43 protein-coding genes, 2 tRNA genes, 1 other RNA gene and 1 pseudogene are annotated in these 57,671 nt (G+C 61.7%); 30 read left to right on the top strand and 17 right to left on the bottom strand.

The window, feature by feature from the left end:
• Positions 1-248: 248 nt before the first annotated feature.
• Entirely contained in the window at positions 249-1,277 is a 1,029-nt protein-coding gene (locus HMPREF2912_RS02400; protein ID WP_070524568.1) for a prephenate dehydrogenase, read from the bottom strand.
• Between the two features lie 39 nt (positions 1,278-1,316).
• Between HMPREF2912_RS02400 and HMPREF2912_RS02395 the strand changes: the two genes are divergently transcribed.
• The 4 genes from HMPREF2912_RS02395 to HMPREF2912_RS02380 all read left to right on the top strand — a co-directional run bounded on the left by HMPREF2912_RS02395 (position 1,317) and on the right by HMPREF2912_RS02380 (position 2,795).
• Entirely contained in the window at positions 1,317-1,820 is a 504-nt protein-coding gene (locus tag HMPREF2912_RS02395) for a tRNA adenosine deaminase-associated protein (RefSeq protein ID WP_070524567.1), read from the top strand.
• 34 nt (positions 1,821-1,854) lie between these two features.
• Positions 1,855-2,298 carry a nucleoside deaminase gene (locus HMPREF2912_RS02390; protein WP_070683162.1) on the top strand — a complete coding sequence of 148 codons (444 nt, stop codon included), beginning with the start codon at positions 1,855-1,857 and terminating at the stop codon, positions 2,296-2,298.
• Between the two features lie 116 nt (positions 2,299-2,414).
• Positions 2,415-2,612, top strand: a complete 198-nt coding sequence (locus HMPREF2912_RS02385) for a CsbD family protein (RefSeq protein ID WP_070533853.1) — start codon at positions 2,415-2,417, stop codon at positions 2,610-2,612.
• Positions 2,613-2,704: 92 nt separating this feature from the next.
• Positions 2,705-2,795, top strand: a tRNA-Ser gene (locus HMPREF2912_RS02380).
• 47 nt (positions 2,796-2,842) lie between these two features.
• Here the strand turns inward: HMPREF2912_RS02380 and HMPREF2912_RS12965 are convergent.
• The gene (locus HMPREF2912_RS12965) at positions 2,843-3,010 is read right to left on the bottom strand and encodes a hypothetical protein (protein WP_010188407.1); all 168 of its coding nucleotides are present in this window, start codon (positions 3,008-3,010) and stop codon (positions 2,843-2,845) included.
• Positions 3,011-3,120: 110 nt separating this feature from the next.
• Between HMPREF2912_RS12965 and HMPREF2912_RS02375 the strand changes: the two genes are divergently transcribed.
• Entirely contained in the window at positions 3,121-4,371 is a 1,251-nt protein-coding gene (locus HMPREF2912_RS02375) for an MFS transporter (protein ID WP_070564221.1), read from the top strand.
• A gap of 45 nt (positions 4,372-4,416) precedes the next feature.
• Here HMPREF2912_RS02375 and HMPREF2912_RS02370 read toward each other — a convergent pair whose 3' ends face one another.
• Positions 4,417-4,752, bottom strand: a complete 336-nt coding sequence (locus HMPREF2912_RS02370; protein WP_070564224.1) for a hypothetical protein — start codon at positions 4,750-4,752, stop codon at positions 4,417-4,419.
• A 455-nt stretch (positions 4,753-5,207) separates the two neighbouring features.
• Between HMPREF2912_RS02370 and HMPREF2912_RS02365 the strand changes: the two genes are divergently transcribed.
• Both HMPREF2912_RS02365 and tgt read left to right on the top strand, forming a co-directional pair.
• Entirely contained in the window at positions 5,208-7,640 is a 2,433-nt protein-coding gene (locus tag HMPREF2912_RS02365) for an MMPL family transporter (protein ID WP_070683144.1), read from the top strand.
• A 6-nt stretch (positions 7,641-7,646) separates the two neighbouring features.
• On the top strand, positions 7,647-8,930 hold the full coding sequence (tgt, locus tag HMPREF2912_RS02360; protein WP_070533844.1) for a tRNA guanosine(34) transglycosylase Tgt: 1,284 nt from the start codon (positions 7,647-7,649) through the stop codon (positions 8,928-8,930).
• On the opposite strand, the gene HMPREF2912_RS02355 is transcribed toward tgt, so the two are convergent.
• The 3 genes from HMPREF2912_RS02355 to HMPREF2912_RS02350 form a co-directional block, all read right to left on the bottom strand.
• Entirely contained in the window at positions 8,918-9,646 is a 729-nt protein-coding gene (locus HMPREF2912_RS02355) for a sortase family protein (protein WP_070683143.1), read from the bottom strand. The genes tgt and HMPREF2912_RS02355 overlap by 13 nt on opposite strands.
• Complete coding sequence (locus HMPREF2912_RS12960) at positions 9,639-9,803, bottom strand: DUF6290 family protein (protein WP_154762325.1); 165 nt, start codon at positions 9,801-9,803, stop codon at positions 9,639-9,641. Before HMPREF2912_RS12960 ends, HMPREF2912_RS02355 begins: the two co-directional genes overlap by 8 nt.
• Before the next feature lie 115 nt (positions 9,804-9,918).
• The gene (locus HMPREF2912_RS02350) at positions 9,919-10,653 is read right to left on the bottom strand and encodes a queuosine precursor transporter (protein WP_070564234.1); all 735 of its coding nucleotides are present in this window, start codon (positions 10,651-10,653) and stop codon (positions 9,919-9,921) included.
• A 439-nt stretch (positions 10,654-11,092) separates the two neighbouring features.
• Here HMPREF2912_RS02350 and HMPREF2912_RS13150 point away from each other — a divergent pair, with 439 nt between their 5' ends.
• From HMPREF2912_RS13150 to HMPREF2912_RS02305, 9 genes are all read left to right on the top strand, one after another.
• Positions 11,093-11,728, top strand: coding sequence for a hypothetical protein (locus HMPREF2912_RS13150; RefSeq protein WP_246816451.1), 636 nt, complete (start codon positions 11,093-11,095; stop codon positions 11,726-11,728).
• Complete coding sequence (locus HMPREF2912_RS02340; protein WP_070683142.1) at positions 11,728-14,622, top strand: vWA domain-containing protein; 2,895 nt, start codon at positions 11,728-11,730, stop codon at positions 14,620-14,622. Before HMPREF2912_RS13150 ends, HMPREF2912_RS02340 begins: the two co-directional genes overlap by 1 nt.
• Before the next feature lie 70 nt (positions 14,623-14,692).
• The gene (locus HMPREF2912_RS02335) at positions 14,693-18,358 is read left to right on the top strand and encodes a tubulin-like doman-containing protein (protein WP_070683141.1); all 3,666 of its coding nucleotides are present in this window, start codon (positions 14,693-14,695) and stop codon (positions 18,356-18,358) included.
• Positions 18,358-21,195 (top strand): hypothetical protein, encoded by a 2,838-nt coding sequence (locus HMPREF2912_RS02330; protein WP_070683140.1) that lies wholly within the window; start codon positions 18,358-18,360, stop codon positions 21,193-21,195. Before HMPREF2912_RS02335 ends, HMPREF2912_RS02330 begins: the two co-directional genes overlap by 1 nt.
• A 23-nt stretch (positions 21,196-21,218) precedes the next feature.
• Positions 21,219-23,654 carry a SaeA-related protein gene (locus HMPREF2912_RS02325; protein ID WP_070683139.1) on the top strand — a complete coding sequence of 812 codons (2,436 nt, stop codon included), beginning with the start codon at positions 21,219-21,221 and terminating at the stop codon, positions 23,652-23,654.
• A gap of 2 nt (positions 23,655-23,656) precedes the next feature.
• Positions 23,657-25,390, top strand: coding sequence for a GAP1-N2 domain-containing protein (locus tag HMPREF2912_RS02320; RefSeq protein ID WP_070683138.1), 1,734 nt, complete (start codon positions 23,657-23,659; stop codon positions 25,388-25,390).
• Between the two features lie 18 nt (positions 25,391-25,408).
• The gene (locus HMPREF2912_RS02315; protein ID WP_070533825.1) at positions 25,409-26,368 is read left to right on the top strand and encodes a hypothetical protein; all 960 of its coding nucleotides are present in this window, start codon (positions 25,409-25,411) and stop codon (positions 26,366-26,368) included.
• Positions 26,368-27,378, top strand: a complete 1,011-nt coding sequence (locus HMPREF2912_RS02310) for a TRAFAC clade GTPase domain-containing protein (RefSeq protein WP_070683137.1) — start codon at positions 26,368-26,370, stop codon at positions 27,376-27,378. Before HMPREF2912_RS02315 ends, HMPREF2912_RS02310 begins: the two co-directional genes overlap by 1 nt.
• Positions 27,375-27,872: a hypothetical protein gene (locus HMPREF2912_RS02305; RefSeq protein WP_070683136.1), complete on the top strand. Its 498-nt coding sequence runs from the start codon at positions 27,375-27,377 to the stop codon at positions 27,870-27,872. Before HMPREF2912_RS02310 ends, HMPREF2912_RS02305 begins: the two co-directional genes overlap by 4 nt.
• Before the next feature lie 25 nt (positions 27,873-27,897).
• Here the strand turns inward: HMPREF2912_RS02305 and HMPREF2912_RS02300 are convergent, their stop codons facing one another.
• Positions 27,898-29,229, bottom strand: a complete 1,332-nt coding sequence (locus tag HMPREF2912_RS02300; protein ID WP_070683135.1) for a hypothetical protein — start codon at positions 29,227-29,229, stop codon at positions 27,898-27,900.
• A gap of 58 nt (positions 29,230-29,287) precedes the next feature.
• Between HMPREF2912_RS02300 and gluQRS the strand changes: the two genes are divergently transcribed.
• The 3 genes from gluQRS (at position 29,288) to HMPREF2912_RS02285 (ending at position 32,246) form a co-directional block, all read left to right on the top strand.
• Complete coding sequence (gluQRS, locus tag HMPREF2912_RS02295) at positions 29,288-30,220, top strand: tRNA glutamyl-Q(34) synthetase GluQRS (protein ID WP_070683161.1); 933 nt, start codon at positions 29,288-29,290, stop codon at positions 30,218-30,220.
• Positions 30,221-30,290: 70 nt separating this feature from the next.
• Positions 30,291-31,862: a cation:proton antiporter gene (locus HMPREF2912_RS02290; RefSeq protein ID WP_070564255.1), complete on the top strand. Its 1,572-nt coding sequence runs from the start codon at positions 30,291-30,293 to the stop codon at positions 31,860-31,862.
• Positions 31,863-31,910: 48 nt separating this feature from the next.
• Complete coding sequence (locus tag HMPREF2912_RS02285) at positions 31,911-32,246, top strand: hypothetical protein (RefSeq protein WP_070564258.1); 336 nt, start codon at positions 31,911-31,913, stop codon at positions 32,244-32,246.
• 229 nt (positions 32,247-32,475) lie between these two features.
• On the opposite strand, the gene HMPREF2912_RS02280 is transcribed toward HMPREF2912_RS02285, so the two are convergent.
• Both HMPREF2912_RS02280 and HMPREF2912_RS02275 read right to left on the bottom strand, forming a co-directional pair.
• Positions 32,476-33,024, bottom strand: coding sequence for a hypothetical protein (locus HMPREF2912_RS02280; protein WP_246816450.1), 549 nt, complete (start codon positions 33,022-33,024; stop codon positions 32,476-32,478).
• Positions 33,025-33,146: 122 nt separating this feature from the next.
• Positions 33,147-33,235: transfer RNA gene (locus HMPREF2912_RS02275), tRNA-Ser, on the bottom strand.
• Positions 33,236-33,402: 167 nt separating this feature from the next.
• Here HMPREF2912_RS02275 and ffs point away from each other — a divergent pair.
• From ffs to recR, 6 genes are all read left to right on the top strand, one after another.
• Positions 33,403-33,501, top strand: an RNA gene (gene ffs / locus HMPREF2912_RS02270) — signal recognition particle sRNA small type.
• 81 nt (positions 33,502-33,582) lie between these two features.
• Positions 33,583-34,854, top strand: a complete 1,272-nt coding sequence (locus HMPREF2912_RS02265; RefSeq protein WP_070564260.1) for an aspartate aminotransferase type Ic — start codon at positions 33,583-33,585, stop codon at positions 34,852-34,854.
• An 85-nt stretch (positions 34,855-34,939) separates the two neighbouring features.
• Complete coding sequence (locus HMPREF2912_RS02260) at positions 34,940-35,416, top strand: suppressor of fused domain protein (protein ID WP_083299199.1); 477 nt, start codon at positions 34,940-34,942, stop codon at positions 35,414-35,416.
• 32 nt (positions 35,417-35,448) lie between these two features.
• A complete protein-coding gene (locus tag HMPREF2912_RS02255) occupies positions 35,449-37,953 on the top strand; it encodes a DNA polymerase III subunit gamma and tau (protein WP_070564266.1) in 2,505 nt (834 codons plus the stop codon).
• 57 nt (positions 37,954-38,010) lie between these two features.
• Entirely contained in the window at positions 38,011-38,391 is a 381-nt protein-coding gene (locus HMPREF2912_RS02250; RefSeq protein ID WP_070524027.1) for a YbaB/EbfC family nucleoid-associated protein, read from the top strand.
• A 114-nt stretch (positions 38,392-38,505) separates the two neighbouring features.
• Positions 38,506-39,162 carry a recombination mediator RecR gene (gene recR / locus HMPREF2912_RS02245; protein ID WP_070564269.1) on the top strand — a complete coding sequence of 219 codons (657 nt, stop codon included), beginning with the start codon at positions 38,506-38,508 and terminating at the stop codon, positions 39,160-39,162.
• Between the two features lie 23 nt (positions 39,163-39,185).
• On the opposite strand, the gene HMPREF2912_RS02240 is transcribed toward recR, so the two are convergent.
• The 5 genes and pseudogenes from HMPREF2912_RS02240 to leuA form a co-directional block, all read right to left on the bottom strand.
• Entirely contained in the window at positions 39,186-39,965 is a 780-nt protein-coding gene (locus HMPREF2912_RS02240; RefSeq protein WP_070564272.1) for a type 1 glutamine amidotransferase, read from the bottom strand.
• Complete coding sequence (locus HMPREF2912_RS02235) at positions 39,958-41,247, bottom strand: Mur ligase family protein (RefSeq protein WP_070564275.1); 1,290 nt, start codon at positions 41,245-41,247, stop codon at positions 39,958-39,960. The genes HMPREF2912_RS02240 and HMPREF2912_RS02235 overlap by 8 nt, the downstream gene beginning before the upstream one ends.
• A gap of 372 nt (positions 41,248-41,619) precedes the next feature.
• Positions 41,620-42,786: pseudogene (locus HMPREF2912_RS02230) on the bottom strand (DNA polymerase III subunit epsilon); the annotation flags it as partial.
• 98 nt (positions 42,787-42,884) lie between these two features.
• Positions 42,885-44,786 carry a hypothetical protein gene (locus tag HMPREF2912_RS02225; protein WP_070564281.1) on the bottom strand — a complete coding sequence of 634 codons (1,902 nt, stop codon included), beginning with the start codon at positions 44,784-44,786 and terminating at the stop codon, positions 42,885-42,887.
• A 303-nt stretch (positions 44,787-45,089) separates the two neighbouring features.
• Positions 45,090-46,904 (bottom strand): 2-isopropylmalate synthase, encoded by a 1,815-nt coding sequence (gene leuA / locus HMPREF2912_RS02220; RefSeq protein WP_070683134.1) that lies wholly within the window; start codon positions 46,902-46,904, stop codon positions 45,090-45,092.
• Positions 46,905-47,209: 305 nt separating this feature from the next.
• On the opposite strand from leuA, the gene HMPREF2912_RS02215 reads away from it, so the two are divergent.
• Positions 47,210-48,403: a mannosyltransferase family protein gene (locus tag HMPREF2912_RS02215; RefSeq protein WP_070683133.1), complete on the top strand. Its 1,194-nt coding sequence runs from the start codon at positions 47,210-47,212 to the stop codon at positions 48,401-48,403.
• 14 nt (positions 48,404-48,417) lie between these two features.
• Here the strand turns inward: HMPREF2912_RS02215 and HMPREF2912_RS02210 are convergent, their stop codons facing one another.
• Entirely contained in the window at positions 48,418-49,290 is an 873-nt protein-coding gene (locus HMPREF2912_RS02210) for a DMT family transporter (RefSeq protein ID WP_070683132.1), read from the bottom strand.
• 146 nt (positions 49,291-49,436) lie between these two features.
• On the opposite strand from HMPREF2912_RS02210, the gene HMPREF2912_RS02205 reads away from it, so the two are divergent.
• The gene (locus HMPREF2912_RS02205; protein WP_070561344.1) at positions 49,437-50,702 is read left to right on the top strand and encodes an aspartate kinase; all 1,266 of its coding nucleotides are present in this window, start codon (positions 49,437-49,439) and stop codon (positions 50,700-50,702) included.
• A gap of 19 nt (positions 50,703-50,721) precedes the next feature.
• A complete protein-coding gene (locus HMPREF2912_RS02200) occupies positions 50,722-51,759 on the top strand; it encodes an aspartate-semialdehyde dehydrogenase (protein WP_070683131.1) in 1,038 nt (345 codons plus the stop codon).
• Between the two features lie 135 nt (positions 51,760-51,894).
• On the opposite strand, the gene HMPREF2912_RS02195 is transcribed toward HMPREF2912_RS02200, so the two are convergent.
• Entirely contained in the window at positions 51,895-53,217 is a 1,323-nt protein-coding gene (locus HMPREF2912_RS02195; RefSeq protein ID WP_070524051.1) for a YkvI family membrane protein, read from the bottom strand.
• Positions 53,218-53,494: 277 nt separating this feature from the next.
• Complete coding sequence (locus tag HMPREF2912_RS02190; RefSeq protein WP_070524053.1) at positions 53,495-54,043, bottom strand: RNA polymerase sigma factor; 549 nt, start codon at positions 54,041-54,043, stop codon at positions 53,495-53,497.
• Between the two features lie 176 nt (positions 54,044-54,219).
• Here HMPREF2912_RS02190 and HMPREF2912_RS02185 point away from each other — a divergent pair, with 176 nt between their 5' ends.
• Complete coding sequence (locus HMPREF2912_RS02185; protein WP_070524055.1) at positions 54,220-55,776, top strand: catalase; 1,557 nt, start codon at positions 54,220-54,222, stop codon at positions 55,774-55,776.
• A gap of 117 nt (positions 55,777-55,893) precedes the next feature.
• Positions 55,894-57,345 carry a hypothetical protein gene (locus HMPREF2912_RS02180; RefSeq protein ID WP_070524057.1) on the top strand — a complete coding sequence of 484 codons (1,452 nt, stop codon included), beginning with the start codon at positions 55,894-55,896 and terminating at the stop codon, positions 57,343-57,345.
• The last annotated feature ends 326 nt before the right edge of the window (positions 57,346-57,671 follow it).

Here is a 57,671-nt window from a genome sequence, read left to right as displayed (position 1 = left end):
TCTGACAGATGCCGTTTGCAAGATGCCTTTTGCTGACTGCTGCTGCCCACTGGCCAGCACTCCTACAAAAGGCTTCACTCAGAAGTCTCCAGTCAAAAGGTTCCTCTGGGGGCAGGTAAACCATCTTTAGCCAGGTAGAAGGTTCGTTTGGGGGCAAACAAACCTTTTGACTGGAACCGGGTGAGGGGAACCCGTTGGGAAACTACCGATTAAGGGCAGAAGGTCAGGGCTGGAAGCTCGCCAACGGGTTAGAAAATCTCGATGCGCCCGCCCAAAGACTCCGTCTGGCGCAGCTGCGCCACCCAGTTCGGCGCACCCGGGTGCATGCGCAAGACCGGGCGGGAGGAGATCTTCACCGGGGAGACCGATTCCTTGCGAGCCCCGGAGCGGGCTTCGATGCGGGTGCGGGCGCGGAAGCCAGCGTCGGCAAGCGCGGCGATGGAAGGCTCATCCGAGGCCAGCGATTCGCGCGCATCCTGCAGCAACTCAAGGGCCTCGTCGAGGGCCTGGACCAGCGCAGTCGAGTTGGTCTCGCACATCTGGCGCACCAGGTCCGGGCGAGTACCCGCCACGCGCGTGCCGTCCTTGAAGGAGCCAGCCGCCAAGGACTGCGCCAGGATGCCGCCATTATCGCCGACCACCGCGAGGGTTTCCGCCAACACGTGTGGCAGGTGCGAAATGCGGGCGACCGCGGCATCGTGGTTAGCCACGCGCACCGGAACCGCCTCCGCGTGAACCATCTGGGTCATGCGGACCACGTCCGCAAAAATGTTCTCCCACTCGGCGGGGATGCGCTCGCCGCGCGCGTCGCACTCGGCGGCATAGTCATAGGTGATAACCCAGGCAGCGCGGTTGAACAGCCCGGTGTGGGAGTTCTCCCAGCCGGACTTGGAGGTCCCGGCCATGGGGTGGCCGCCCACATAGCGCGACTCCATGTTGCGCTGCACAACGAGCTGGCGCACCTCGGTCTTGACCGAGACCACGTCCGTCAAGCCGCAGCTCGGGGCGTGTTCCTGAATGGAATCGAGGACCGAGGCAACCGCATCCATGGGCACCGCGACGACGATAAGCGCGTTGTCTTCCTCGGCCCGGTGCAGGATGGCCGGCAGATCATCGGTGACGTCGTAGCCCTGCTTAATGGCCGTTCGGGCACCAGAGGTGGAGTGGTTGTAGCCGTACACGGAATGGCGTGCAGCAGCTAGGTCACGCAGGAGGGAACCTCCAATGAGACCGAGGCCGATAATGCAGACGGGGCGTTGAACATCTTGAGAACTCACGGTGACAATTGTGGCACAACCCGACTAATCTGACGAGGTATGAGCCACGACGATCTGTCCTTTGCCATCACCGTCGCCAGTGCCGAAGGCGGCTGGGTGATTCGCCCTTTCAAGGATGACTTCACCGACGTCAACACCTCCATCAAAGCGGTGCGCAACCTGCGTTCCGAGGGGGCGGCATTCGCGCTGCTGTGCGTGGAAGATGATTATTTCGTCGTCGTGCGCCCGGTTCCGGGGGATGTGCGCATGCTGCTTTCCGACGCCACCTACGCCTCCGAAGACGACTTCGCCGCGGATTTCCTGGACCTGCGCGATATCGATATCCCGGATTTGGACGAGGACGAGTGGGAGGACGCCGACCCCTACGGTGACGGCGACTTCGATATCTTCGCTGACCTCGGCCTCGATGAGAACCAGCTGGGCTACATCATCGATAACGATGAGGACTGGCCTTCCGACATGCTCCTGCGCATCGCCGGCGAGCTGGGCTTTGGCGATGAGCTGGAGGATTTCATCGACGGCCTCGACTCGGATGACTCTTAAACCAGCAGCGGGGCTGGCGCGCGCGGAAGCTCGCATGCGCCGCGCCCTAGAGGTTGCGCGCACCACACCGGCGGGGGATATCCCGGTGGGTGCCGTGCTTTACGACGCCTCCGGCAACGAACTCGCCACCGGCGTTAATCGCCGCGAGCAGCTGAATGACCCAACAGCACACGCAGAGGTCGAAGCAATCCGCCAGGCGGTGCGCGTGCACGGCGATGGCTGGCGGCTGGAAGGCTGCGAGCTGGTTGTCACCTTGGAGCCCTGCGCGATGTGCGCGGGCGCGATTCAGGCTTCCCGGGTGTCTTCGGTGGTCTTTGGTGCCTTTGAGCCGAAGACGGGGGCGTGTGGATCGCTTGTCGACGTCCTCCGTGCCCCCGGCGCCCTCCACGTTCCCGAGGTACGCGGCGGTGTGCTGGAGGAGGAGTGCGCGGAGCTGCTCACGGGCTTCTTCGGGGGTCTTCGTAGAAGCGGCGCTTAGCCCCTGAACTGGTTAGTGGCCCCGCAGCCGCCTGGCAATTTGGGTGTAGGCTGGGTGGTCCACGTGAGAGAAGTAGAGAGTCCCACGTGAGAGAAGTAGAGAGTAAGGAGAAAACCATGGGTGATTTCGAGAACAAGAAGGACGAGTTCGTTGGCAAGGCTAAGGAAGCCGCTGGCGGCCTGACCGATAACGAGAAGCTGGAGAACGAGGGCAAGGCCGACCAGGTCACCTCCGAGGCTAAGCAGAAGGCTTCCGACGCCGTTGAGGGCGTCAAGGATAAGGCCACCGAGGTTATCGGTAACCTCAAGGACTAATTCCTAGCCTCAAATAGCTGAATCGCTGTCCGCGCCGCGTGGTGTGGGCAGCGATTTTGTCGCTCGGGGTTACTCGACGTAATCTGGAACGCGGTGGCGTGTCCGAGCGGCCGAAGGTGTTCGCCTCGAAAGCGAATGTTGGGTAACCCCCAACCGCGGGTTCAAATCCCGCCGCCACCGCCACATCCGGCACTCCAGTTCTTAGCTCTGGGGTGCCGGTCTTTTTATTTTTAGAAGCCAGCCCGCCCTCTATCAACATCTCTTTGGAAATCCAGCGCGGCTTGGCGTGCCTCGGGGTCGTGGTCTTCCGTGCGTTTGTGGATCCGTCGGCTCATCATGCCTGCTGGGATGGCAATGAGAAGGATGGCCGCGACGGCAACGATGACGAAAGTGGACATAGGGTCTCCTAAAGCACTTCAGCGGTTAGAGCTTTGACTGGGCGAGAGGTGTGCCCTGACTCTCTATAGTTAAATACTATGATTCAGAACACTATAAGATGTTGGGATTGATGCATAGTCTTTCTTTTAAAACTTCGTTCTCGCTCGTCTTCGTAGCCGCTGTCGTCTCTGGGTTAGGTGACGGCCTCATCCCGATTGCTTTTGCGCTTCAGGCGCACCGAGTAGATCCGTCGGGGCGCGGCTTGACGGTGGTGCTTATCGCGCTGTGGGCGGGCCGCTTCGTCAGTTCTTTAGTGGTCCGAAAGCTGCCGCCACCTCACCGGCCAGTGACCTGGATGCTGGGTAGTGATGTCGTTCGGATGTTGGCGCAGTGGGGACTCGTGGCGTGGGTGGTTGCTCGCGGCGATTCCATTGCTGCGTTCGCGCTCTCAAGCTGCGTGTACGGTTGTGCCTCGTCATTCTTTGGGCCAGCAAGGTTTAGCCTCTTGTCGCAGCTGTTTTCCGATGAGCAGCGCACCCGCGTCAACGGAACCCTGTCGATGCTCGGTGATGTGCTGTTTATCGCCGGCCCCCTCATCGGTACAGCGGCAGTGCTCACCTTGGGGTTTAACACGGTATTGCTTATCGACGGCGCCACTTTCCTCGTGGCCATGCTCTTTGTTCTTCCGTTTCTCTCAGTACGCAGAGAACCAGCAGGCGAAAGCTCTAATGTCGCAGCGGCTGAACCAGGACCGGACAGCGCAGGTTCATCGAGTCCGAACAGGCCTCTTACGTCCCCAACGCTCCCGAGCTGGGTGCGGGTAGGGCTCGGCACTTGGCTGGTCGCGGCAATTGTCAACGGCTTCCTGGGAAGCGCTGGACCTACATGGATTATGAATAATTTCGACGAAAAGTCCTGGGGGTTTATGGCAACTGCGCTTGCGGTCGGTTCGCTGATTGGCTCAGCCGCAACAATTCTGAAGGCATTAGATCGGGTTCGTTTTAGTACCCTGCAAATCCTGATGCTGATTCTTCTGGCCGGGCAGATCCTGGCTTTGGCATTCTCCTCTGTCTTCGTGCTCATCGCCGCAGTTGGTGCCGCTGCGTCCTTGTTGATGACTGCTGCAGGCATTGCGTGGGATTCTCTCGGGCAGTCTTTGGGAGATGATGGTCTGGTGCACCAGTTCGCTACAAAGGATCAGCTGGTCTTTACCGCCGGTACCCCGCTTGGAATGATTCTTTTCGCGGCACTTTCTTCTCAGCCTGGTGTTGCGGCGGTTGCCTTGGCAGCTGCGTTGGTAGTCGCAGCCGTTGCGTCGTTCTTGCCCGTGGCGCGTTCGCCACGTACTGCAGATATGGCTGAGGGTGCTGTTCCTTTGTAATGAAGTAGGTACACATCGCAGGTGTGCAATTGGCTATGTGCGAGCTTAGGCCTCATTGAATTGTCTAGCCATGATTACTTGTGGATCGACGACCACCGAGCTCAGGCTCATCAAGAAGTAGAACAAATTTTGTTTGTCCACATTGGATGGGTCAATGCAGCAAGCAGCCTCTGCAAGGGCAGATACCTTGCCATAGTGGATAATCAATTCATCTGGTTCTTGGTCTATTTGTGCTTGATGGGTTCTCTCATCACTCGCCTTGAGCCATCGCTCCGCGCTCTCGAGATTTTTGGAGAACTCGGATTCTCTAAGTCGATTAATGATTTCCGGAGGAATCTCTTCGAGGAATGGAGCAGACACCGCGAGGAATGTCTTAGCCATCACTTCCAATTTCGATGAATCGCCCGTCAAACTTAGGGTTCTGGAGATGACAGGATCAAACCGAAGGTGGGGGTCCTCTAATGAGGTCAAGATATACCTACTCCCGTTGAACTGGCTTAAGCGGCTTGTCGTTTGCTCATGCGATGTCTTCATCTAAGCGGACGGAAAGCCCTTGGTCTTGGGACTGTAGTTAGTATTGCTTGGGATTTCCTAGGAAAGACTTTGGGGGGATGATGGTTTAGTACACCAGTTCGCTGCGAAGGATCTGCTGGTCTTTACTGCCGGTACCCCCGCTTGGAATGATTCTTTTCGCGGCGCTTTCATCTCATCCTGGTGCCCAGCTGGGCGTGCGATACCGTTAGGGCTTCACAGCCCAACTGGTTAAACTGGTGCACATTCATGTCCACCACCAAAGCTTCCGCGAGCAATAATCGCGCATGTGAAGGGGAATTTCCGTGGCAAAGCTGCTTTACCACCTAGGCCGCTGGTCTTACATCAACCGATGGAAGGTCATCATCGCCTGGATCTTCATCGTGGCGGCTGCAGGCGGAGCGACCTTGAGCTTGATGAAACCGATGACCACGGAGTACTCCATCAGCGGCACGCCCGCTATTGATGCCACCCGCCGCGCGGTGGAGCTCTTCCCGGAGAACGGTAACCCGGCCAATGCGCCGTCGGTCAACCTCGTCTTCAAGGCCCCGGAAGGGCAGAAGCTCAGCGATCCGCAGAACAAAGAAGCTGTCGAGGATGTGGTGCACCACATTGCTGAAGGCCTTGATATCCCAGAGGGCAGCCAGCAGCGCTGGGGTAACCCGCTCGACGTATCGCCAGCACTTCAGCAGCAGGTCATCGAACAGTTCACCTCCATGGGCTTGCCGGAAGAGACCGCACGGGCAGATGCCGATAACCTCGCCATGGTCAATGCTGATGAGACCATCGCCTACACCACCTTCGACTTCGATGCGGAAAGCCCCTATTCGGTAGACCCCGCGGATAAAGACGTGGTCCATGAGGCCATGGACATCGGCCGTGCGGCGGGTCTGGAAGTAGAGGCCGGCGGCGCGGGCTTCGGTGATGAAATCCAGGTCAACTCGATTTCTGAGGTCATCGGCCTGGCCGTAGCGTTTATCGTCCTCATTATTACCTTCGGTTCGCTGGCCTCCGCGGGCATGCCGCTCATCTCCGCTGTCGTGGGCGTGGGCCTGGGCGCGATGGGTGTCATGATCGCTACCCACTGGATTGAGCTCAACAACCTCACCCCGGTGCTGGCCGTCATGATTGGCCTGGCCGTGGGCATCGACTACGCGCTGTTCATCATGTCGCGCTACCGGCAGGAGCGCTCCCGCATGGATGGGCCGGATGCCGCCGGCATGGCCGTTGGCACAGCGGGTTCCTCGGTTGTCTTTGCCGGCGCGACGGTCTTCATCGCGCTCTTCGCGCTGCTCGTAGCGCGCATTAGCTTCCTCACCGCCATGGGCCTGGCCGCTGCGGGCACGGTCTTCATGGCCGTGCTCGTGGCGCTGACCTTGGTGCCCGCGATGCTGGGCCTGCTCGGTGATAAGGCCTTCGCCGGGCGGATCCCTGGCGTGGCCGGCAACCCCACGAAGCGCCGCCCGCGCCGCACGAAAGCAACGATGGGCAACCGTTGGGTGCGCACGGTTCAGCGCGCCCCTGGCATCGTCATGGCCTTGGTGGTGCTCGGCCTCGGAGCGTTGACCGCCCCGGTCCTGCACATGGAGCTGGCCCTGCCGGCGGATACCACCTCCAACCCGGATACCACCCAGCGCAAGGCGGCGGACCTGCTCTCCGAAGGCTTTGGTCCCGGCATCAACGGCCCCTTCCTGGTGATCGTGGATGGCGCCAATGCCAACCCGGAATCCGCGGCGCTACAGCCCTATATCCAGGGCCAAGAAGGCGAAGAAGATGAGCAGAAGAAGGCCGCGCTTTCCTCCTTCATCTATTCCGTACAGCGCCTCAACCAGGTGGGCGGCGTTAAGCACGCCCAGCTGGTGGGCGTGAGCAAAGACATGAAGTCCGCGCAGATCATGGTCAGCCCCACCACAGCGCCGACGGATGAGGCCACGATTGGCACCGCCTCCGCCTTGCGCACGGCTAGCGCGGAGCTGGAGGATGCCACCGGCGCCGAGATCGGCATGACGGGCCTGACCGCGGTGCAGCTCGATATCACCGAGCGCCTTGAAGGGGCCATGGGGCCATACCTCGCCATCGTGGTGGGCCTGGCCATTATCTTGCTCTTGGCGGTGTTCCGCTCCATCTTGGTCCCGTTGGTCGCGGGCCTGGGCTTCCTGCTTTCCGTCGGCGGCGCTTTCGGCCTGACCGTGCTTGTGTGGCAGGACGGCCTCACCGGCCTGGTGCCCGCGCCGGGCCCGCTGATTTCCTTCATGCCCATCTTCCTCATCGGCGTGACCTTCGGCCTGGCCATGGACTATCAGGTCTTCCTGGTCACCCGCATGCGCGAGCATTTCTCCCGCTTCCCGCAGGGCAGCGGCGGGCAGTACAGCAAGTACAACGCCAACGACGAGGCCACCATCGCCGGCTTTACCGCCGGTGCCCGCGTGGTCACCGCCGCGGCCATCATCATGATTTCCGTCTTCGTGGCGTTTATCAGCCAGCCCCTGCCCTTCATCCAGATTTTCGGCTTCGCGCTGGCGGCGGGCGTGCTTTTCGATGCCTTCTTAGTCCGCATGTCGCTTGTCCCCGCCACGATGTTCCTCATGGGTCACACCACCTGGTGGATGCCGAAGTGGCTGGACAAGCTGATCCCGCAGCTGGATATCGAGGGCACCGCACTCGAGGAAGAATGGGAGCGCAAACACGCGGCAGCATCCCGTGAAGCAGAGGATAAGGCAGCGCAGCCCGTAGAATAGTTCCCTATGACTCACCCTAAGCCGCAGCTTGAGACCGATCTTTCCTTCGACGTGAAGAAGGAGCTGGACTTGAGCGGTCCAGCACAACCGGGAAAGCACGGCCGCACCGGCGTTATCCATACCCCGCACGGTGATATCCAAACCCCGGCCTTCATCCCGGTGGCCACCAAGGCCACGGTGAAAACGCTGACCCCGGAACAGATCCGGGCCACCGGCGCCCAAGCCATCCTGTCCAACGCCTATCACCTTTACCTGCAGCCGGGCCACGACATCGTGGATGAGGCCGGTGGCGTGGCTACCTTCGAGAACTGGCACGGGCCGACCTATACCGACTCGGGCGGATTCCAGGTCATGTCCCTGGGCGTGGGGTTCAAGAAGGTCCTGGCCATGGACGTGGCGGAGCTGACGGATTCTGATATCCGTGCGGCGAAGAAGGAACGCATGGCACAAGTGGATGAGGACGGTGTGGACTTTAAGTCCGTCATCGACGGCTCCTCCCACCGCTTTACCCCGGAGGTCTCCATGCAGATTCAGCATGGCCTGGGCGCGGACATCATGTTTGCCTTCGATGAGCTCACCACCCTGGTGGATACCCGCACGTACCAGGAGGAATCCGTGGAGCGCACGCGCCGCTGGGCGCAGCGCTGCCTGGATGAGCACGACCGCTTGACGCTTGCTCGCGGTCCGCAGAAGCCGCGCCAGTCCCTGTGGGGCGTGGTGCAGGGTGCGCAATACGAGGACCTGCGACGCCAGGCCGCGCGCGGGCTGGTGGAGCTTTCCGATCGCGCCGAGGCGAATGGCCGTCGCGGCTTCGGAGGCTTCGGCATCGGTGGCGCGTTGGAGAAGGAGAATCTGGGAACGATTGTGGGCTGGGTGTGCGATGAGCTGCCCGTCGATAAGCCCCGGCACCTGCTGGGCATTTCCGAGCCGGATGACTTGTTCACCGCGGTGGAGGCGGGTGCGGATACCTTCGACTGCGTGGCGCCGACCCGCCTGGCGCGCCGCGGTGGCGTCTACACCCTCGATGGACGCCTCAACCTCACTAATGCGCGTTTCAAGCGCGACTTTGCTGGCGTGGACGAGGAATTCGGCGGTTACGTCTCGGAGAACTATTCCCGTGCCTACATCCACCACCTGCTCAAGGCCAAGGAATTCCTAGCGGGCACGCTGTGCACCATCCACAACCTGGAGTTCATGATCCGCTTGGTGGATAACATCCGGGCGTCGATCGACGGCGGCTATTACGAGGCCTACCGCGATGAATTCCTGGGGCGCTATTACGCCAAGTGACCGGTGACGATGACGTTGTACTCCAAGTCAGTAGCGCCGTCGACAGCGCAGGCAATGAGTACGATGCGCCCGGGAACCTCGGTATTCATCAGGTCCGCGTCGCTTCCTAGCTGTTCCTTGCCCACCAGGAAAGCGTTATCGACAACCCATTCGCGCCCGGCACCACCCTCAGAGGTCATGCGGATGTGGGAGCCGTTGAGGATGGGCGTCGCAAAGCGCTGCACGTGCGCCCCGTCGAGGCCCTCCACAGTGGTGGGGTTGCTCAGGTCCACGTCGGCGGTGACCACCTCGGAGAAGGGGTTGAACACCAGTTTCTGCTGGCCCCAGGCATGGCCCAAGACGTAGGTGGTGCCCTGTTCTGCTGTGGCGGGTGGCTCACCCCAGTCTTGCACCCAGCGCACCATGGTCTCCTGTGGCCCAGCGGGGTTGAGGGGCAGGACGAAGGGCATCGAGTCATAGGTCGCGCCCGTGATGGTGGCCGGGCCATCCATCTCAAACGTGCCGGTCAGTGCGGGTGCTGGGCCCTCATTGAGCGGGGGAGGGGTGGGCGCTGCGCTTGGCGACGCCTTACTGCTCACCGTCGTCGTTTCCGGTGCCGCGTGGCTCGTCGTTGCGGACGACGTGGTGACTTCCTCTGTACCCGAGCACGCCACAAGGTTGAAGGCTGTGGCCAGGCCAAGGATGGGGAGGAGGGAAGTTTGTAGATGCTTATGCATCGTCGATGTCCTTTAAGACCTCATCAAGATTAAACCGCTCGCCAGAATCCTCTGCCATTGCTGTGCGCAGTTCCTGAAGGTCGTAGTAGTCTTCGACCCGTTCCAAAAGTGCTGCACGGGCTGAAGCAGATTTCGGACGGCCTTCACATGCAGCCATTTATTCTCCTTTGCTCCTGTGAATGCATCGTATTACGCAAGTTGGGTGAAGGGAAGAGAGAAATAGACCCCCTCAGCACAGTGCGTGCCAAGGGGGAATTCGGGACGGGTCGCTGCTACTTAGACGGCGCTGTCGTAGGGGTGTCGGCCTCGGCGATAGGTGCGTAATCCTCGCGGCGCTTAACCCAGGAGATAACCAGCGTGGTCAGCGGAAGCATGATGACCTCGCAGGCGGTCTTCCAGAGGAAGCCCACGATGACGTAGTTCAGGAAGCCACTGAAGGAATCGATGCCGATGACGGGTGCTGCGATGGCGCAGAACAGCAGGGTGTCGCCGAATTCGCCGACGACGGTGGAAGCAACAAGGCGGCCAATGAGGCCCTTTTCGCCGGTGCGGGCCTTCATCTTCACCAAGGTGAAGGAATTGAGCAGCTGGCCCACGAGGTATCCGGCTAGGGAGGCGGCGAGAATCTGCGGCACGAGGCCGAGGGTTGCTTCGAAAGCTTCTTGGCCTTCGTAGAAATCAGCCGCGGGCAGCCAGATTGCAATGTAGAAGGAAACCGCGGCCAAAAGAGCCATGGCAAAACCGATATAAACGGCGCGGCGGGTGGACTTGAAGCCGTAGCACTCGGAGAGGACATCGCCCACGATGTAGGCGAGGGGGAAGAGGAAGAAGGCGCCATCGGTGATGAGTGGGCCGAGTTGGACGCCCTTCGTGGCGTTGATGTTCGAGATGAGGAAGGTAACGACGAACACCGAGACCAGCCACGGGTACAAAGTGGAATGTACCGGGATGAATCGGATGCTCTCGCCACCGTTTGTGGTGGTTGCGGTTGCCGATTGAGTTGTCATGGCACAGCATTTTTCCACGAATCTAGGGGAACTAGAAATAGGGAGTTTCATTCGGTTCACGTGGGGAGCACTCCCTTGCCCGGCGGTTCCTTGGGAAAAGGCAGCGGAACGGGTTGTTTCTTTGCCGTGGTTCCAGCGTTTCGCCCATCAAAATCTGCAAACTGGGCAGAAAAAATGCACGTAGTATGGCATTCTTTTGCTTGCAGTGTTTTCGTGTTCCCTGAACGTTTCCTGTCTATTGTGCCGCGGTGCGTGCTCGAAGAGATTCGGGGCGTTCGAAGTCCGAGGTTCGTGACGGGCATGTCGTGTCAGGGGGTGCGGCTACCTTGGTTTCTAGTCCTTAGAGCTTTCCGGCTGATCTTCTACCTTCTGCGTCGCTAGATGGGGGAGGCACCAGGTTTGCCGGTGGCCCAACTTCGTACAAGGGAAGGTCATCGATATGACGTTTGGTTCCCCAGGCTCCTCACCACAGTTTGGCGGGCGCCCGCCCCAAGGTGCTAACCGGCCAGGTACAGGATCCGCGCCTGGTTCTGGCTCCGGGTTTGGCTCGCCCACTGGGGCTGGGGGCTTCGGCGGTTTTGGCGCCCCGAATCCTTCCCAGAATCCTGCGCAGAAGCCCTCTCTGGGTTTTAACTCCGGTTCGGGCGCGGGCGGCTCCTTTGGCGCGCCGGGCTCGCCGGATGGTTTCGGTGATTCCTCGCCCGCGCCGGATTACCGCCGTCAGGTGGCAACACCGACGAGCCCAACGAAGGGGCCGTGGCCGCTGCTCATTGCCGCTGGCGTATCCGCGGTCATCGCGCTGATCCTGTTGATTCTTGCGCCGCTGCTCGCCGCTCCGACGGAAGGCCTTTTCTTCGGCCTGGCAATCGGGGGATGGCTCTTGGCTGGAATCGTGTCCTTCATCCTCTTGGGCCTGTACACGCTGAAGAACACGCAGCGCCAGGCTGAGACCTTTTATATTGAGGATACGACGCAAACCTTGCTCTACCGCGTCATTATGGGTGGAAGCTTTGTCCTTGTCATTGTCGCTGCGGTGGAAATCGCCTTCTACGTAGGAAAGGCGGTTGGCGCCTAATGAAGAAACTCACTCGTGCACTTGCCCTATCCGCGGCGGTGACTATCGCTGGATTCGGTGGCAGCTTAGGCGCGGTAGCGCAGGACGCTCCGCCGCCTCCGGAAGCCCCTGCGGCCCCTGAAGCCCAGCCGGAAGAAAGCCCTGAGGGAATCGGTTCCGAATCCTCGCTCTCTGAGGTTTCACAAAAGAACCTGTCCGATTTCGGCTCCTGTATTGCCAGCGAGAAGTCTGCGGACCTGCTTTTTGTTCTTGACCAATCAGCGTCGTTGGTGGGCTATGAAGGCTCTCAGCCGACGGACGCCGATGCCTTCCGCGTCGATGCCACGGGGGACATCGTGAAGCAGCTGGCACACCTCGGGGAAGATAACGGCGCAGACATCAACGTGAAACTCGCTGGCTTTGGTTCTGACTATTACAGCGATCCGGCTGAGTACGGCGGGTGGACCAATGTCTCCGGAAACGGTGATGCCCTGCAGGGGGAGTTGGACAAGTTCCGCAAGGAGGACCGCGTAGCGGACCTCGAAACCAACTACGGCGCGGCTTATAAAGGCGCGTTAAAGGAACTGGCGTCTCACCAAGGAAGTAGCTGCCGCGGCATCGTGTTCTTTACCGATGGCAAGTACTACACCGACGCCGAGGCCAACGATCTCCAGGGTGCACAGGACAAGCTGTGTGAGGTCAATTCCTCTGTCACCGCCTTCCGTAACTCCAATATCCGCCTCTTTAACGTGGGACTCGTTCCGGCGGCGGAAGCCCAGGACCAGGTCCGCCAGCTCACCCGCATGGCGGAGGGGGAAGACTGCGGCCAGGGTGCGCCGAATGGTGCATTCTTCGACGCGGGTGAGGACCCGGCAGCACTGTTCGCGGCCTTCCGTAACCTCATCCCCACCTCGGGTGGTGTAACCAAGGACGGCAACTTCAAAGACCAGTTTGATTTCGTCCTCGATGACTCCGTATCCCCTGTGCGTTTGTCAGCAGTACCGAAGAACTCGGTGGGTGAGGACGATCTCATCCCAACTCTGACGGGCCCCGATGGCGAAACCGTGGAACTCAAGCCGGATACCACAAGCGTCGCTGGTGCGAAGGTCTCCGTGACGGAGAACAACAAGCTGCCGGGCATGGTTGATATCGCGATGGAAAAGGACGGCGATTCCTGGGCAGGCGCGTGGACTTTTGGCTACAAGGTGGCAGAGGGGACCGAAGGCGAGTACCTCGCATCCGTTGTCATGGTGCCGGGCCTTAACCTGGACCTCAAGACGGAAGATGGCGCCAAGGTAGAAGGCGGCATCAACTCTGACCAGGTTTTGAAGGGACAGTTGGTCGATGGCCACGGCGAGCCCCGTGCGCTGGAGGGCCAGGGAACCCTTCATGCGGAGTTCGTGCCGGAGGATGGTTCCCCGGTTACCCTCGTGGACAATGCCCCCATCACCGATGGGCAGCCAGTAGACATTCCGCTGGAGAAGGTGGAAAACGCAGCATCCGGTCAGCTCGTGACCCGCGTGGAAATCACCACCAAGGACACAGGTGAGCGCCCGGGTTCGAAGCTGGACCCCATCAACGCGGAAACGCCGCTGACGGTTACCCCGGTCAATATGCCGACTGTGGGCTCGGCGCAGACGATCACCATGACGGAGAAAGAAGTTACTGTCGACGTCCCGGTGACCGGCCCCGGCAAGGTATGGGTAGCAGACCAGACCGTGGATTCCGCTGACGGGATGCTCCCCTCGGGAGTTCCTGCCGTTGCGGTGAGTTCCAAGCACAACTCGGAGGATTCCGCGCTGGAGCTCTCCAAGGACGAAAAGGCGACCATCCCGGTGACGTTGAGCGTTGAAGAGATGGCGGATGGCCCGCTGCGCGTGGATCCGGTGATCAACCTGCAGTCTGCTGAGGATAACCAGCAAATGGAGCTGCCGCTGACGCTGCAGGGTTCCATGACTGCGCCACTGAGCAAGTCCGCTTTCGGCCTCTCCTTTGTCCTCGCGGTGTTGCTTGCGCTGCTGATTCCGCTGGCCATCTTGTACCTCATGAAGTGGGTTAGCGGCCGTATTCCGGAAAAGCCCCGAATGTTTGCGAAGACCATCCCGGTACGCCGCGAGGGCGCTAACCTCGTGCGCACCGACAATGGCCGCCCGTTCGCGGTGTCCAAGGAAGAGTTCCAGGGCGCTGTTCCGGTAGAGACCACCGGACGCTCTGCTCGCTTGGGCAGCAACGATGCCAAGGTAAAGATGGGGCTGAGCCCGTTTACCGCCGCCTACGTGGAGGTCCAGCGCGATGGCACTATTTCCGGCAAGGGTAAGAAGTCCGGCTACCGGGCAGTTCTGCCGCTTGCGGTGCAGAACACGTGGTTCTTCGTGGGCAACGAGAAGGACCGCGATTCCGGTGAGATTGTCATGACCATCGATACGCTGGCCCAGGCCAGCGCGTATGACGAGATGTCGAAGGAGATCAGCCGCCAGGCCCTGCAACTCTTTGACCAAGTCGAATTCCCTGCCGAGAAGCCCGACAAGGCACAGACACCGCCGCAGTCCGGCCAACCGGGGCAGCCGGTCCAGCAGAACCAGCCTGGCTCCCAGCCGCCGAGCGGTCCGCCGCCGCAACGTGGACCGCAGCAGGGTGCTCCGCAACCTGGTGGATTCGGCCAGTCCCAGCCTTCCGGCCCGTCACCTCACGGCCAGCAAGGGCGTGCGAACGGGCCGGGAAGCCCCGGCTTCGGCGGAACGCCAAACGTTGGCGGTGGCACCGGGGTTGGCGGTGGCACTGGCTTTGGTGGGGGCTCTGGCTTTGGTGGGGGCTCTGGCTTTGGGCAACCAGGCCAGCAGCGCCCGGGTAATCCTGGTAACCCTGGTACCAACGGCGGCTGGCCCCCAAGCCCGGGTTTCGGCTCCCGGGGCTAAGCCGGTAGAGCAGTACACAACAGCCATAAACAGCACAGAAGCGAACCTCCCCTTCGAAAGGTAGTTAAAGATGAAGAAGTTCCTCGTCGTCGGTTGCGGTGGCTCCGGCGCCAAGACACTGGCGTTCATGATGGATCAGCTCAAGGCCGAGCTGCGAAGCATTGACCCGGACATGACCGAGCTGCCCAAGGCATGGCAGTTCGTCAACATCGACGTGCCGCTCGAAGAGGAGGCTGGACCGCAGAAGCTGCCGAATGTAACCCAAAACGGTGGCCACTACGTGGGCATTGGTGCGCGCCAGAACTACAACTCCTTCGACGAAGGCGTGTCCAGCACCCTGGGCCGTGCCGGCAAGCTCGGTGAGATTGCAACGTGGGCCACGCGCAACCCCTCCACCAACGACGTGAAGCTGGCTGATGGTGCCGGCCAGTATCGCGCGATTGGCCGCATGCTGACGCTGCCGAATCTCAAGAAGATCCGCCAGTCGCTTAAGGAAGCGGTGGACGAGATGTTCACGCAGGAGGCGATCCAGGAGCTCAACCGTCTTAACTACAAACAGACCAAGCTGGATTCTGATACCGGTGATTCCCAGCCGGTTGTCCTCGTTGTCTCCTCCATGGCGGGTGGCGCGGGCGCCTCGATGTTCCTGGATGTGTGCCGCGTGCTCACTACCATCCCGAACGTGAACCCGCAGGGCACCCTCATCTTCATGTACACCCCGGAGATCTTCGCCGATAACAAGGCGGATGACATGGCCGGTGCATGGCCGAACTCGCTGGCCATGTTCGGTGAGGTCGTCGCCGCGCAAATGGGTAATGCCTACGAGCATGACCGCGCCATCTTCGAGGCCTTCGACATGGGCACCCCGCCGGAGGGGCAGACCTTCGGCCGTATTTTCCCCATCGGTTCCAAGATGGGCACCACCAGCGCTCGCTTCGGCGATGGTTCCGCCATGTCCATCTATCGCGGCCTGGGCCGCGCGTTGGCGGGGTTGATGGCTTCCACCAAGGCCAGCGATAACCTCGTGTCCTACGCGCTGACCAATACTCCGGCCGGTGACGGCGGCCGCCGCTTTTTCGGCTGGGATCGCCCAGACGGGACGCCGTGGGGTCGCCTGCCCTGGGGTTCGCTGGGTTATGCCCAGGTTTCGATGGGCCGCGACCGCTTTGCCGAATACTCTTCCCAGCGTCTGGCCCGCAGCGCCTTCGAGCGCCTCTTCAACGGGCACCTCGACCCGCAGAACCCCGAGGCCGGCGAGATGCAGATTGCTAAGAAGCTGGAGGAGCGTCTGCCCAATGCCTTTAGCTCTATGACGCTTGATCCCTCCTGGGCACAAGGCGGCCAGATTGATAGCGGCACCGTGTGGAATTGGCTCAACAGCGTCTTTGGTGGCCAGGCCCAGCAGGCCGCGGATAGTGCTGCGAAGCACCTGCAGAACTTCATTCCGGTGGGCCAGGGCCGTAACGTCAACGAATGGCGTGAAGAGTTCGAGGGCAACATGGCCGATCCTCGCAATGAACAGGCCATCGCATCTGTTCTGAACAATGCCGCCTATGACATTGTTTACCGCTACGCCAACTTCTTCAGCGATGGTGTCCTCGCCACCGTGGAGTCGGAGCTCGCTGCGGTGGGCGTGCCCTATGTGCGCGAGATGCTCTCCAAGATCACGGACGTGCTCACCAACTCCGACCGCCTCCTGCCGCGCCTGGCTGAGTACTCCGGCTACTACCAAAACACCCGCGTGCTGGCGAAGCCAGAAGGCGCGGACCCTATCCTCAGCCCGTTGACCGGCAAGGGCCAGATGACGGACCCGACTCCTACGGTCAATGCTCTGATGGGCCTGTACTTCAACCAGTTCTACAGCTACGCCCTCATGGCCATTGCTCACCTGCTCAAGGATGTCCTGCAGGACTACGCCGATGAGAACCTCTTCCACCTCAAGCGCGAGCTGGGAGATGCCCACGCGGTGCTTGAGAAGGCCGTGTCGAAGCGCCCGGAGACCAACAAGTTGGCTGACGTCCGCACTGACGAGGTCAACTCGTGGCCGACGGAGCTCGATGAGGTCGTGGAAACCCGCTTCAAGGGCGCCGAGAACGAAATCATGCTGACCGACGTCAACAGCTTCATCTCGGACTACCGTGACCAGATGCTGCGTACCATCCAGGGCCAGCAGTCCACCTCGGATGTCACTAACTACGAGCAGGCTTATCCTTTCGCGGTGCGTGCGGTCATCCGCGGTGAATGGGAATCGCTCGATGCGGCCCAGGCGCCGAATGACACCCTGGCCCCGCAGAAGCGCACCAATGATGCTTACTCCAACCGTGCTGGCTGGGTGTCCAAGTACCTCTCGCGCCATCCGCAAAGTGGTGAATCCCGCGAATCCCAGCGCGCGCACTACCGCGCCAAGATTCGCCCAACTGATTTGCTGGAGCGCTCGCGCCAGTGGATTAACCGCCGTGATTATGAGTTCCAGAAGTTCAACTCGGTGGATCTGCGCCGCTACCTCACCCTTACCCCGGATATCAACGAGGTCGAGCACGCGCAGCGTCAGCGCCGGTTCGTCGAGGCTTTCCAGCTGGCCCTGAGCTATGCCCGCCCCTTGGCTGCCGTCAACGATGACATGGTTCAGCGTATCCACGGCAAGTCCGTGCAGTACACCTACTCCTTCTCCGATATCCCGTTTGCGGAGCTGGGTTCTGCGGAGACCGGCATTGCCTCCCAGCTGGAGTCGGTGCTTAGCCGCCCGGAGATTGACGGGCCTTCCACGGTGGCTCTGCGCAACTCGCTGAACATGTCAGACCACGTTCAGCACATCGAGATCTTCGGTTCCTACCCCAACTACTCGCCGATCGTCTTCTCGTCCATGTTTAACTACATCGCCAAGGACATCGAGAAGCAGGACAATTTCGACGGTTCCTGGTGGTCGGAGCGCCGCACCCGCCCGCTGCCAGCAGCCCTGCCGCTGACGAAGACGGAGCGCCAGGCCATGGTGGCCGGCTGGATCATCGGACGCATTACCGGCCGCGTTTACATCTCCAACGCCGATGCAGCCAACGCAGCGGCCCACATCTTCGATGACACGGATGGCGGCGTGAATGGATGGGTTGATTTCCCAGACCCGCTGCTTATCTCGCCGCGCCGCATGATCAAGAAGTCTGACTGGATGCCTTCGGTTCTGGAGTCCATCTTCATCGCCTACGCGAAGGTGCAGGAAACCGGACACTATGGTTTTGCCTCTTCGCTCTACCCATACCAGCTGTTGCGCGGGCTTTTCGACGACGGCCTAGACTTCGCCCACTCCGGTGCGTCCACGCACCCGGTGGTCCACCGCCTCGCGCAGTTCTTGGCATCCGGTGAAGCCCCGAACCGTGGTGTTATGGGTACCTCCATCCAGGACCGCTACGAATCCTTCGTGGAGGAGCTGGATAAGTTCGCCCGCGGCGCAGATCACTTCGTGCCGGGCCACACCAACTCCTTGCCGGGACAGGGACGTAAGGAAAAGCCCTTTGCGGAGGTACGCTCCCGCGAAGTCGCCTCGCATACGCCGTACTACCGTGACTTGGCGCTAGACGTCATCGAGATGGTCCCGGTCATCCGCAACTACCTGAATCAGGCCAAAACGGTGGCGGAGAACCCCGTCGCCCAGCCTGCCCCGCAGGTGCGCAGCTCCGATTCTGGCTTTGGCCAGGACCTCGCTCCGGAATTCAACCTCAACGACCTGGATGACACCTTCTAATGACGAACGTAATTATTTTCGGACACGGCGCCACCGCGGATGACATCCGCTCCCGCCTTTGTGACTTGCGTGCGGTCGGCCTGCTGCAGGACTTCCTCTGGATCGACTATGCCCACCCCACCAGTGGAGCTGTTGTGCGCTCCTTTACGGAGGAGGGCACGGCGCGCTTGTCGACGCTCGACGAGGCCCTCCGCAGCTTCAGCGGGGACGTCCTCCTCGCCACCATTGACCCGATGGATGCGGAACAACCGCAGGACGTCGACAAGCTCACGGAGTGGGTCGGGGCCGTCGACCAGCGCCTGATTCAGGCCTCCAACCTGCGCGTGCGCCTGTTGTTGTCAGCCCTTCCGCGCGAGAGCGTGGACATCGCGCCGCTGCAGGGCTGGAGCAACCTCGTGCTCTCCCCAGAAGAGGGCGGGACCCCGGCCTCCTCGCGCATTCGCCCGATCAAGCGCACCGCAGATGGCTTCGAGCTTGCCCAGTTCGCAGCCCCGGCCGTAGCCAGCATCTTTGGTTTATGGCGCGGGATGCCCGAGCCGGCCGTGTTGGATCCAGAAACTCACCGCGTCATCGAAACAGGCGACCGGCAGCGCTTCCGTCTGGTGCGCGCCTTCCACCGCACCATCGATGCCAGTGATATCGAGGACAAGGTCAGGAAGGCCGTTTTCGATCCCAGTCAGCGCTTGCCGCAGCCGCAGGTCAATAACATTTCGCGCGCCGTGCACTACGCCAATCCGGAACAGCTGACGGATCAGTGCGCTCAGATGTTCATCAACCAGGAGATTTCCCCGTTGGTGAGCGCTCCGACCGCTTATGAGGAGCTGCAATCTCACAAGGTCAGCGGCTGGGCGGCGCTGAAGGATAATCTGCGCCTGTACTGGTCTACTGTGGTGGGCAAGCCGCAGGATTGGGTCGAGGGCCAGCGCGGTGCGATGAACAAGAACGCCGCCACCTTCCTGCAGAAGATGCTCTATGGCCAAGACTCCAGCGTGGAGGTTGTCTTGGCTGGGCACTCCGGCAAGGGCAGTGGCGCAACGAGCGTCGACGAGCTGCGCCAAGCCAGTGAGCACACCATGCGAGTCGCCCGGGAGCAGCACTTTTCCTTGGGCCAGGAACCGCAGCTCTCGCGCACGTGGGAGGCCTACCACGACTACGCACTGGGGCTTGTCGACGGTTCCTGGCGCGACAGCATCGATACCAAGGGCCTGCGCAATAACCAGGGCAACATGTACATCGTGCAGTACGGTGGCCAGTCCGTGCAGGATGTCAGCGCTTCTTTTGAGGGCTTCCATCCGCTCATGACCAGCACGTTGGGCTATACGCACGAGTCCCAAGCAACCGTCGCGCCTTTCGATCCGGTGGGCGCTGAGCGTTTTGCCGCCGACATCGAGTACACCAGCCAGCAGACCCGCAATGAAGCGGTCAGCCGCAAGAAGCACGAGTTTGCCTCCTGGCGAGCGAAGAACAGCACCACCTTCGCGTGGAAGGTAGGCCAGGGCCTCTGGGATAAGCTGGGGCACGCCCAGCAGAAGTACCGCGACGCGCACGCCAAGGCGCGCGAGCTGCAAGAACTGGCCAATAGTTTCCAGGCGCGTGATTTCAACGCGGAGAACAAAGCACTGACCCGGAAGCTGCGCACGATGTGGATCGTCCTCTTCGTGGTGCTTGCCCTGATGACCTACATGGTGGCTGGCCGCTATAACCCGGACTTGCCGCTGGGTGAGTACCTGCAGTGGTTCGACTGGCCGTGGTACGTCGTGGGCATCATCGTGGTTGTTCTTCTTTTCCTCGTGTGTTCTTGGGCGGTCTTTACCAAGGCACAGCGTGAGATCTTCGACTACGTGCAGCGGCGAAAGCTGCTGAACCGCAACCAAGAGATCGCCGCGCAGAATCTGGCCACGGCCTCTGCGGAGATCTCCCGCATCTCCAACGCTTATAACCAGTTCCTGAGCTGGTCGGCGCTGTTGGGCCGCGCGATTTACGCGCCCTTTGGGCGTAAGGAAACGTCGAGCGATCACCTGCGGACGCCGCAGTCGGGTCTTCCGGAGAATGCCCGCATTGCCCAGGCCGTGCTCAACCGTGACGATGCTGTGCGCATGACGGATGAAATCCGCTCCCATATTTTCCAAACGGAGTGGGCACACCGTTCGCTTAAGTCACTGCTCGATGACATGAATGACACCTTTGAGCGCAACCGCACCGGCCACTCGGCTGTGGCCCTCAATGAGATGTGGGGAATGGCTGGCCTCGGCTCCAGCACTGCGTTGGATAACCTGTCCCGCAGCCTTGACCACCCCTACATGCAGGACCGCGATCACAAGCAGCAGGAATGGCAGAAGGTCATCACGGATCCGCGCATGACCCGCAGCTTGCAGCAATACCTCAGCCGCGTGACCTTCCGCGAGGAAGGCGGAAGTCGCGTTCAGAGCACCGCCGAGTTCCTCGACGGCATGAACCAGGAAAAGGGAGCCCTCCAGGCCTTTAGCCCGAATGCGCTTACCAGCGCCGGTGGTGCTGAAGGATATACCGAAATCGATGGCTCCCGCACGCGCATCGTCGAGGTAGACAGCCAGACTGCGTTGACCAGCCAGCTCTCGCGCTCTGTGACGGTGGTGCAGTACGGAAAGATCACTGATTTCAAGTACTTGATCCCCGACGCGGCGTCGAGTGCCCCGTCCTTTGTGAATCCTGCGGATCTTTCACTCGACGACCTGGATGACATGGACCACATGGGCTTTAAATCGCCGGTGCAGGGGGATAACCAAGGGCCGACTACGCAGCCGCCGTTTGGTCGGCCGGAGGCACCGGACCTCTCAGACCTCGACGAAACTTTCTGACGAGACCTCCTTAAGGAACGTTGATGACACACAACCCGAAACCTTCGATCACGGATATGCCGCTGAGCGAGCTTAAGTCCCTGCACCAGCTCAAGCGCGTGAGCGCCGATGATGTGCGCGCGGCCGTATCGGCGCCGTTTAGGCAGTTCGCCGAACAGATTGCCGCCGCGTATAACGGCGAAGAGGTGGCCCACCCAGAGCTGAGCGCACAGGCGCGCAACGCCGCAGTGGCCCAGGAAGAACGTGCCGCGCAGGAACGTGCCGCGCAAGAACGCGCGGCACAGGAAAAGGCAGCGCAGGAACGCGCGGCACAGGAAAAGGCAGCGCGAGCCGAAGAACAAGCCCGCCAGCGGGAACAGGCACAACGTGCCGCTGCAGCTAGTACCGCAGCAGGTGGCGTGGCGCAGGCAGGCTCCGCGCCTCAACCAGAACCGGCACAGCCAGCGGCACAGCCGCATGATTTCTTTGCCGAGTGGGAGGCACTGCAGGCCGAGGAAGAACAGAAGACCCAGGTCAACGAAGAGGACTACATCACTATCCCGGGCTTTGGGATTAAGGCGGAGTATCAGTTCCGCCAAGACCCGAACTGGGAAGCTCCCGGCATCGAATTTGAAGTTGAGGTGCCGCAAGAGGACGCGCTGGCGCAGGATTCTCACGAGGACTTTGGCTATGGCATCGAACCAGAACCGGAGCCGGAGGACAACGACCTTCGCCATCCGGTGCGCCTGTGGTGGCCCGAGCTTGAGCACTCGCCGGATGAGGTGGTGTTCTACCGGGTAGTCGCCGATGATTCAGAAATGGTGGCCTCCCCGGATGCCGGTGACACCCTCGTTTACACAAAAGGAACTGCCTACCGTGACCACACCCCGGGCGAGGCAGGTCTGCGCCACTACGCGGTGTGGGCGTATAAGGGACGGGATCTTCGCGAGCTCATCAATAGCCAACCGGTATTCATGGGAGACACGGGCGTGGTCTTCCCACCGGTGAACGTCCAGGTATCCACCATCAAGGGAGCCATCCAGGTGTCCTGGGACCTGCTACCGGGGCACTCGAGCGCCATGGTTTATGCCTGCCGGGACAGCGAGAAGGAAAAGCTCTCCCCGCGCTTCGAACAAGACGTGGATAGCAGCGGGCGCAAGGCCACCATTCCGGTGCAGGAAGCCGGGCAGACCGTCGTCATCTCGTTGCTGGGCCAAGCGGAGTTCCACGGCGCTACCGAGCAGAGCCAGGACGAAGTTGCCGTCCAGCGCTCCGTGAAACTTGCCAGCGAGCTGGAGAAGCTGGAGCTCTCACGCTGTGAGCGCCGCAGCGAATACGGACAAGACAGCATCGAAGTTGATTGGTACTCGCCCAAGACCGGCGAGGTAAAGATCTATCTGACACCCAACGCCCCGCAGGCGGACCTTCGCACGTCCGCGGTGCCAAAGACGTACGTCGAAAGTGCGCTATCGAGCGCCATCAGTGAGACCCGTGGAGTGTCTGAACCGGGCTCTTTCCAAACCACCACGGTGCCGTGGCCGCCGGATTGGTACGAGGTCTACATCACCCCGGTGAACTTTAACGACGCGGATGCCTGGGTGGGCGAATCCAAAGTGCTGCAGCGCGTGCAGTCCATTGAGGATGACCAGTTCCGTCTCATCGAGCGCGTGGACAGCCAGCTCATTACATTTGATTGGCCGAAGGGCGCGACGGCAGTGGAGTATTCCACTAATCGCGAGCACGATCAGATCCGCGAGGAGGATTACGACCTTCAAGGAGGAATCCGCCTGCACCTCGATCAGCACGGAGATACCGTGCGCCTGAAGCCTTATGCGGTCTTCGCGGGCAAACGCACTGAGGGCAATGAACGCGTGATTCAGTACGAGGGCCTGCGCCCAGTGACCTATGACTTCGAGGTTGATTACGCTCAGGGCCAGGTCGGGGTGTTCCTCTGGAGCTTGGGCAATGGCGACAAGCGCCAGTTCTCCTGCCAGGTGGTCTACCGTGCTGACCGCCTGCCGCTCTTCCCCGAAGACGGCGAGGCACTCGGCATTGTGGAGACCAACCTGCAGAGCACCACACACGTGGCTCAAGGACTGGGCCCGATGCGCGGGCAGTACCCAGATTTCACGGTGTCAGTTGGCGAGCGAATTCAACGTAGGGGATTCATCCGTCTGTTCGCCGTCGAGGGCTTTGATAGCCAGGTCGATACCTCTTTCGACAGTTTCGGCGGTGAGGACGTCTTTAGTAGTTTCTCGGAGAGCTACAGCGATGCCTCCTCCACGTTGAGTGCATTGGATAAAGCCGTGGTGGTGGAAGGCGATGTGTCTTACAAGTTGATGCTGCCCCCACCCGTGCAGAACCAAGCTCCCAGCTATGACCCGCAGTACGGCCAACAAGGATATGAGCCCAACGCTTATGACCAGCACAACTATGGCCAGGATTATTCTCAAGACCAGTACTTCCAAGGAGGCCAGTAGTTATGGGCGGTGCCTTTAGCTATGCATCTTTTTCCCGCGCCAATGGCCGTGCCGGTGGTTGGGGAGTGGGCCAGAAGGCCGGCGATATTACCCAGGAGGAGCTGGCTGAGCTGGTGTCCTTCGTGCCGACTTCGCTCAACAACGGCACGACGATACCGGATTTCCCTTCTGCCCAGCAGCGCGCGGAGCTGGTCCGCCGCACAGCGGTTTTTGCTCTCACTCCTGAGGCGGAAAAGTGGGTCACTATGGTCTCCGTCCCCGCAGGCCTAGATGCGACAGGCCGCGGCGGAAACGTCTTCACCTACACGTCCATTTCGCGCACGGGCACTCCGCCGGCGCCGGCGACGGTCCTGTTTTCTCCCGATATCCCAGCGCCTTTTTCCATCTACGAGGTGGACAAAGTCCAGATTCCGGCCAAGATCTCGGCGCGCGGTCCGTTGCACTCGGATGTGTTGCTGGAGGAGTTTCTGGATGGCGAATTCCGCTATCCAGAGAAGCTGCCCGCACCGTTTAAGGCGGTAACCCCGAACCCGAACCCCAGCTTCAATCGTGCGTTGGTCACCGCCATGGCGACGGTTTTGAATTCCCGCAATGGCCTGGTGATTCTCGTGGCGCCCGATAATCAGGCGGCGCTGTGGATTGCCGCCACCGCCCGCGAGGTGGGGGAGGATGGTTTCGGGTTCTCCACTTTTGAGAAGGCCGCCGCCATCAACGAGTTTCCGCTGAGTACGTCCACCATGCTCGTGGTACCGCCTAGCGAGAAGCAGCGTCTTAAGGAAACCGCGATCCCCGGCAATCCAGTCGTGTTTGCACTTGATGAGGCCCTGCCCGATGTCAGCGCGTACGAAGCACGTGCTGCGGAAGAAACTGAGGCCGTGGCCCCGGAGTCGCAGCACGAGCAGGCCGAGCAGCGCACGGGTGCAGCACAGGAACCGGAAGAGAGCGCTGCAACAGCCAGCAAGCCTGAGAAGAGTGCAGCACTCAGCTTCGACGACTCCTGGGGCGAAGACCCAGCTGATTTTGGAGCGCCTATCCCAGACGCCTCGCCTTTTGCGGCCCCGGGTCATGGCCCTGCGGGTATTCCGCCGAATCCCCTCGATACCCCCGCGCCGAGTACGTCGCAGGAGAACCCTTTCGCCACGACAGTAGAAACGGCGCCGTCGCCAAGTGCAGAAGCCGCACTAGCAGCTGAAGAAGCACATCCGCAGCCGGCAGCGGCATCGGGTGGCAACGCCAATGTTCCTGGGCTCAGCGCCGAGGAATGGCATAGGCTCAAGGATTTCGATCCGCGCTGGTGGATCGAGCACCTTGATACCAACCGCGGACGCGCCATCCAGTTGGCTTACCTCGACAGAAACTCGTTGGGTGAGGGGCTGGACAAGTTACTGATGTCCGCAATCGTTGCCTCTTGGGTGTTCTATTTCCCGCGGGACTTCAACCTCCTGGCAGAGGATGCGCTGCGGCTCTGGGAGGACCGCGAGCTCGAGCACATCGCGCACCTCACCGCTATGCATTTTGCAGGAACATTCGTGCCGGAGCATTGCGAGCGCTATGCCACGGGGCGCGTCGCCATGGTGCTGGACCGCACGACACAGTTGCTCGCGGAGCGCTCGGCGCGCGCGCAGCAGCAACCCGCCCCATCGCATTTTGCGCAGCATACAGCGTGGCAGCACCGTGGAGCAGCTCACGGAGGACTAGGCGAACACGGTCGAAACATGGGATTCCACGGAAGGTAAGAGAAGGGAAGAAGCGTCATGGCTAAATACACACTGCGGGACGGAGAGTCCCGCCGCATCGGCTCAGACGGCATCCTGCGCGTTGAAGCCTTCGAGATGGGAACTGGCGGCGCCTCGATGGAGCTGGCGATTATGGGAGAAGGCGTTGATGCCGTGCGCGTCCACGACCTCTCCATCATGGTGCACTCCCTGCCTGAGCGCGCCACCATCGTCGTACGCCCCAAGCGGAATGGGACCTTCGGCCTGCGCAGCGAGGTGCGCCTGACGGTAAGCAACGCCGGTGATTCGGTGACGTTCCCGCGCGTGCTTATCGACGCCGCCGAGGACTCCGCCGAACGCCTCGCCGAGGTCACCCCGGAATCTGGGAGCTACCTCTTGGAAGCATTCGGCACGACCGAGGGCGCCGGAATCACAGATTCCGCCCGCGAGGTGCGCTCCAAGATGCGCCGCGCGGAGCTGGACGTCGCTGGCCTCGATGATGTCACCGTGGTCATCGATGGCTCTGCCTCCATGCAGGTCAACGTCACTCCGAAGATCATTGAAGCGGCCGCTAAGTACATCGATGCGCTCTCCGATGCTTTCCGGCACTTCCGCGCCACTGACGGGCAGGACAGCATCGAGACCCATAAGGTGGATGAGCTCACCCGTTTCATCGCGGGTGTGATTGATAGTGGAGCGGAGCGCGTAGGCCAGCGGCCGTGGCGCTTGCCGACTCTCACCTCCACGTCCTCGCTGGTCATCTACGTCACCGATTCTCCCGTGGCCTCCATGCTGGAGACCCAGGTGCCCACCGTTGTGCTCATCACCAGTGCCATCGGCCGCCAGGAGCTCGAGCTCGCGCGCATCAACGGGACTCCGGCTCATGTGGCGTATGCGGTGATCGATGGGGACGTCGTCAAGCAGCTCGAATCCGGCGCCAACACGGAGCTTTCGGAATTGACTGACCGCGTCACCGCCATGCTGAAAGAGAGGAACTAATGAGCCAGGCACGTTGCCCATGGACCTTTAAACCGCTCGAGGACGGTGTGACGGTGAGCCCTTACACCAACCGAGAGCTGCCGCAGGGATGGACCGACGCCGTGACACATTGCGTGGCCATGGCCGGTGCGCGTAACTCCGGTAAGTCGCTCTACACCGCGGTGATGATCAAGCAGCTCAAGCAGCTGGCGCACAAGCACAACCGCTCCGTGCAAGCGGCGGATGAATCCACGCGCGAGCGCTACGCCGAGGTTTATGAAAAGCCGCTCTTTGAGGAGATGCGGGCCATGGACCCCACACCAAGTGCGGTGGCTACCGACGCCTACCAGCGCGATCCGCTGATTTTTGAGCTCGGCAAGTGGCCGGATGGGCAGGGATACGAGCGCATGAATTACTTGGTCTTCCGCGACGTTGCGGGCGAGGACTTGGAGAACCCGCCGGAGAACGAAGCCGACCGCGAAAATCTTGCGTTCTTCTCCCATGCGGATTTGGTGATCTTCCTCTTTGACCCGCTGCGCGTGCAGCAGATTCAGGACTTTATCCACGGGCTGATCCCCAATATTGGTGAGCTCGGTGCGGATTCCTTGCGGGTCCTGGATAACCTGCTGGCGTTGCTCGACACGGATACTCCGCCGCCGCTGGCCGTGACCATCTCGAAGTTCGACACAGTGCAGAAGCTGGAACAAGTTGATGACGTGCGCTGGAAGAAGCTCATGGCCAACCGCGGCTCCGCCTTCCGCCGGGATACCGGGTGGAATTTCCGCGATTCGGACCGCTGGATGGTTCACCTCGAAGCCGAATCGTTGTTGCGCTTCTTGGGTGCCAACGACCTCATCAACAAGATCTATTCGGCAGCGCCGAGTGGCGGTAGTTTCTTCGTGACCTCCGCGTTGGGTGAGGCCCCGACGGGCCGCCAGCTAGCCCGCAGCGGCATTGCGCCCTATCGCGTGCTGGATCCCATTCGCTGGTTGCTGAGTCAACGCGGCGTCTTTGCTGAGGATGTGTCATGACCTTCGGCAACCCGCAGTCCCCAGGAACCCCACAGCCGGGCTCGCCTGCCGCACCCGCGCCGGACTATCGCTATGGGCAGGTCAGCGACACCGTCCGCCAGGCCCGCCGCGCGGCCGATATGAAGGCGCAATGGGCACCGTGGCCGTTGAAGATCGCAGCGGTGCTGGAGGTCTTCATCACGAGCTACACCGTCTACAACATCTGCCGGCTCATTGCCTTTGAGAACAGCCCGGCGGCGGTAACCCGCACGGACCAGCTTTCCACCGAGCTGGGAGTAGTGCTCGGCGCGCTGGTTCTCTTGGTGTGTGCCCTCACCACTTATGTGCTGCATGCGCAGCAATCCGCGCGGATTGCGTTGACCGTTATCAGCGCCATCGTGGTGCTGCTCATCCCGGCAAGTTCGGTCATGCCCGCGTCGATCGCTTCGGCGGTGGTCATTGTGCTGCTGTGGCTGCCGGCGAACCGGCAGTGGTTCGGCGGCCAGGCGCGATGAGGCTAGGCCTCGTGCATCTCGGGGCCTAGGCCTTCTTGCGTAGCTCCTCGAGCGCGCGGACATTGTGGGCCTTTTCAAACAGGTTGTACGCCAAGAAGTACATGCTGCGAGCGAGGTCGGCCTTGCCGGTGGAGGCGTGGCGATCACCTAGGAGCTCGGCGACTTCCGCGAGAGCGTTGTGCTCCGAAGGCGTCGTGGCCTCGGTATCAGGGTGCCGGTCTAAGAAATTGAGCAGAACCTGGGTGGATTTATACATGTCCTGCGCCTGCAAAAGCAGGCTTTCAGAATAAAGGACGGTCCACTTAGCGGACACGGGCAGGCTCTGGAGCTTGAGTGAATCCACGTAGCGTGAGGCCAGGATGTCATAGGCTTCCTCAGGGGCGCGGTGTTGCACGTCGAGGGTCACGGTCTTGAGGATCGAGCGTAGCTCGCCGTCGAGGTCCCCGTAGCGTTGAAACTCGCGGGCAGCAGCGGCGAAGCAGGCCACGCGCTGCTCCATATCCGCAGCGGAGTACTGTGCAGCATCGCTGTAAAAGCGGGCCAGCATCGGTGCCGGGAGCTGCTGGTATTCCTCATCCGCGCGCGCGTTGGACAGGATGGTGAAGGATTGCGCAGCAACGCGCTCGCAGTCGGCGGCAGAGCCGGATGCCCACAGCGCGCCCACGGCGGATTCGAGGATGGTACGGAGGATATCCCCCATCGTGGCCCCTGCGCCGTCGAATTCTCCTGCGGTCACGGCGTCGTTGATAGCCACGAATTCAGCAGCGTGTGCTTTCGCTTCGCCGCTCTTGGCGGATTCTAGGCGCTCTTGGAGCTCGGCCAGCGAGACGTTGTTGCCGAAGCTCGAGGATGGGCTATTGGCGTCGGCTGAAGCATCCACGCTGGCGGGGGCGGACTCGGAGAAGTCCTTGTGGCTTGCTGCGATGCGGGCGGAGGAAATCTCATTCAGCGCCGTGTCATCGCCAGCTGCGGCTGCCTTGGCGGCGAACTTCTCTGCTTCCTCGGTGTCGTTGTGATCCATCCATGCGCGGGCGACGCGAGTATAGCCTGCGGCCACCAGCGATGGCTGTCCGGTCAGCGCGCCGAGTGCGGCAATGGTGAAGGAATCGTCGACGTTCTTGATGGTGCCGGCGGCCACGCGGAGGGTCTCCCGGGCCTCCAAGTAGAGGGCGGCGGGAACGGCATCTTCCAGGCTGCCTAGGAAAGTATCATCTGCGAGTACTCGGCTAATCTGCTCGTCAATGTGGGCGGACTCATCGGTGGGAAGAGAAAGCCCGGGAGCCTGGGCGCGCGCATAGGCGAGCATTTTTTCGGCGTCGGCAGAATCAAGCAGGGGATACGTCGCATCAGAAGCCATGGGGGAGAGTCTAGTAGAGGACTCCGGTGCGCGCGGGGCTCCTCGTAGACTGGTGGCCATGGATTCTCTTAGCCCCGCCGGACGTTACGCCCCGAGCCCGTCCGGCGATCTTCACCTGGGTAACCTGCGTACGGCGTTGTTGGCCTGGCTCTACGCCCGGAGTAGCGGGCGCCGCTTCCTTGTGCGCGTGGAGGACATTGACACGCAGCGCTCCTCGCGGGAGGCGGCGCAGCGCCAGCTGGAGGACCTCGCCGCGCTCGGCCTGGACTGGGACGGGGAAGTCATCTACCAGCAGGATCGCTACGCGGCTTATGAGGAGGCCTTGGCGCAGCTTCCTACCTACGAGTGCTATTGCTCGCGCAAAGATATCCAGGAAGCCTCCCGCGCGCCGCATGCCATCCCTGGGCAGTACCCGGGGACGTGCCGCGAGCTTAGCGACGATCAGCGGGCCGCCAAACGCGCCGAACTCGCCGCCCAAAACCGCGTGCCAGCCATACGCCTGCGTGCCGACGCTTCCTCCTTCACCATCCACGACGACCTCGCCGGCGAGTACACCGGGGAGGTGGATGACTTCATCCTGCGCCGCGGCGGCCAGCCCCCGGCGGATCCGAACCAGGGCATGGACTGGGCCTATAACCTGGCGGTTGTTGTCGACGATGCCTTCCAAGGCGTCGATCAGATCGTGCGCGGCGATGATCTCCTGTCTTCTGCCCCGCGTCAGGCATACTTGGCGCACAAGCTGGGCTATCCGGAGCCGGAGTTCGTTCACGTGCCGCTCGTGCTCAACGCTGAGGGTGTGCGTTTGTCCAAGCGCGATGGGGCGGTGACCCTGCGTCAGCTGGTTGAGGGGCACGGTAGGGATGCGGGGGACGTCGTCAAGCTCTTGGCCCAATCCATAGGGTATGAGGCCTCTTCCGTGCAGGAGCTGTGCGAACAGTTTCAGCCGGAGAAGCTATCGCGGGAGGCCTTCGTCTGGGATGGCGCTGTGTAGCATCTCTCCCTCGCCGGCCGCACAACGGTAGTCTGAGAACAGAAAAACTTAAACGGGGAAAGAAGCGCGTATGGAAGTTTTATTTGTCCTTATTGGCCTGATGCTGTTGACCGTCATTGTCATGGCGGTGGGGGACAAGATCGGGCTTCCCTGGCCAGCGCTTCTGACCATCCTCACGGCGGTGGCGGTTTCGGTATACGCCACTTTTTCGAATGGCACATTCGAGTTCGCCGTACCCGCCGACCTCATTCTTCCGATCTTCTTGCCGCCATTGCTGTGGGCGCTGGCAAGGAGGACATCGTGGGGTGTTATTCGTGAGCAGTGGATGACCATCCTGGCTCTGTCCGTGCTGCTTGTGGTGGCTACGACCCTTGCGGTGGGATTCACCGCTCGCGCATTCATGCCAGGCTTGGGGCTAGCTGCCGCCATCCTTATCGGCGCCGCGATTGCCCCGCCGGATCCGGTGGCCGTCGAGGCCGTGGCAGAACCTGCCGGTATCCCACGGCGCATCATTTCCGTGCTGCAGATCGAAGGCCTGTTTAATGATGCCGCGTCTATTGTGGCCTTCCACCTCGCCCTGGAAGCCGTGACGAGTTCGGGTGAGATGCACGCCGGGGAAGCGGTGACGCGTTTCCTCTACTCCGCGGCTGTAGCCGCCATCCTCGGGCTCGTCGTGGGGCGCGTGTCTTCGTGGTTCGTCGGCGCGGTTCACGAGGTTGTCGCTCGCAACGCCTTGACGTGGGTGATTCCTTTTGCCGTGTATATCGCTGCGGAGGAGCTCGGCGCCTCCGGTGTCATCGCGGTGGTGATTGCCGCGGTGGAACTGCACTCCCGCGCACCGATTCAGGCGGAGGACCGCCTCTCCGGCCAGTCATTCTGGGAGACCGTCGAGCTACTTTTCACGGGTGTGGCTTTCGGCCTCATTGGCTTGACCGTGTTCAGTGCCATCGACGCTGCGGGCGCGGACCTCTGGCATGCGGTCATCATCGGCGTCATCCTGTCCGTTGTTGCTTTCCTCGTGCGCTTGGTGTGGATGTACGCCTTCTATCTCATTAATAGGCGCCGCGGGAAGCCACGCCTGGCGCCGCTGCGCCTGCAAGAAGTGCTGCTTATGACGTGGTCCGGCATGCGCGGTTTGGTGACTCTTGCGCTGGTTCTGTCTGTTCCGAGTGGTTTGAGCTTCTACAATGAGTTGACCGTTATCGCCCTCGTAGTGCTGCTCATGACCATGGTGATTCCCGGCCTGTTGCTGCCGTGGCTTATGCGTCAGCTCGACCTCACCACGTATTCGCAGGCAGCCACGGATAAGATGCGCGCGACCATTACCTCCCGCGCGCGTAAAGCCGGTATCGCTGCGATGCGCGCGAAGTATGAGGAACTGGACCCCGACACTGCGGCAAATATTGCCCAATGGTTTGAGGACCGCCTCGGCGAAGACGAGGATGGTGAGGACGCTACAACTCGTCTGCGCATGGCCATCGAGGCCCGTGAGGTGGCCCTCGCGGCACGGCGAACAGCCCTCGCCGGCGCCCAGCAAGAGTTGCTGCGCCTGCGCCGCGATAGGGAATTCAACCCGATGATTGTGGACGAAGTGCTTGCCGACGTCGACCGGATGTCCCTCGGCGCAAAGAAACACAGTTGAGGGGAGTGCTGATCCGTGACTAAGAATGAGGGCGAGAGGAGCGAATCAATGGACGCCTATGAGTACGCCCAGCTGGAAGACGGCCTGGATTACCTCTACGACTTCTTCGACGCTGACTTGGAGGAGCGCGTGCGCGCCGGGCGTGAGCTGCTGCCAGAAGGCATGGAAGACATTTTGGGCGACCACACCCTGGAAGACTACGTCTGGCTGTGGATCAAAGAACCTGGCCCCCGCGGCTTCCGTCAGTTCTTGCGCGATGGCGGCTATGGCGAGGCCGAGGTGAAAGAGGCTTTCCTGCTCGCCCGCACGGAATGGGGCATGAACACCCCGCCGCACGTGGAGTGGCTCAAGGAAGACGGTTTCGCGGCCCCCGAGTTCGATTAGGGGCGGTTGACCATGGGCGTTCGGTGGGGTGCCCAGCTCGAGTGCCCAGCCGCAAAGGAACCAAAGCACTGACACCTTATGCAAAGCTCCGCATGCAATCACCTGGGGTTTTCCAGCCTGGGCCCCGCAAATGGTGCCTTTACTTTGGTTCCTTTGCCCGAGTGTTTGGGCCAGAAACTGGGCGCGCTGGCGCGTCACGTAGTTAGACGCACTATCGAAACTGTAGGTCCTAAGCGCCCGGCAGTATCTGCTTTGCCACCGACAGGGCCTTTGGGGCGTTCTTTGTTATGGCCTTCCGGGCATCAGGGCTTATAGCTGCAACTGCGACCAGAGCAACGCCGGCAGCAATTGCCCCAAGAGTTTCCTTGTTGAGCTTGAGGGCTTCTAGATTGAACCGTTTGTTGTTTATATCGTGTTCGAAAAGCTTGTTGTCATACCGTTCAAGGCGGTCGAGAGCATCTCGTCTCGCATCTTCACTCGCATTTGGATCTTGTGCAATTTGTGCAAGGAGCCTTTTCGTGAAAGCAATACTGGAGTAAAAGTTGTCTGAGCTTTTCTCGTTACTTGTGGCTGCATTCTGGACGGAGTTGTCCATTGCTTGTGCAAGAGATGCCATCGTATTGGGTGCGGTTGAGAGTAGCGCGGAAAGCACTCCGGAACTAATTTGTCCCTTTTGGATTAGTTGGACAAGAGTTAAAACCTTTTCGCTGCTCATCTGGCGTAAGTCGTCGACCTTTAACGCCTTCTTTAAATCGTCAACCGATTCTATCTGCTCCATATTGATTCCCTAGTTGAGACGCGGTACCTGGTCATTAAGGCATTAACTCCGAAGGGTACCGGCCTCTAGCTTCGAGATAAAGAAGAAGTCCCCTGGATGTCATCATCCAGGGGACTTCCCAATGGCGGAGGATAGGGGATTTGAACCCCTGAGGGATGTGACTCCCGCACGCGTTCCAGGCGTGTGACATAGGCCGCTAGTCGAATCCTCCGCTGGAAAACATTACATGAGCCCCCTAATGAAGCAAAATCGCCAGGTCAGGGCGAAAAACTTAAGAATTTAGTGGCTTGAGGTGGGGAGTGCGCTTGGAAGAGGAGTGGGGAGTTGGGTGGCGGGGGAGCGGTTTGGCGTCGACAAGCAAGGCGCGCTAGGCTAGACCGCAGGATTCCGCGTGGCGTCCATCCTCTGAACTCCCCCAGGGCAGGAATGCAGCAAGGGTCAGGAGGCTCTGGCGGGTGCGCGGGGTCCCCTTTTTGTATGTATGCCTTCACACGGGGGATGTGACGGGGCGTTAGTATGGTTGCCATATGCCCGCACTACGTCCCGGAAGGAAGACGGATGTCTCTTCTTAATCTTGAAAAGTCCGAGCTTGATGAGCTTGCCGCGCAGGTGCGCAAGGACTACGAGGCCCTCAAGGCTGAGGGGTTGGATCTTGACTTGACCCGCGGTAAGCCGTCCAAGGCACAGCTGGATCTGTCTAATGACCTGCTCGTCCTGCCGGGCCGTGGTCACTACACCGATGCCGCAGGCAATGACCTGCGCAACTACGGCAACCAGAAGGGCATCAAGGAGCTGCGCGATCTCTGGGGCAAGCTCACCAACATGGACCCAGAGCTCCTCGTCGCAGCGGACTCTTCCTCCCTGAACATCATGTATGACCTCATCCTGTGGGCCTACACCTTTGGCACCAACAGCTCTGAGAAGCCGTGGTCCAAGGAAGAGACCATCAAGTGGCTGTGCCCCACCCCGGGTTATGACCGCCATTTTGCCATCACGGAGTCCTTCGGCTTCGAGCTGGTTACGGTACCGATGGAAGAAGATGGCCCGGACATCGAAGCAGTGGAGGAACTGGCCAAGGACCCGCAGGTTAAGGGCATGTGGGTTGTGCCGATGTTCTCCAACCCCACGGGTGCCGTCATCTCGGAAGAGAAGACTCGCCGCCTTGCTGCGATGGAGACCGGCGCACCGGACTTCCGCATCGTGTGGGACAACGCTTATGCCGTGCACACGCTGACCGAGGACTTCCCGGAGGTTCTGCCGATTCTGGAGATTGCGGAACAGGAAGGAAACCCGGACCGCTTCTGGGCTATGTCCTCGTCGTCGAAGATCACCTTCGCTGGCTCCGGAGTGAGCTTCTTCGGTTCCTCCGAAGACAACCTCGAGTGGTACCTGGAGCACGCCGGTATCCGCGGCATTGGCCCGAACAAGATCAACCAGCTTGCGCACTACGAGTTCTTCGGTTCCGCCGAGGGCGTGCGCGCGGTTATGCGCCGCCACGCTGCGCTGCTGGCGCCGAAGTTCGAGGCGGTTCTTCGCATCCTGGATAAGAACCTCACCCACCATGAGATTGCGGACTGGACCCACCCCAAGGGCGGCTACTTCATCTCCCTCAACGTGATGGAGGGCACCGCCACCCGCGTGTGGGAGCTGGCCCGTGACGCCGGCATTCTCCTGACCCAGGCTGGTTCGGCGTACCCATACGGCGAGGACGCCAAGGACCACAACATTCGCTTGGCGCCGTCCCTGCCGCCGCAGGAAGAGGTCGAGGCAGCGATGGATGGCGTGGCCACCTGTGTGCTGCTAGCCGCACTAGAGAAGCTGGGGGCATAAGGCAATCAACTCCGACGAGACGGCCTACTGGCTCGACCAGATCATCCCGGCTGACCTCGAGTTCAGAAACGTCGAGGGGCAGCGTTTGGGCTTAGCCTCGCTGGAGGGTAAGCAGTCCCTCGCGGTTACGTGTGGCTTCGCTGATGTCGATACCGGGCTGGCGCATGCCGAGCAGGGGATCGATGTGCGCTGCGAACTGCTTACCGTTGCACGCACCGGCCAACCAGAGGTTGCCGCTGCGGTGAGCGCGGCAGCGGCATTGCTCACAGAAGCCGCAGGGCTGCTTCCCGCGCAGCCGGGCTTACTCTTGCCCAAGCTTTTTGCGGAGGATGACGAGTGCTTCGCTCACTTGAGCGTGCGCCATGGCATGCTCATCGCCCCATACTTGTGGGGTGGACAGACCCCGCAGCTAGCGGAGAAGGAGCGCCTGACGCTGGTGTGCCAATTGCTAATGCTAAGCGACGCCGAGTATGCCTACGCCGTCGAGGAAGGCGTGCCGGCGCTACAACAAGCGGTGGCTGAACAAGGCATCGATCTGCTGGATTGGAAGCGCTCAGAGTGACGTGTCGGGTTGAGACGCTACACTGACTAACCGTGGCTCTTTACCGGAAATATCGTCCAGCAACCTTCGCGGAAGTGGTAGGCCAAGAGCAGGTCACCACGCCTTTGTCCGCCGCCCTCGATGCGGGGCGCATCAACCATGCGTACCTCTTTTCCGGCCCGCGTGGCTGCGGAAAGACGTCGTCGGCGCGCATCATGGCCCGCTCGCTGAATTGTGAGCAGGGGCCAACCTCAACGCCGTGCGGTGTGTGCGATTCGTGCGTCTCGCTGGCCCCGGGCGGCCCGGGAAACCTCGATGTCACGGAGCTCGACGCCGCTTCCCACAACGGTGTGGAGGATATGCGCGAGTTGCGTGATCGCGCCTACTACGCGCCGGCAGAGTCGCGCTACCGCATCTTCATCATCGATGAGGCCCACATGATTTCTGCCTCCGGTGCGAATGCCTTGCTCAAGGTTGTCGAGGAACCACCGGAGCACGTCATCTTCATCTTCGCCACGACGGAGCCGGAGAAGATCATCGGCACCATCCGTTCGCGTACCCACCACTACCCCTTCCGCCTGCTGACCCCGCCGGCGATGAAGGGGCTGCTGGAGCGCACCGTGGCCTCGGAGAACGTCCACGTGGATGACACCGTGTACCCCATGGTCATCCAGGCCGGCGGCGGTTCGCCGCGTGACACGTTGTCCATCCTGGACCAGCTGTTGGCGGGTGCCGGGCCCGATGGCTTGACCTACGAGGTAGCCCGCCCGCTTCTGGGTGTTACGGACGTGGGGTTGCTGGATAACACGGTGGATGCCCTGGCTAACCAGGACAAGGCGGGGCTTTTCCGGCTTGTCGACGATGTCATTGAAGCCGGCCACGAACCTCGCCGCTTTGCCATCGACCTGTTGGATCGCTTGCGGGATCTGATGATCCTGCAAGCCGTGCCCTCAGCATTGGAGGAAGGTCTGGTCTCGGCGCCGACTGATCGCGGGGAAGTCCTTACCGCCCAAGCGCAGCGTTTCTCCGGACCGCAGCTGGCCTACTTGGCGGAAACCGTCAACGAGCGCGTGTCCTCCCTGCGGGGTGCAACGTCCCCGCGCCTACTTCTAGAAATCCTCTGTGCCCACTTGATCGTTGGCTCCGCCCCCGCTGCGGCAGCTGCCGGTCAGGTACCCAGTTCCTTGCCGCAAGGTGCGGGGGCACAGCCTTCCGCACCCGCTGTGCAGGGCTCCGCGCCTGCGCAGCGCCAGCCATCTGCGGTCGCTAGCGCGCAGGATCCCGCTGCCGCCGCCGCGGCTATCATCGCGCAGCGTCGCAGCCGTCAGGCGGCGAAGCAGGAGGCCCAGCAACAGCAACCACAGCAGGCCGAGCGGCCCCAAGAACCAGCCCAGCCTCAAGAGGCGCAGCAACAGGCGCCGCAGCAACAGGAGGCTCAGGAGCAGCAACCTTCAGCCCCCGAGGCCTCGCAGACTCAGGCGCCGGAGCGTCCTGCACAACCGGAAGTGCAGCCTGAGCCGCAGCAGGAGCAGCCGGAACAGCCGCAGCCATCGGAACAGCCTGAACAACAGGAACAGCAACCTGAGCCTGAGCAGCCCCAGGACCTCGCCGCGGAGATTCGCGGGCGATGGTCTGATCTGCGCGCCACGATTGGGCGGCGTAATAAGGTCGCTGAAATCATGCTCGCCGAAGCCCGTGTCCTCGGCGTGCGGGATGAGACTCTCGTCCTTGGACACACCACGGGCGCGTTGGCTGAACGCATCAATTCACCAGGCACCAATGAGGTCATCGTGACTGTCCTCAAGGAAGAGCTCAGCCGAGAACTGAAGGTCACGTGTGTTATCGGTACCGACCCGAAGGCGCACGGTTTCACGGTGCCAGAGCCCACCCAGCGCACCCAGTGGAATCCCAACCAACCGCAACGTGAGGCCGCTGAGCCCGACGAGGAGGCAGAGAGTCCGGCAGCGGAGGAACCCAGCAACGCTAGTGATGATCCGTGGGGCGCGCCGCGCCAAATCGGGCAGCAGGCTCCGTCGTCTGAAACGACGAGGGAACAACCTCAGCCCCAGCACGGTGTGCGCGAGAAGGCAGACTCGCGCCCGCCGGTCGAACCGCAGCGGTCGGAGGCCGCCCCGCGCGGGGCGGCGGTGCCCCCAAAGAGGGAGGCCCGTGGCAGCCAATGGCGATCACGCATCGCTCAGGCGACTCAGGTCGCGGCCCAACGCGATGAAGAGTTTTCCAAGGTTCCCAAGTTTGGCAACGGCGTTCCGCTGCCGCCGGAGCCGGGCCCGGACGAGGGCGAGTTCGAGGCCCCACCGGAGGAGTACGGTCCGCCGGCGGGGGCGAATGGATCGTCGGAAAGCGCAGGCCACACGTCTGTTTCGCCGCAGCAGTCAGCGCCCCAGCATGCGCCCGCACCGCAGCCGGAGTACACCCGCGCGGATGAGGAACGCGAGATGATGGAGGCCGCGCAGAGCGCCGGAGAGATGGACCACCGCAACGCCACGGAGGTCGCCATGGAGCTCCTCGCGCAGGAGTTGGGAGCGCGGCGGCTGTAGCGCGGCATCTGTACACTTGGCGCGTAGTGAAAATAACCGCACGAAAGGACTTTTAGCATGACCGAGAACGATCCGATGCAGCAGGCAAATGACATGAACGAGATCCTGGCGCAGGCCGCTCGCGTCCAGGCTGAACTAGAAAAGGCGCAGAAGGAAATCCTGGCCGCCACCGTCGAAGGCAGCGCAGGCAATGGCCTGGTGAAGGTCACCATGACCGGTGGCGCTGAGCTGCAGAGCATTTCCATTGATAAGTCCGTGGTGGACCCGGAGGACATCGATACCCTCCAGGACCTCATCGTCGGCGCCTTCAAGGAGGCCCACGCCGCTGCTGGCCGCCTGGCGCAGGAGAAGATCGGCCCGCTGTCCCAGGGCATGGGTCAGTCCCAGCAGAACTATGATGGTCCGTCCATCCAGGATGTCTTCGGCGGCAACCAGTAAGCCGCGCGTTAGACTTAAAGGCCGTTGTTGCTCTCTTCGCGGAGGGCGGCGCGGCCTTTTGTTGTGTCTCCAGCCGTCAAGGGTGTGGGGATTGTTGAGTGAGGGGAGCATTGCGTGTTTGAAGGACCACTGCAGGATCTCATCGATGAGTTCTCGCGCCTGCCGGGTATTGGCCCGAAGTCAGCGCAACGCATCGCCTTCCACGTTCTGCATCAAGACCCGGAGGAGATCGATCGCCTCCAGAAGGCACTGGGAGCGGTGCGTGATGGTGTGACTTTCTGCCGCATCTGCTGCAATATTTCCCGCGAGGAAGTCTGCCGCATTTGTGTGAACTCGCAGCGCGATGCCTCTACCATCTGCGTGGTGGAAGAACCCAAGGACATCCAGGTCATCGAGCGCACCGGCGAGTATAACGGCCGCTACCACGTACTGGGCGGCGCGCTCGACCCGCTGGCCAACGTGGGCCCGAAAGACCTCAACATCTCGCAACTGCTGCAGCGCCTCGGCGGCGTACTACCGGACCGAGAGCTTGCGGATTCCACCCCGGAGGTGCCGCTTTACGACGACTCCCCGGACATCACCGAAGTCATCCTCGCCACCGATCCCAACACCGAAGGCGAGGCTACCGCGGCCTACCTCGTGCGCCTGCTACGAGACTTCCCGGGACTGAAGATCACGCGCCTGGCCTCCGGCATGCCGCTGGGAGGCGACCTTGAGTTCGTCGATGAGCTGACGCTCTCGCGTGCGTTGAGCGGCCGCCTGACGGTCTAGCGGCGCGGTGCCTCCGAGCGCCCCTAGCGCTGCGAGCGCGGCGGCTCCGAGGCGTTAAAGCGCTCGGTGCGTAGCTGGTCAATGGCGGGGATGTTCAAGGGCTCGAGTTCGCTGAGTGCGATTCCCATGGCCTTGGCCAGCAACAGGTCCGCCAGCTGCGGGTTGCGCGCCAAGACCGGACCGTGCATGTAGGTGGCGATGACGCTGCCCTGCACCGCGCCCTCGGCGCCGCGCTGGACGGCCCTGTCGGAGAGATCCAGGATGGCAGCGGTATCCGCATTGCCGGTTCCGCGTGTGAGCGTTCCCAGCGGCTGGGCGGCAGGCCCCAGGATGGTGGCACCCATGTGGTTTTCAAAACCGGTGAGAGGCTCGGTGAGCTCAGCGGTGATGCCGGCCTTGGTGGGTTCGGTGGCTACCTCGCCGATGGCGCGCTCGGCCATGGAGGCAGTGGTGGCGTCGATAAGCCCCACGCCATCCACCACGCGGCCAGAAGCACGGAAGGATTCGCCGAGTACCTGCAGGCCCGCGCAAATTGCCAGAATCGGGCGACCTGCGGAGGCAGCGCGGGTGAGGCCACCGTCAGCGATGAGGTGCTCCGCCGCGAGAATCTGCGCGGTGTCCTCGCCGCCGCCGAGGGTGTAGACATCAAAGGATTCCGGCACCGGCTCACCCAGCTTGATGGGGACAATCTCCGCCTCGTGGCCGCGCATGCGGGCGCGCTGGCGCAGGACTAGGGCGTTGCCGTCATCGCCGTAGGTGCCCAGGATGTCCGGGAGGATGAGGCCAATCTGCAGGCTAGTCATTCGAGTGCTCCTTTGCTGCTGCGGCGGTGAGTGCCTTCTTCAGATCGCGGAAGGCAGTGTAGTTGGCCAAAACCTCGATGCGGCCTTCCGGACAGGATTGAATAGCGGCGAGTGGGTCCGCAATGAGCTCGTGCGAGATATCCGCGTAGACCAAACGCACTGCTAGATCCGTGCCGCGCTCGCCGGCTGCCTTGACGGGGATGCCTTCGAAATCCTCGAAGCGTACGTCCCAGAGCCAGGACATATCGATACCGTCGGCCACGTGGCCGTTAGTGGCGATGACCAAGCCATCGGCGTCACGGTCCACCATGGACAGCGCCTCCTGCCAGCCGGCCGGATTCTTGGCCAGCAGCAGGCGGATTTCGCGCTTGCCCAGCGTGATGGTGGAGTAGCGTCCGGCCACATCAACGACGCCTTCGGCAGCGGCGATAGCCTTGTGGCGGTCCACGCCGAAGGCCTCCACGGCAGCGGCGACGGCCTGGGCGGCGTTACCGCGGTTGGCCCGTCCCGGTAGAGCAAGCTTGAGCTTGTCGACGCCCCCCGGGCTCACAATGCCCTCCTCCGTCACCGCCCAGGTGGGGGTGGGGCGGCGGAACTCGCGGCCGTCGGCAAGCGGCTTGACCGCGCGCCAGTCCTCACCGTCACGCACGATGTGGCCGCCGGTGCGCGGACAGGTGACGGATTCGCCCATCCAGCCGGCACCCGCGGACACCCAAATGACATTCTTTGCGTCATAGGCCACGGAGGTCATGAGGACGTCATCACAGTTGGCGATGACGAGCATGTCCGGGTGGGCCTCGACGGCGCCTCGCAGGGCGCGCTCAATCTTGTTGATCTCACCGACGCGATCCAGCTGGTCGCGGGAGAGATTCAGCAGCACGAGCGCTGTGGGGTTGAGGTTATCCGCAACGTGGGGGACATGGAGCTCGTCTACTTCTAAGACAAGATGGCTTGCATCCTTGCCAGCTAAGAGCGCGGAGATGATTCCCGCATCCATGTTGTCGCCGCCATCGTTGGTGGCCACGGTGTGCGTAGTGCGCACGGCTGCGGCGAGCATCCGCGTGGTCGTGGACTTGCCGTTGGTTCCGGTGACCAAGACGGCTGGGCGCTGCTTGGCCAGGTTTTGCATGATAGTGGGGTCAATGGCGTTAGCGATGAGCCCGCCGATCATGCCGCCCGCACCGCGGCCCGTGGCGCGCGAGGCGGTGGTGGCCAACGCCGCGGCGGAGGTTGCAACCGCGGTGCGCGCGGAAGAAAACGCGCTTCGGAAGTTAAAATTCATGCTCCCCAGAGTAGTCGGGGGACGCTAGCTATCGGTGTTGTGGGAGCGGTTGTGTCCCGAGTTTTGCTGGTTCTGCTGGCTACCGTTGCTGCGACGGCCGCGTCCGCCGCGGCGGCGACGCCGGCGCCCTTTGTTGCCGCCCTTATTCCGGTTGTTCGAGTTGGAGTCCGACTGAGCAGGCTTGTCGCTTGCGGATCCGTCGGCCGGGGAGCCCTGGTGTTTCTTCTGCCCTTGTCCTTGTTTAGGGGAGTGCTGGGCGTTGGAGGACTTGCGGCGCGAGCGGCGGCGGTTCTTGTTCGTGGAACGATTGCGGTTGGGCTGCCCACTGCTGTGGCGCTTACCCGAATTGCTCGTTGCGCCGGAGGTGGATTGCTCTTCAGGTTCGGTCGGTTCCTCGATGCGCTCAAGGGCCGCGAGGAAGGCAACATCGGACATCAGCGGGATGTCCTTGCGGTGAGCATGCATGGGCTTGCCCACAAGGTTGGTGGTGATGTTGCAGACCACGAGGGACGTCTCGCGGGAGAGCTTCTCCGAGTAGTTCAGCTCCTCACGGGCCAACGCCGCGATGATGGTGTCGGGGTCCTCGGTGATCTCCGGGGCAACGACGATCTCCATGCCGCGGATGAGTTCCTTGCCGGGCACATAGGGGCCGGGGTTGTGGTGCTGACGGGGAGCTTCGGCAGCGTCGACGCGGACGTGGGAACGCTGTAGCCCAAAGCGATCAGCTCGCAGCTCATCCGGTGCCGCGCTGCTGAGCGGGCCCGCGGCTTGCGCACGGTAGAGGTCCACGAGCAGACGGGTCGCCTCGCGGGAGGTGTCCTTTTCCGGTCGTTGCGCACGGGCGACGCTGGCGGTGGGGTCGGGCGCGGGAAGACCGGTATCCCGTGCGACGGCCGCTAGGCGGATATCGGTGCCCCACACGCTTTGGCGGCGAGCGGTGGCAAGCGTATCCACGATGGTTACTGGGGTGGGAACGTGTCCCACCTTGAAGCGACGGCGCCGGCCTTTACCGCGGTTGCGGTTGCGCGCGCGGTTTTGACGAGCGGCGGCAGTCATCGCGCGGCGCGCTTCGGCGACGATGAAACCCCAGGTGTACGGGGCGTCGTGGACGATGAGCGTGCGGCCATCGATGAGCCGATCCAGCGGCTTGAGCAACATGGAAAAGGACTGACCCGCCTGGATTTCCTCAGCGCTCAAGCCGTGAAGATGCCGGGGGCCAGGGTCTTCGCCGGGGTTGAGGACGGCGTGGAACTCTTGGCCGGTTTCACCCGCGGCGTTGAGTGTTAGCGCATCCACGGTAAGCAACCGACCCGTGGAGGGGTGAATGCCAGTGGTCTGGATGGTCAGCGCAACAAAGGGGAAGGCAGCGAGGGCTGCTTCGCGGGCCGACGCCCTATCTTCTTTGCTGTTCTGCTTGTTCTCAGCTGAGTGAGGGCGCGGTCCTGGTTTCGGGGCGCTGGATTGTGGCGACGCCGCGGCCGGCGTCTCTGCTGCGCTGAGCTGCGCTGCAGGTTCGGTGGGGCCGGGTGTCGTAGTCATTGTTCACAGTTTAGTACCCAACCGCGAGGAAGCTGGAAAGGGCACACGTGAAGCTGCCGTATCCCCCAAATCGGCAGCGAGGCAGGGCGTGCTGCGGACTAGTCGGCCTCGATGATGATGACCCAGCCGTCGTGGTCTGGCGTGGGCTCGGGGGTCGGTTCGGGCTCACGGCTCGGCTCAGGAGTGCGGTCCGGTGTGGGCTCAGAAGTCTGTTCCGGCTTCGGCGTGGTGCTGGGCTTAGGTGTGGTGCTCGGTTTAGACGAGGTGCTGGGCTTAGTCGTGGTGCTTGGTTGAGACGAGGTGCTGGGCTTGGGCTGCTGAGTCTTTGTCGTGGTTGGCGTAGCAGTCGTGGATGCAGCGGGCTTGGAGGTCGTCGGTGCAGGAGTAGTCGACTCCGCTGGCGTAGTCGTGGGCGGAGTGCTGACAGGTGTGGTGGTGCGGGACGTTGGCGTCGTAGCAGTCGTCTTCGGCGCCGAAGTTGATGAGGTCGGTGTCGTCGAAGAAGTTGGGGTCGCCGAAGGCGATGACGTCGGCACGCTCCGCGTGGAGCTGGGTGCGCTCGTAGTTGTGGTGGTGGAGGTGGAATCCTCCTGGCGGGGCCGTGACGTGCGCGACGTGGACTCTTCTGTGGCTTCGGTTTCCCGCGGTGCTGGCGGTGTGACTTCAGCGTGGTGCGTGTTGCGCGGGGAAGGGATTGCCTCTCCGGGCGTGACGAGCTCTGCACGTTGCGTGGGCTCGGCCAGCTTAATCGGCTCCGTCGGCTCAGACAGTTCCGTTGGCTCCGCCGGAGTCGAGGAAGTGGTTCGGTCGAGGGCGCGTGGTGCTACCGAGTGCCCCTGGTTATCGGGGCGGTGGGCGCCTGCAGCCGTGTCCTCGGTTGCGTCAGCTTCGCTGGAAAGCGCGGCGTCAGCTTCTGCATTATTGGCCGGGCTGGGGGCAAGGAGCGAAGTGGTGTGCTCCTCTAAAGCCGAGTCAGCAACCTGATTGGGGGCGGAGTGAAGTGCGTGCACAGAGGATACGAAGCTAGCGGTTCCGCCGATGATGACGGCAACGCTTGCCGCGCACACCAGCTTGACACCAGTACTAGCAGCGGCGATCTTTGAGCCAACTGTTGCGGCGGTCCCGAAGGATTTCAAGGAGAGGACTTGTGCGCCCTGTGTGGCAGCGGAACTTGCGGTGTGTGCTGTGCCCGTTGCCTGGAACCCGCCTACCGGAGCGGTTGCTGCATGAGCCCTATCGGTGTTTGTGGCCGTCGCGGCAACCGCGCCAGCGGCGGCAGCGATGACGCCGGCGGCCCCCACGGCGACGTGAGCGTCCGGTGTTCCTTCGTCGGAGTAGACGGTGAGGGCTGGGGACTTGTCATCCGGCGTGAAGTAGGCGCGCGCAATGGCAATGAGACCCTCGTGCTTGAATCCAGCGATGGTATCGCTCAGCCACGTGGCCTGATCGCGCGGAACGGTGGCGATGAGCTTGTCATCGAGATGAATCTCGATGGCGCGGCGGAAGAAGCGCCGGCTGTTGGTTAAGCGCACGAGTAGATGCGCAGGGTGCTTCGGCAGGGAACGGGTGCGGGCCGAAAAGTCAGTGATGCGAAGGGCACGGTCGCCGTCGAGCATGCCCCATCGCTGAGCCGGGGGAACATTGATCGGGACGCACAGGCCTGGCTCCGGGAGGAGAACCTCGAATGCCGGAACGGTTTCCTCCACCGCGTCCTCGCGGAGCGAAATCTCTGCGGTGGCCTGTGGGGTCAAACCCGCGCTAATGATCCAATCCAATTCCGTGTAATCGGCGGATTGGGAAGCGGGGATGACGCCAACGATGTCATCTTCATACCGGACGCGGAAGCCGGAGCTTGAGTGCCCACACAGGGTGACGTTGAGGTGATTGTTATCCGCCAGGGAGAGCAGCTGCAGGAACATCTCCGGGTTAACGGCGTCAACCGTGAGGCGGCGAGGTTCACCAAACCCAGAGTGGGGGACCACGTAGTTAGTGACCGTCATAGTGTTCGCCTTCGCCTGCCGAACTGCAACAAATGCGCGCAGTTGCAAAACTGAGCGCAGTAGGGAATGCCGAAGTTCGGACTGAAATTCTTATTGGGTGCACAAGGTGTTCAATGTCTTTGTGCAATTGTGTCGCGTATTTATTCTATAGCTCTCCGTGCTGGCCTACAACAATGTGTAGCCAGCGCGATGTTACGGTCAGTAGCTTTAGCGAGGGGAGTGCGAGTGCGAGAGACTGCGCAAGGAGGAGGCGCGCGGAACAGCTCGCCTTCTCCTTGTGTCGCCCTGTGTCGCGGCAGAGGATTAGTCCGCGCGATTGACCGCTGAAGTAATGGCGTTGATGGACGCACGGGTGGTGGATCCGGCGATGCCGGCACCCCACACTTGTGCGCCATTGACTTCGGCGGCGATGTAGCAGGCGGCTTCGGCATCGTCGCCGGCCGTACGGGACTGCTGGGAATAGTCGATGACCTCGAAGTCGATCCCGACGTCTTCCAGCGCGTTGGCGTATGCGGCGATGGGGCCGTTACCCATGCCGGAGACAATGCGCTTCTCGCCGTTAAAGACGATGGTTGCGGTGACCTTGGCGTCTTCATCCTCCGTGGTTGAGTTATCAACTTGGAAGGTGACGAGCTCCAGCGGGGAGGTGCGCTCTAAGAACTCGTTGGCAAAGATATCCCACATGTTCTTGGAGTTGACTTCGCCACCTTCGGCGTCGGTCACCGCCTGCACGACGGAGGAGAACTCCGCTTGCATGGCGCGCGGCATATTGATGCCATGATCGGTCTTCATGATGTAGGCTACGCCGCCCTTGCCGGACTGCGAGTTGACGCGGATGACCGCCTGGTAATCGCGGCCGACGTCCTTCGGATCGATGGGCAGGTAGGGAACTTCCCAGGTGGTTTCCTGCAGTTCTTCCCACGACACCTCGGTGTTGTTCGCGCCTGGGCGCACCTCCTGCGCCAGGGCGTCCAGGCCCTTGTTGATGGCATCCTGGTGTGAACCGGAGAAGGCGGTAAATACCAGCTCGCCGCCGTAGGGGTGACGCTCCGGCACGCGCAGCTGGTTGCAATACTCCACCGTCTCGCGGATCTTAGGCAGATCGGAGAAGTCAATCTGCGGGTCCACGCCCTGGGTCAGCATGTTCAGGCCCAGGGTAATGATGTCCACGTTGCCGGTGCGCTCACCGTTGCCAAACAGGCAGCCTTCGATACGGTCCGCACCGGCCATGTAACCCAGCTCGGCGGCGGCGATTCCCTCGCCGCGGTCATTGTGCGGGTGCAGGGACATGATGATGGAGTCCCGCTTCGCAAAATTGCGGTGCATCCACTCGATCTGGTCGGCATAGACGTTGGGGCTGATCATCTCCACCGTGGAGGGCAGGTTGATGATCATGGGGTTCTCCGGAGTTGCCTCCATGATGTCAACAACGGCATCGCAGACCTCGACGGCGAAGTCCAGTTCGGTGCCCGTGAAGGATTCCGGCGAGTATTCCCAGCGCCAGTTGGTATCGGGGTAATCCTTGGCAATGCCCTTGATGAGCTCCGCGGCGTCCGTGGCCAGCTTCTTAATGGCCGGGCGGTCCTTGCGGAAGACCACGCGGCGCTGCAGCTTCGAGGTGGAATTGTAGAAGTGAACGATGACGTTCTTGGCGCCCTGGCAAGCCTCAAAAGTACGGCGGATCAGGTGCTCACGGGCCTGGACCAGGACTTGGATGGTGACGTCATCCGGGATCTTATTGCCCTCGATGATTTCGCGAACAAAGTTGAAATCCGTCTGGGAGGCGGACGGGAAGCCTACCTCAATCTCCTTGTAGCCCATCTTGACCAGCAGATCGAACATGCGGTGCTTGCGCTCAGGGCTCATTGGATCGATGAGAGCCTGGTTGCCGTCGCGCAGGTCCACGGCGCACCACTGTGGCGCCACGGTGATTTTCTTGTCTGGCCACGTGCGGTCAGGCAGCGAGACCGGTTCTACCTCTTCGGCGAAGCTCTGGTAGCGGTTTACTGGCATCGAGGAACCGCGCTGCTTGTTCCACGCGGGCTGGTTTTCGTTGCGCGGGCCAGCCGGGGTGGTGATTTCGCGGGGAGCGGAGATGAAAGAATCGTTGGGGGACATGGTGGTTGTTCTCTTCCTTGTCTGGGGCCTATGGGTCTGGGGCCAAAGGCGTTTTACTGTGCTGCGCTATTTATGGTGCGCAGCTTCGGCGTGAATCGTGGGGGACGGCCAGCTGCGGTGTGTTGGCATCACCGCGCTCCGCGGCGGGGCGCTGGCCGTGAAGCTAGAAACCTAAAACCCGCCGCGGCTACTAAGGAGGAGAGTGTGCCGCAAAGTCATGTGAGCCACACTACAGCCCTTCTCATTCTATGGCAACCGATTTCACATATTGGGATGTGTGATGTGGGTGGCTAGGATGATGTGGCGTGCATGAAGAAAACTCGACGAAGACTACTCAGGATCCGGGGGAAGAGCCCACGGCGGATAGCGGGCGCGCGGCAGACGCCTCCCCTGCTGGCACGCAGGGGGCGCTGTCACTGGTGCCGCTTGCCACGTTGGTCGCGGTTGTTGGAACCGCGGTGCGCATTGCCGTTCTGAACGTCATCGCCGCCGTCAATGACCAGGAGCTGTGGGATCGGCTCACGTCGTGGGATTCCAAGTACTACCTGGAAATTGCTCGAGTGGGATATTTTGACGCGGATATCCACACTGATGGCCCAGTCTATGAGACGACAATGGCCTTCTTCCCGGGCTTTCCCATGCTGTTGCGGGTCCTGGGATGGACCGGGATCAGCCTCGAAGTAGCCGCGCTCATCGTTAACACCCTCCTCACCGTGGCCATGGCTGCCGGCGTTATAGTCTTGGCGCAGCGCTTGGGGGCGGGGCGCCGTGGGCAATGCGCCGCTGCCATCGTGGTGAGCAGCGCTCCGATGTCCATCGTGTTCTCGATGCCTTATACCGAAGCTCTCTTCGGGGCCCTCCTGGTGTGGGGACTCGTCGCGCTGGATGATCGCGCCTGGTGGCGCGCGGCGGCGTTCGGCTTTGCCTTATCGTTTGTGCGGCTGACCTCCGTGGACTTCCTTGCTGTCTTTGCCTTGTGGGTGCTCATCTATGGGCGGCGCTCGTGGCAGGCCTGGCTCAGCCTCATCGTGGCAGCGCTTCCGCTGCCAGCGTATTTATTGTGGACGCAGCGCTACCTCGCAGAGGCCGGCGGCTACTTTGGCATCCAGACCGAGCACTGGCATTCCACCTTCGACTGGGGTGCTGCCACCGTACGGTTCGTGTGGGAAGTTCTGACGGAGAAGAACGATGTGGGCTACCTGCTTAGCGTTCTGGTGATCCTGGGCGTCCCCGTGCTGCTGGTGGCGGCGTGGGGAAGGCTGAATCCGGTGGCGTGGTGGTTTAGCGCCGCGCTGTGTGCGAATGTGCTGCTTTCCGACGGCATCATGCACTCGCGCCCGCGTCTCCTCCTGCCCGCGATTATCTTGGCGCTTCCGTGGGCCGTGCGCGCGGCAGAGGCGCTGCGACCCCGCGAGCTCTGGCTCGCGTGTAGCGCCTGGGTCCTGTGGTCGGCGTGGTTCTCCGCTTATATGCTGGTGGTCTTTGAATGGGCCATCTAGCACGGAAGCTAGTCCTAGCGCGGGCTTTGCTCCGCGCGCTGGGCGCTTCCCGGGTTGACCGGCACGCGGGACAAAACGATCGTGGCGAGGATCATGACGATGAGCGAAACCCCCATCACGCACCAACCCGCAACGCTATTGACCTGGAATTTTTCGCCCAAGACCCAGTAGCCCAAACCGAAGGCCACGATGGGCTCCATGATGGTCATCGCAGGCAGAGAGTGCGCAAGGGCGCCAGCGTGGAAGGAATATTGCTGGATCACCGTTCCGGCAGCCGCCAGCCCAATGAGCACGTACAGCTCCCAGCTGGCCAGCAAGGCTGCGATGCCTTCGTGGGAGAGGACGTCCACCACTGCCTTGGCTACGAGCGCCACGTAGCCATACAGGATGCCGCACGCGCTCCCGAGCGCTAGGGCGGACTCCTCCGGCCGGTTATAGGCCGCCACGAACAGAGCGGTGAGGGCAAGCGCGCCGAGGGCGAAGGCGGGCCACCATTGGGACCAGGTGGGCGTCGTCAAGCCTGCGGTGGGGCGCCCATAGACCACCATGATGCTCACCGCGATGGTCAGCGTGAGGCACCAGAACACCTCCCGTGCCGGCATCGGCCGCCGGGAATACCAGGCGGCGAGCGGCAGCGTGAACATGAGGGACAGGATGAGGATTGGCTGCACGATGAGCAGCGTGCCGAAGTGGAGAGCGACGAGCTGTAGCGCGTAGGCAATAACGGCGGCGCTGGTCCCCACCCACCACAAGGGAGTCCGAATAGCGGTGCGCATGACGCTCCTGGAGCTAGCGTCCAACACGATGCGGTGGCGTATGACTGTGCCCCAGGCCACGACTAGCGCGGAGGCCAGTGCAAAAGTAATGGCAACCAGGTTTGAAAGCATCGTTTCTACCCTACCTGGAATTAATATCCAGCACGTGTTTCGATGGGAACCAAAGGGCGGTAGTCTAAAGGAGTTGACTGCCGGTCTATAGGTATTGGGCGGTGAACAGGTAATGGCCCTCACAAACAGGAAAGGTGGGACCGTCAGTGGCCCTAGTCGTACAGAAATACGGGGGATCCTCCCTCGAAAGCGCAGAGCGCATTCGCGCGGTGGCGGAGCGCATTGTGGCGACGAAGAAGCAGGGCAACGACGTCGTTGTTGTGTGCTCCGCCATGGGAGATACCACCGATAACCTGCTTGATCTTGCAGCGCAGGTCAACCCCGTCCCGCCGCAGCGTGAGATGGACATGCTGTTGACCGCCGGCGAGCGCATCTCCAACGCACTCGTTGCCATGGCCGTGGAGTCCCTTGGTGCCAAGGCTCAGTCCTTCACTGGTTCCCAGGCCGGCGTGCTCACCACCGAGCGCCACGGAAACGCCCGCATCGTCGACGTCACCCCGGGCCGTCTAACCGAAGCCTTGGAGAAAGGCCGGATCTGCATCGTTGCGGGTTTCCAGGGCGTGAACAAGGAATCGCGTGATGTGACCACCCTCGGCCGCGGCGGCTCGGACACCACCGCGGTGGCGCTGGCGGCAGCGCTCAAGGCCGATGTGTGTGAGATTTACTCCGATGTCGACGGCGTTTATACCGCCGACCCACGCATCGTCCACAACGCCCAGAAACTCGACCAGCTGTCCTTCGAGGAGATGCTGGAGATGGCAGCTGTGGGCTCTAAGATTCTGGTCCTGCGCAGCGTCGAGTACGCCCGCGCGTTCAACGTTCCCCTTCGAGTCCGCTCATCTTATTCAAACGACCCCGGCACGCTCATCGCCGGTTCAATGGAGGATATCCCCGTGGAAGAAGCAGTACTTACTGGTATCGCAACCGACCGTTCCGAGGCTAAGGTCACCGTCCTGGGCATACCGGACCGCCCAGGTGAGGCGGCCAAGTTGTTCCGCGCCATCGCGGACGCCGAGATCAACATCGACATGGTTCTGCAAAACGTCTCCTCGCTGGACTCCGGTACCACCGACATCACCTTCACCTGCCCGCGCTCGGACGGCCCAAAGGCCATGGAGATCCTGGCCAAGCTCAAGGAAGAGGGGCACTGGACCAACGTGCTTTACGACGACCAGGTGGGCAAGGTCTCCCTCGTCGGTGCCGGCATGAAGTCCCACCCGGGCGTTACCGCAGATTTCACGGAGGCATTGCGTGACGCCGGGGTCAACATGGAGCTCATTTCAACCTCCGAAATCCGAATTTCCGTGCTTACCCGCGAGGCCGATCTGGAGAAGGCCGCCGTGGCCCTGCACGATAAGTTCCAGCTAGGTGGCGAGGAAGAGGCCACCGTTTATGCTGGTACCGGACGCTAAAAATTAAGGAGTAAAGGTCATGACCACTGTTGCAGTTGTAGGCGCTACCGGGCAGGTTGGCCGCGTGATGCGCACCCTCTTGGAGGAGCGCAACTTCCCGGCCGATACGGTCCGCTTCTTTGCCTCCGCACGCTCAGCAGGCCAGGAGCTCACCTTCCGCGAGGACAAGGTCGTCGTCGAAGATTTGGCAGAGCAGACTGTGGAGAGCCTTGCAGGAATCGACATCGCCGTGTTCTCCGCCGGCGGTTCGACGTCCAAGCAGTATGCACCGCTCTTCGCCGAGGCCGGCGCCACCGTGGTGGATAACTCTTCTGCGTGGCGCCGGGATCCGGACGTGCCGCTCATCGTGTCAGAGGTGAACCCGCAGGATAAGGACAACGTCACCAAGGGCATTATCGCCAACCCGAACTGCACAACCATGGCGATCATGCCGGTGACGAAGGCGCTTCACGACGCCGCCGGTCTCACCACCATGCGCGTCGCCTCCTACCAGGCCGTGTCCGGTTCCGGATTGGCCGGCGTGGAAACCTTGGTCAAGCAGGTGGCCTCAATCGGTGACCGCAACGTTGAGCTCGTCCACGACGGCTCTGCGCTTGAGGTCTCCGAGGAGGATTTGGGCCCCTATGTCGCTCCGATTGCGTATAACGCGCTGCCGTTGGCGGGCAACCTCGTGGATGACGGAACCGAAGAGACCGACGAGGAACAGAAGCTGCGCAACGAGTCCCGCAAGATTCTGGGCATCTCAGAGCTGAAGGTGTCCGGCACGTGCGTGCGCATCCCGGTGTTTACTGGCCACACCATGGTCGTACACGCGGAGTTTGAGAAGCCGATTACCCCGGAGCAGGCCCGCGAGGTGCTGTCCTCCGCGCCGGGTGTCAAGGTCGTCGATGTGCCGACGCCCCTGGCGGCAGCAGGCATCGACCTTTCCTTGGTCGGGCGCATCCGCCAGGACCAGACGGTCGAGGACAACAAGGGCCTCGTCTTCGTCGTGTCCGGCGATAATCTGCGCAAGGGCGCAGCGCTCAACGCTATTCAGATTGCGGAGTTGCTGGTCTAGCGTGTGGCGCACGACAGCGCCGCACTGTTCTCCTCAATAAAAGAAGTCCGCCGCCAGAGTGAATTCTGGGGCGGACTTCTTTTTATTCGCTTTTATGTATAGCGGGACGCGCGGCCCGCTATACATGCGGGAGCGCTAGTCCTTCGGGACCTCGGGCTTGGTGTGCTCCACGAAGGTCACGGAGGGGTCTGGATCTTCGCGGTCGTATTCAATCTCATCGTCGGCTTCGAGTTCCTCGTGGATTTCCTCGGCGACGACTTCGACGAACTCCTCCGTTTCCATGTTGGAGGCAGCGGCAAGCTTACGCAGCTCGCGCTCGTTCTTCTTGGTGAAGTGCTCGCGCGGGTCGAGGCGGCGCTTGACCAAGGTGCGGGCGCGCACGCGGCGGTCAGACTCGGAGGTGATCTTGTCACGCTGGGTAATCCAGCTGATGACCATGACTGCAATCATGAGCAGGCCAATCCACCCCAGGATCGGGTAAACGCTGGATACTAGTTGCTTGAAGCCGACGAAGGAAAGGATAAAGCCCACGACACAGGCGCCCGCGTAGACGGGGTAGAAGAGCTTCGGCTTCTTGCGGGTTAGGCGTTTGCCCATGGCATAGAACATGCCGATGGCGGTGTTAAAGACCATGCCGTAGATGATGAAGGTCATGAAGTAACCCAGGATCGGGTTCACGTTGTTGATCAACGTGAGCACCGGAAGATCCTGATGGTATACGTCCGGCGCCACCATGTAGAGGGAGACCACGAGCAGGGCGAGCAGGAGCAGGTAGAAGAAGCCGCCGATGAGGCCACCGACACCGACGGCGCGGTTATCCAGGATGTTGCCGCCGATGACGATGGACATCGACACCGCGCACATGACATTCAAGCCGGTGTAGTTCAACGCGGCCAGCCACCAGTTGCTCAGAGGGCTTTCGACGTTGTTGACCGCGAAGTCATTGGCACTGGACCAGTCAACATCGGTCACGATGATGGTGTAGCCGGTGGCCAGGACGACGAAGATAATGATGAAGGGTGTAATCGCACCGATAACGGAGCTCACCTTGTCCACGTCGAGGAGGCCCACCAGGAGCACCAGAACGAGCATAATGGCGCCGCCTACCCAGACGGGGATGCTCTCGAACTGCTGGTTGAGGGTGGAACCGCCACCGGCGAACATGACGAAGCCGATGGAGAACAACGTGGCTAGGGTGCCCCAGTCCAGCACTCGGGAGACGATGGGGCCACTAATCTTGTCGTAGACGGCCGTGTGCTCGTCCGCTTGGAAGTAGGAGCCGAGCTGCAAAATGGCTACACCAGTAATGATCATGAGGGCGGAGGCGAGGAGTACACCCCACAGTCCCATGTTTCCGAAAGCCACGAAGTACTGGAGTGCTTCCTGGCCGGAGGCAAAGCCGGCGCCGACGACGACACCAATGAAGGCCATGGAAATGGCCACTGCGCGTTTCCACATAAGGTAAAGAGGTCTCTCAATCTCACACGCGCCGGGGAATGTCATCACAACCCAAGGTGTGGTGCGGGCAATCGGGAAAGCCTCGCGGGCCCGGTTCGACTATCGATTTATCACGTGTGCCTCGAAAAAGATTAGGTGTGGTCGATAGGTATTTTCCAGCTGACACTACGATTTCTCGCTGAGCTGGCACCGGACGGGCCGCCAGGACCTGTCAGTTGCCGCACGTCTGCGCAGGTGCTGTGACTCTCGACGCCCATTTATAACGGCTCGATAACGATTATCCGCGCTGGTCGATGAGGTCCTTGCGGGCGCGGGCGACGCGGGAGCGAATTGTGCCCACGCGAACCCCGGCGATCTTCGCAGCCTCCTCGTAGGTGTAGCCCAAGACTTGGGTCAGGATGAGGGCTTCGCGGCGGTCTTCTGGGAGGGCGTCGATAAGCGCGCGGGCGTCGATCCACTCGCTCCACGTGCCCGAGCTCTCCGGGGTCGCGGCAAGGGCGGCGGCGTCCTCATACTCGGTGGCGGACTTGCGCGGGCGGGCCATGTCGTGGCGAATATTGTCCACCCACACGCGGCGGGCGAGGGAGAGCAGCCACGTGCGTGCTGAAGAACGGGCGGCGAATCGGGGGAGTGCGCCGATGACACGCAGGTAGGTCTCTTGGGTGAGGTCGTCCGCGATATCTGGGCCACCGAGGTGGGCGAGCAGGCGCCAGACATCATCTTGGGTGGACTTGATGAACTCCGTGAGGGCTGCGCGGTCGCCGCGGCCCGCCTTGAGGGCGAGATCGGTGACGCGCGCATCGTCGCGCTCGGAGTGTCGTTTCACCTCCCATAATTTACCAGTCGGGGGCGTGGGCCTCGGGAACCGCTGGGGCTCCTCTGTGGGCGTCTACGTTTGGGAAAAATTCTGTTGCGTAGGTCATTTTTAATGGGTAGGCTATGAAAGGTCCGAGATTGATAACGAATCACAAATTATCAACAACTGTAGGAGGCATTAACCCCATGACTAACGCTTCAAACGAGTTCGTTGCAGACAAGGTTCTGGATAAGGGCCAGCGCGCCCCGGGCGGCGAGAACACCACCCGCCCTTCCGGTCAGCCCATTGCAACGGAAAACACCAGCATCACCGCTGGTGAAAACGGCCCGGTCGTGCTCAATGACATCCACCTTATTGAGAAGCTCGCACACTTCAACCGCGAGCGCGTGCCGGAGCGCACCCCGCACGCTAAGGGCCACGGTGCCTTCGGCGAGCTGCACGTTACCGAGGACGTATCCGCTTATACCAAGGCCAAGCTCTTCCAGAAGGGCACCGTGACTCCGATGATGGGCCGCTTCTCCACCGTCGCCGGCGAGCAGGGTTCCCCGGATACCTGGCGTGACGTCCACGGCTTCGCGCTGCGTTTCTACACTGAGGAAGGCAACTACGACATCGTGGGCAACAACACCCCGGTGTTCTTCCTGCGTGACGGTATTAAGTTCCCGGACTTTATCCACTCCCAGAAGCGTCTGGGAGCCAATGGTTTGCGCGATGCTGACATGCAGTGGGATTTCTGGACCCGTAACCCGGAGACCACCCACCAGGTCACCTACCTCATGGGTGACCGCGGTACCCCGAAGACCACCCGCCACCAGAACGGCTACGGCTCCCACACCTTCCAGTGGGTCAACGAGTCCGGTGACGCCTTCTGGGTGAAGTACCACTTCAAGACCCGCCAGGGCGTGGAGAACTTCACCGACGCCGAGGCGACTGAGATGGCCGGCAAGAACGCTGACTACCACCGCGAGGACCTCTACAACGCCATCGAGGAAGGCAACTTCCCGGTCTGGGACGTCAAGGTCCAGATCATGCCGGTGGCAGAGGCCGAGGAATACCGCTTCAACCCGTTCGACCTCACCAAGACCTGGTCCAAGAAGGACTACCCGCTGGTGGATGTCGGATACTTCGTGCTCAACCGCAACCCGCGTAACTTCTTCGCGCAGATTGAGCAGGTTGCCCTGGATCCGTCCAACATCGTCCCGGGCATTGGCCTGTCCCCGGACAAGATGCTGCAGGCACGCGTCTTCGCATACGCCGACCAGCAGCGCTACCGCATCGGACCGAACTACAAGCAGCTGCCGGTGAACCAGCCGCTCAACCAGGTCAACACCTACGAGCACGAGGGCTCGATGCAGTACTTGTTCAACGCCCCGGAGGATCCGGTCTACTCGCCGAACCGCCACGCCAAGGGCGGCGGCTACATGGACGGCGATGAGAACCTGCGCTTCAAGGAGCAGGAGACCACCACCGCTCCGGACCTTTACGTGAACCCGGATCCGGCCGGCATCGACTTGGTTCGTGCGCCCTACGTCCGCCACGCCGAGGACAATGACACCGTTCAGGCCACCGACCTGTACGAGAACGTCTACGACGACGGCGCCAAGGAGCGCCTCGCAGACAACATCACCAACGCTATGGCTGGCGTGTCCCCGGAGACCGAGGAACGCGTCTACGCCTACTGGGATGCTGTCTCCCCGCAGCTGGGCAAGCGCGTACGCGAGCTCTTCGCGGAGAAGAAGTAATCCTTTAGCGCGAGTGCGCTAACACAGGCCCCGCTAGTGACCGAAGAACACGGTACTGGCGGGGCTTTTCCGCGCGCCTGACCGCTTTTTCCCAGCGTGAACGATAGTTTCTTTTACATGACCTCACGCCTAGCCAGTCCTGCTGACGCCAACCGGAAGGTTGGCACCCGCGCTCTTATTCTCACCCTCGTGCTCATCGTGCCGCTCATTGTCGGTGCGGTCGTCGCCGCCGTGTCCAAGTGGCAACCAGCCGAAACCTGGTCGCAGGAACAGGCCGGGGCTCCCAGCGATGGCACCATCGATCCGGCTGAGCTTTACGACGTCTCCCGTGCCCTCTCGGAAGCCAATGCCCAAGCCGGCTTTTTGGCTAATGGCGCGCAGCAGCTTGCCGACGGCACAGGGGAGCTGCAGGATGGCGCCGGTGAGCTCGGCGGTGGAGTAGACAAGCTGGCCGGCGGCTCGCAAGAGCTTTATGACGGGCTCGTGCAGCTGCAGTCCGGCACCGCCCAGCTGGGCAACGGTGCTACCGAGCTGGCCGACGGCGTCGGCGGAGCCGTCGACCAAGTCATCGGTCTAGGGGTGGTTCGCGGACAGCTCTTGCAGGCAATCGATGGCACCTTAAAGGACCTAGAAGGAAACAACTCGGCGGAGGCGAAGAACATCCGCTCGCAGCTTGGTGATCTGCGCGGCCAGGTGGAGAACTTCCAATTCGACCAATCCGTTCAGGATCAATTGACGCAACTTAAGGATGGCTCGCGCGACCTTTCTAATCAGCTGGCCGTCAGTGGTTATGCCTATCACGATGGCGTCTACCAAGCCACCGAGGGCGCGAAGCAACTCAATGCCGGTATCGGTGAGCTCAACGCGAAGGTCGATGAGGCCTTGAAGGGTGTGGACAAGCTTGTTGCCGGTGCGGAGAAAGTCGATGGCATGGCCAAGCAGAACCGGACCAAGGTGCAGGGCGCGCAGCGTGCGATGCCGACCGTCGCCGGGCCCGCCGAGGGCGGCAGCGAGCCCGCCCAGCTGCTGAGCCCCATTGTCGCTATGTTGCTAGCAGCCATCGCTGCTCTTGGCGGCGGTGTTATCGGCGCGCTGTTGACGCGCGTGGAGCGCCGCATCCTCACGCTTCTCGGCGGGGCGGTGCTGATTGGTGTCGTCGTGGGCTTGCTCGTGGCCCTCCTGGCTACTGGCGTGACCGCAGCCGCGGTGGCCTGGGCGGGGCTCGCGGCGGCGGGGGCCGGGGTGGCGTCGGCAAGCATTGTGTTCGCGCTTGCGCGCGGCCTTGGCGCTGGCGGCTGGGTCCTGGGCAGCGTGCTCGCCGTGGCGCAGGTTGGCATCGTGGGCTGGGCGTGGAAGGCGGCGTCGACCGGCACCGATCTCAACGCCGCGATGAGTGCGCTCGTGCATCTCTTCCCCATGCAGTGGGCCACCTCCGCCATCACCGTGGCAGGTAATGGTGGGCAGTCCCCACAGTTGTGGACTGCTCTGGCCATTTTGGGGGTAATCACCATTGCGGCCTTCGTGCTCGTGGGGGCACCTGCAGGGCGGGCCGAAAAGGAAAAAGCCTAGCTCACGGCCCTGCGTCCGACACATCGCAGAAGTGCCACGATATGTTACTCGGTTTTCCAGATTTTGCTACCGCTGTGAATGGAAAGAGTGCTAGAGTGAAAGTCGCTCACAAAGCCTACTTAGGGGGTAGGCAAACGGTTTCTCCAATCCGTTGTGAGTGATAGGGAATAGGGGCGACGCGGCTGCTGTAGGGGCACCGCGTCGTTTCCAATTGTGGGGGTAAAGTTGGCGGTACCGACTGCCCAGGGATTGGAGAATCGCCGTGACTGACTCTCGCGATATCAAACCTTTTGGCTTAAGGGACATTTCGTGTGGATTTGCGGCGT

The sequence above is a fragment of the Corynebacterium sp. HMSC056E09 genome (assembly GCF_001813425.1).
Classification (GTDB): Bacteria; Actinomycetota; Actinomycetes; order Mycobacteriales; family Mycobacteriaceae; genus Corynebacterium; species Corynebacterium hesseae.
Note: the sequence above shows the minus strand (reverse complement) of the source record. Positions and strands in the feature narration are given on the sequence as shown.

Coding starts and splice junctions, on each gene's coding strand:
- HMPREF2912_RS02350 (WP_070564234.1), bottom strand. CDS start 10,653: ATGACAACTCAATCGGCAACCGCAACCACCACAAACGGTGGCGAGAGC.
- HMPREF2912_RS02395 (WP_070524567.1), top strand. CDS start 1,317: ATGAGCCACGACGATCTGTCCTTTGCCATCACCGTCGCCAGTGCCGAA.
- HMPREF2912_RS02325 (WP_070683139.1), top strand. CDS start 21,219: ATGACACACAACCCGAAACCTTCGATCACGGATATGCCGCTGAGCGAG.
- HMPREF2912_RS02315 (WP_070533825.1), top strand. CDS start 25,409: ATGGCTAAATACACACTGCGGGACGGAGAGTCCCGCCGCATCGGCTCA.
- HMPREF2912_RS02180 (WP_070524057.1), top strand. CDS start 55,894: ATGACCTCACGCCTAGCCAGTCCTGCTGACGCCAACCGGAAGGTTGGC.
- HMPREF2912_RS13150 (WP_246816451.1), top strand. CDS start 11,093: ATGACGTTTGGTTCCCCAGGCTCCTCACCACAGTTTGGCGGGCGCCCG.
- HMPREF2912_RS02240 (WP_070564272.1), bottom strand. CDS start 39,965: ATGACTAGCCTGCAGATTGGCCTCATCCTCCCGGACATCCTGGGCACC.
- HMPREF2912_RS02305 (WP_070683136.1), top strand. CDS start 27,375: ATGACCTTCGGCAACCCGCAGTCCCCAGGAACCCCACAGCCGGGCTCG.
- HMPREF2912_RS02330 (WP_070683140.1), top strand. CDS start 18,358: ATGACGAACGTAATTATTTTCGGACACGGCGCCACCGCGGATGACATC.
- HMPREF2912_RS02385 (WP_070533853.1), top strand. CDS start 2,415: ATGGGTGATTTCGAGAACAAGAAGGACGAGTTCGTTGGCAAGGCTAAG.
- HMPREF2912_RS02390 (WP_070683162.1), top strand. CDS start 1,855: ATGCGCCGCGCCCTAGAGGTTGCGCGCACCACACCGGCGGGGGATATC.
- HMPREF2912_RS02285 (WP_070564258.1), top strand. CDS start 31,911: ATGGACGCCTATGAGTACGCCCAGCTGGAAGACGGCCTGGATTACCTC.
- HMPREF2912_RS12965 (WP_010188407.1), bottom strand. CDS start 3,010: ATGTCCACTTTCGTCATCGTTGCCGTCGCGGCCATCCTTCTCATTGCC.
- HMPREF2912_RS02195 (WP_070524051.1), bottom strand. CDS start 53,217: ATGTGGAAACGCGCAGTGGCCATTTCCATGGCCTTCATTGGTGTCGTC.
- HMPREF2912_RS02300 (WP_070683135.1), bottom strand. CDS start 29,229: ATGGCTTCTGATGCGACGTATCCCCTGCTTGATTCTGCCGACGCCGAA.
- HMPREF2912_RS02225 (WP_070564281.1), bottom strand. CDS start 44,786: ATGACGGTCACTAACTACGTGGTCCCCCACTCTGGGTTTGGTGAACCT.
- HMPREF2912_RS02210 (WP_070683132.1), bottom strand. CDS start 49,290: ATGCTTTCAAACCTGGTTGCCATTACTTTTGCACTGGCCTCCGCGCTA.
- tgt (WP_070533844.1), top strand. CDS start 7,647: ATGACTCACCCTAAGCCGCAGCTTGAGACCGATCTTTCCTTCGACGTG.
- HMPREF2912_RS02335 (WP_070683141.1), top strand. CDS start 14,693: ATGAAGAAGTTCCTCGTCGTCGGTTGCGGTGGCTCCGGCGCCAAGACA.
- HMPREF2912_RS02355 (WP_070683143.1), bottom strand. CDS start 9,646: ATGCATAAGCATCTACAAACTTCCCTCCTCCCCATCCTTGGCCTGGCC.
- HMPREF2912_RS02290 (WP_070564255.1), top strand. CDS start 30,291: ATGGAAGTTTTATTTGTCCTTATTGGCCTGATGCTGTTGACCGTCATT.
- HMPREF2912_RS02250 (WP_070524027.1), top strand. CDS start 38,011: ATGACCGAGAACGATCCGATGCAGCAGGCAAATGACATGAACGAGATC.
- HMPREF2912_RS02320 (WP_070683138.1), top strand. CDS start 23,657: ATGGGCGGTGCCTTTAGCTATGCATCTTTTTCCCGCGCCAATGGCCGT.
- HMPREF2912_RS02340 (WP_070683142.1), top strand. CDS start 11,728: ATGAAGAAACTCACTCGTGCACTTGCCCTATCCGCGGCGGTGACTATC.
- HMPREF2912_RS02370 (WP_070564224.1), bottom strand. CDS start 4,752: ATGGCTAAGACATTCCTCGCGGTGTCTGCTCCATTCCTCGAAGAGATT.
- HMPREF2912_RS02280 (WP_246816450.1), bottom strand. CDS start 33,024: ATGGAGCAGATAGAATCGGTTGACGATTTAAAGAAGGCGTTAAAGGTC.
- HMPREF2912_RS02235 (WP_070564275.1), bottom strand. CDS start 41,247: ATGAATTTTAACTTCCGAAGCGCGTTTTCTTCCGCGCGCACCGCGGTT.
- HMPREF2912_RS02185 (WP_070524055.1), top strand. CDS start 54,220: ATGACTAACGCTTCAAACGAGTTCGTTGCAGACAAGGTTCTGGATAAG.
- gluQRS (WP_070683161.1), top strand. CDS start 29,288: ATGGATTCTCTTAGCCCCGCCGGACGTTACGCCCCGAGCCCGTCCGGC.
- HMPREF2912_RS02310 (WP_070683137.1), top strand. CDS start 26,368: ATGAGCCAGGCACGTTGCCCATGGACCTTTAAACCGCTCGAGGACGGT.
- leuA (WP_070683134.1), bottom strand. CDS start 46,904: ATGTCCCCCAACGATTCTTTCATCTCCGCTCCCCGCGAAATCACCACC.
- HMPREF2912_RS02375 (WP_070564221.1), top strand. CDS start 3,121: ATGCATAGTCTTTCTTTTAAAACTTCGTTCTCGCTCGTCTTCGTAGCC.
- HMPREF2912_RS02200 (WP_070683131.1), top strand. CDS start 50,722: ATGACCACTGTTGCAGTTGTAGGCGCTACCGGGCAGGTTGGCCGCGTG.
- HMPREF2912_RS02265 (WP_070564260.1), top strand. CDS start 33,583: ATGTCTCTTCTTAATCTTGAAAAGTCCGAGCTTGATGAGCTTGCCGCG.
- HMPREF2912_RS12960 (WP_154762325.1), bottom strand. CDS start 9,803: ATGGCTGCATGTGAAGGCCGTCCGAAATCTGCTTCAGCCCGTGCAGCA.